This window comes from Pseudarthrobacter sulfonivorans (assembly GCF_014712225.1).
In the GTDB taxonomy this organism is placed as follows: Bacteria; Actinomycetota; Actinomycetes; order Actinomycetales; family Micrococcaceae; genus Arthrobacter; species Arthrobacter sulfonivorans.
Window position 1 is genome coordinate 1 of sequence record NZ_JACXBW010000021.1, and the last position, 57339, is coordinate 57339.

A 57339-nucleotide genomic window follows, 5' to 3' on the forward strand; every position below is an offset into this window, starting at 1 on the left:
CGGGATGGGGCCCCGCACCCCTCACTTCATATCGTCTAGGAGCGGGTCGATCCACTGGTGGTTCGTGTCGGCCCGCTTTTTTCCGAATCGGGAGCTCATGCCGTGGCGGGAGAACTCGCTGAGCATCCCGGTTTCGGTGACGGGGTTGTCGGGATGGAAGGTGGCGAAGGACTTCAGGTGGTGTTCCCAGGCGTCTACCCGGTCGGCTGCGATCAGAAGAAGCCAGTGCGCGGCCCTGCCTTCGCTGTATTTGTAGGCGTATTTCCGGATTGCCCCGGACGCGCCCTTGGGAGGTGTGGAGGTGCCGAAGACGGGAGTCAGGAATGCGTGCTCGACGGACCGCTCCCGCGGCCATTTCTCGGGCTGCCGGTCCGGGAAGTCCCAGCGCGCACCGGTCTCGATCCCGGGCTGTTCGCGGGGGTAGGAGGGCCGGTCCGCCGGGTCAAGGTCCGCACCCCAGCCAGGGATCCGGTCCCGCAGGTCCTCCACAGACTCCTTCGGCGCCGGCGTGGTGGCGGTGTAGGGCGTTGGTATCTCAGCCATGATGCTTTTCCTTTCACGCCGGAGTCGAAACGATGAGGGGCTTGATGCAGTCATCGAGCTTCGCGGAGAACATGTGGTACCCCTCGGCGATGTGTTCCAGCGGGATGCGGTGGGTAACGATATCGCTTGGCTTCAGGTAGCCGTTTCGGATGTGCTCGAAGAGCCGCGGCCACTGGCGTTTGACCGGGCACTGGTTCATCCGAAGCGTCAGGCCCTTGTTCATGGCGTCGCCGAACTTCACGGCACTGAAGAGCGGACCGTACGCCCCCACCACGGACACCGTCCCGCCCTTGCGGACGGCGTCGATGGCCCAGTTCAGGGCCACGGGGGAGCCGCCCTGCAGCTTCAGTTTCGCCGCGCTCACGTGCTGGAGGAAGCTGCCGTCCGCCTCGGCCCCCACCGCGTCAATCACGACGTCGGCGCCCAGGTAGTCGGTGGCCTTCTTCAGGTGCACCACAATGTCGTCGTACTCCACGAAGTTGTACGTCTCGGCGTGCGCGAAGCTGCGGGCCTTTTCGAGCCGGTATTCCAGGTGGTCGATGACGATCACCCGGCCGGCGCCCATCAGCCAGGAGGATTTCGCGGCGAACAGCCCCACCGGCCCGGCCCCGAACACCACCACGGTATCGCCCTCCGCGATGTCGCCCAGCTGCGCCCCGAAGTACCCGGTGGGGAGCGCATCGGTGAGCAGGACTGCGTCCTCTTCGTCCATCCAGTCAGGAATCTTCGAGGGCCCCACGTCCGCAAAGGGGACCCGGACGAACTCCGCCTGGCCGCCGTCGTACCCTCCGCAGGTGTGGGAGTAACCGTAGATGCCGCCCACCGCCGTCGCGTTCGGGTTCACGTTGTGGCAGTTCGAGAAGAGCCCGCGGGAGCAGAAGTAGCAGGAGCCGCAGTAGACGTTGAAGGGGACCATCACGCGGTCGCCGGGGACCAGGTTCTGCACGGAGGGGCCCACCTCGTGCACCACCCCCACGAACTCATGCCCGAACGTCATCCCCACCCGGGTATCCGGCATCATGCCGTGGTACAGGTGCAGGTCAGAGCCGCAGATCGCACCCGTGGTGACCCGGATGATGGCATCGTTAGGGTGTTCGATCTTCGGAATGTCTTTTTCTTCGACCCGTACTTTGTACGGGCCTCGGTAAACCATTGCCCGCATCAGTACCACGTCCGGTAAATCGCTCGTTTCCACATGGAAGGTTCTCCTGTCCGGGCTTTCTCAGGCGCTGGCCGGGTGGAGGACGACTTTGGTCCAGCCGTCTTCGCGGCTGTCGAAGTTCTTGTAGCCCTCGGGGGCCTGATCCAGCGGCAGCTCGTGGCTGACGAGGAAGGAGGGGCTGGCCTTCCCGCCGGCGATGAGGTCGCGCAGGGCCCGGTTGTATTTCTTGACCGGGCACTGGCCGGAGCCCATCGTTTGTCCCTTGAACCAGTAATTTCCGTAGTCGAAGGCCACCTGGCCCTGCTGGGCGAGCTTGTCGGGAGCCCCCGGGTCCTGGGGCAGGAACACCCCGACGACGCCCAGACCGCCGACGAACCGGACGGAGTCTACAAGCCGGTTCAGGGTGAGGTTGGGTTGTTCGTTTCCGCCCGGGTCGTGCGCCTGGTAGCCGACGCATTCGCAGCCCCGGTCCGCCCCGAATCCCATGGTCTGGTCTTTGACGAACTCGACAGGGTCCACTTCGGAATCATCGACAGGGATGGCCCCGATCTGTTCAGCCAGCTTCAGGCGGTCGCTTTGGCGGTCCACGACCATGACTTTGCCGGCGCCTTTAATAATGGCCGAGTAGGCAGCCATGAGCCCGACGGGTCCTGCACCATAGATGACGACCGAGTCGCCCGGGTACACCCCGGCCAGCATGGTGGCATGCCAGCCGGTGGGGAAAATGTCGGCGACCATAACGTAGTCGAGTTCCTTCTCCACGGAGTCCTCGCCCAGGCGCAGGCAGTTGAAGTCCCCGTACGGCACCCGCAGGTATTCGGCCTGTCCGCCCTGGTACGGGCCCATGTCCGCAAACCCGTAGGCCGCGCCGGCGAGCTTGGGTTCTGGCTGCATGGTCAGGCAGTAATTGGTGAAACCGCGTTCGCAGTTCTTACAGAACCCACACGCGATGTTGAACGGCAGCACAACACGATCACCCACCTTCACTTTGCTCACCGCCGGGCCGGTCTCCACCACTTCGCCCAGGTTCTCGTGCCCAAACGTGCGTCCGGGTTCGAAGCTGGTGCGGCCCTCATACATGTGCAGGTCAGAGCCGCAAATATTGGTCGAGGTGATCCGCACCAGCACATCGGCGGGATGCTCAATCTTCGCGTCCGGTACATCCTCGACGCTGACGTCGTTCGGTCCTTTGTAAACTACAGCCTTCACTTTTCCGCTCTTTTCTTTCTTGCCCGTCCTGATCTGGCCAGGTAGTCGTAGCTTCAGGGAGTGTAAGCGCAGAAAGTCGCAGGGCCTGGGGACCGGAACGGCGGCGCAAACGTCACCCACATACGCGAACTAAGCCAGCGAGGAAATGGGGAATGAGGATTGTGGCCCGAAGAGTCCAGCCCAAAGGGTCGGGAGGCCAATGGCTTGCAGACCGCAGATTTGTCCGAGAAAATCCTGCCTGCCAGTCTGTACGCGAAGAGCAACTGATCGAGCCTCAATGCTAAGCACACTTATTATTGGTGTCGAGGGGTTGTTCCAAAAAGTTTCCCCGATGGGGGGTTGCGTATAGTCCTGCGCCGGACGTGTCCACACCAAGCCGGATGGCCCTTGCTGGGCGGCAGTTATCCGTTGGCGGGAAGCAATGTTGAGTTGAGACTGGCCGAGGGTTACCTTGGCCCTCCAGCCAACTCGGCTCTACGGTGGCTGGAGGGCCTACTGTCCGCTGGAGGATCAGATGATCGATCTGGTCCGCGCCGAGCTTCTTGGCGCTTTTTTCGAAAGCATTGGAGGGTGGTGCCGCGGCCGTAGTCGAAGACAGACTTCGTCTCCACGAACACCTCTTCACGGGGGCCGCCGGAGCGGCGAAGGCCCTCCCCGCCCTCGCGTTCGTTGCCGTACGCCGCGGCCCTATCGATATGGCGGTAGCCAACTTCGATCGCTGCCTCTACGGTGGCGTTGGTCTCGTCGGGAGGGGTTTGGTAGACGCCGAGCCGGCTAGAGCTTGGAGGCGGGGCCGAAAGGTCGCAGCTGGCAAAGATTCAGCCTGAAGTCATTGTGCGCGGCAGTGCGGCCCCGCCGCGGACTTAGCCGAAGAAATCGGGGTCGTCGCCCGTTCGCTTCCCGGTTTCAAGACTCCTGATGACAGTGTGGTCTTCCTCGTCGAGTGTGAAGTCGAAAACGTTGAGGTTTTCCTTCATCCTCTCCGGTGTAATGGATTTGGGAATGACCACATTTCCCAGCTCTATGTGCCAGCGGATCACGATCTGCGCGACAGTCCTTTGGTGTTTCTGAGCAATCCTAATCAGGTCAGCGTTTTCGAAAACCCGCCCCCGGCCCAGAGGCGACCACGCCTGGGTGAGGATGCCCTGCTGGGCATTGAACTTGCGGACGGCCTCATTCTGAAAACCGGGATGCAGTTCGATCTGGTTGACCACCGGGCGGACGTCGGTCTCTGCAAACAGGCGCTCCAAGTGGTGCGGCTGGAAGTTGGAGACGCCGATCGATTTGGCTCTGCCATCGCTGAGAATTCTCTCCAAGGCCCGCCACGTTTCAACGTACCTATCCTTAGCTGGTAGCGGCCAGTGGATGAGGTAGAGGTCAACGTATTCGAGCGCCAAAGAGCTGAGGCTGCGGTCGAACGCCGCCATGGCCTCGTTGTAGCCATGGTCTTCGCCCCAGACCTTGGTGGTGACATGGACCTCCTCACGGGGTATACCGGAGCGCCGGAGACCTTCTCCGACTCCAGCTTCGTTCAAATAGAACGCGGCGGTATCAATGCTTCTATACCCCGTCTCCAGAGCGTTGACTACCGCATCGGCGGCCCCATTGTCGTCCGGGCCGTAGATGCCGAGTCCAATTTGGGGTATCGGCAAGCCGTCGTTCTGAATGAGGACCGGGGGGCGGGGTGTGGTTCGCATGGTTTGCGGTCGGTTTTGCATTTCTCGTTCCTCGCGTGGTTGCTGATATTGCGGTCAGGGGAGACGCTGATGCCGCATCTCCCATTTGTGGCGGTCCGGTGTGGACCTGCGAATGAGTTCGGGCTGCAATCGCGGAAGGGGATCCAGAGCTAAACCTTTCATGAGGTCCAGCATCCGCTCGACGCAGAGTCTGCCGACTTCGTTGAAGTCCAGGCGGATGGTGGCAGATCATGAGCACGGATCCCCGTCCCATGAAAACGTCTCCTGGAAGCAATGCCGCTGCTACGGACAATCGACGACAGGCCTCTGGATGCAATGAATGCCCTTTAACTGAGAATGTAGATTTCGTAGGGATCGGTCTTCATAATGAGCTGGCGGCCATGTACACCGTCAAATTGAAGCCACATTATTGACGAGTCGTTGGATACCTCTTCCACCACTCCGTTTCGTAGTCGGTGGCCGCCATGACGTACCTCGACTGTGCACCCGACGAGATGCTTCCATTCGCCGCTGACTAACGTCCTGCTCTCTTCCGTCTTCAATTAGCAGATCCGTTCCATGGTGATTCCGAAGGGCACCTGGTTGGACAGCGCGGCGGTGTACGCCCCGGGCTCATGGCGCGTGACGAGTATCCCGTGTGTCCGGGTGCGCATTGCTACTGCCTGAAGTTGTTTCACAGCGACTTCGAGCTTTTCATCAAGTGCTCGCCTACTCGTCACGTGGATACGGATAGCACCATCAACGAAGGTTTGCATTCGCGTCTCCTTTTCTTGATGCAAGGGTCATTTGGCATCGGCCGCTTTCGGGGAGCCACCTTAGGGGAGCGGCTGTGCTTTGGCGGATCACGAGTTGGGTGGGGACGAGGGTGACGCCGGGTACGGCAGTGTTCGTGCGGATTTGCTGGAGGACGTTGTCGACGCACCGGTTGCCGGCGTCGGCGAAGTTCTGGCGAACCGTGGTGAGCGGGGGAGCGTAGGCGGAGGCTTCGGGGACGTCGTCGAAGCCGACCAGGCTCATGTCTTCGGGGATGGATTTCCCTTTTTCCCGCAGGGCCCGGAGTATGCCGAGGGCCATATGGTCGTTCGCGGCGAATACGGCCGTGCAGCCGGGTTCGTCGGCGAGCCGGAGTCCGGCCTCGTAGCCGGAGTCCGCTGACCAGTCGCCGCGGAGCACAGGCGGGACGGCCCTTCCGGCGTCGGCAAGGGTGGTGCGCCAGGCGGCGGCACGGCGTTCGCTGGCGAAAGATTCCTCGGGGCCGGCGACGTGCCAGACGGTCTCGTGGCCGAGGTTCATGAGGTGTTGGACGGCCATGCGGGCGCCGTCGGCCTGGTCGGTGTCCACCACGCTGTACTGGTCACCGGCGCCCGAATCGACGACGACGACCTTCACTCCCGGCGGCAACGTCACCGTGGCGGCGCCGAGGAGGTGGGCCTCCATGATGGCAATCACCGCGTCGACGGCGAGTTCGCCCATCCGCGAGAAGGCACCCTGGATCCCGGCCTGGGTGGGAGCGGTGACCGGGATGAGTGTAATGGCGAAGTCCTGCCTCGCGGCCTGCAGCGCGATGGCCGCCAGCGTGCGCATGGTCCCCAGTGAGGACAGCGAGAACGTGATCACCCCGATGGTCCGGAAACTGCCCCGACTCAATGCCCGTGCCGCACTGTTCGGCCAGTAGCCCAGCTCATTCATCGCAGCAATGACGTGCCGCCTGGTGGCAGCACGCACGTCAGGGCTTCCGTTCGCCACCCGGGACAGAGTCTGAGTCGAGACTCCCGCCAGTACCACGACGTCCACCATCGATACACGATTAAGGGCCGTCTCCGCAGGTTTGGCAACCGCATTTTTCAGTCCGGCGTCCGCGCGGAGCCGACCGTTTGGCCCCGCGTCAGGGCCTACCAGCCGACCTCGTTGCTCCGGGGGCGGGTTCTCGTCAAGATCCGAGCACATCTGTCCTACCTAGTTTGCCGCGCACCGTTTCGTTGGCACTCAGGCGAAGAAGAGTTTGGCCGAGTTAGCGATAAATCAGCACCCTTACTAATGCTCCTGAGCGTAGGGCGTGTGGCCGTTTGCTTATTCTGCGGGGTTTTCGGCGGAAAAACCAGCCCTGGGCAAAACTTAATCCGATTTTTCCCAAAGCCTTGATAGTGCGCTAACTCACGGTGTAAGTTGACTCACAGAGCCCCCAAAGGTGGGGCGGTCACGAACACAAGGGAGTGTTGTTCATGCAGAGAACTACAACTGGAATTCGTCGAAACAAAAGGCTCGGCACGGCGGCTCTGTGCGCTTCCATCCTGACGGTCGCCATGCTTGGGCTGGCTGGCTGTAAGGGCGGCGCTGCCGCAGACGATGCAGGGCAGAAGGCAAGCGGCAAGGGGCTGGTCATCGGCTGGAGCCAGCGCGGCATCAGCGGCAGTGACTGGTGGAAGACCCTCGTTGAGGGCGGCCAGGCCGAGGCGGGCAAGATCGGGGCGCGCGTCGAGTTGCTTGATGCCAATGGTGACACCGTCCGGCAGAACGCAGACGTGCAGACCCTCATCACGAAGGGCGTGGACGTTGTGGTCATGAACCCGAACGACCCACTTGGCGTCGGACCCTCGGTTCAGGCGCTGAAGGATGCGGGTATCCCCGTCGTCACCGTCAACTCAAGCCTGGACAAGTCCCTGGTCCCGGACATGTTCTGCTACGTCGCGGAGGATCAGGAGCACACCGGCTCACTCGCCGGCGAAACCGCTGCTCAGAAGGCGCTCGAGAAGTACGGTGACAAGGGTGAGATTAAGCTCGTCGGTATTGGCGGCTTCCCGGGAGACGTGCTGAGCGACCTCCGGTTCAATGGTTTCATGACGGGGTGGAACCGCGTCATGGACAAGCATCCGGGCGTCACCACCGTGAAGCTCGACACAAAGTACGGGGAGTGGAAGCCCGACAAGGCGCTCGCCCCGATCCGCGACGTCGCGACCGCCAACCGGGACCTGAAGGTTATCTACAGCATGAGTGACGTCATGCATGGCGGCATTGTCCAGGGCCTGCAGCAGGCAGGTCTCTGGGGTGACGGGATCATCATGGCCAGCTATGACGGCGGCATGGGGGCGATCAAGGAAATGGTGGACGACCCGAAGGGCCCGTTGCAGGCCGATGCGTCCAACCAGCCGTGGGACCAGGGAGTCGCCGCAGTGCGGATGGCACTTGCCGCCTTCAACGGCGACCAGGCCCAGTGCCCGGACAAGACGAACTACATCGACACGACGGTGATTACGCCCGCCGAAGCGCCCGAGTACTACATCCCCACTGACACCTACGTACGCGCCAAAGACTGAGGCCCCTGGCCGGCGCTGCCCCGTGGCCGGCCGTTCCACACCAGAGCCCTATATAAGGAGCATGATGCTCGCCCATAACCCGGTCTCACCTTCCACCGCAGCGGCGGAGGCAGCGCGAGACACCCACGACGGCGCTGCGGAGCTGCGGCTCGACGGCGTCACCAAGTCCTATCCTGGCGTCCAGGCGCTGAAAGGAGTCAGCTTCAGCGTCAGCCGCGGATCCATTCACGCACTCGCCGGGCAGAACGGCGCGGGCAAGTCAACGCTCGTGAAGATCCTCTCCGGCGCGGAATCCCCGGACAGCGGAACCATCCGCCTCGGCGGCGAGCTTCAGCGTTTCCGTGACCCGATGGACTCCCAGCGCGCCGGGATCCACACGATTTACCAGGAGCTGTCGCTCGTGCCGTCGCTCTCGGTGGCCGAGAACATCTTCCTCGGCCAGTTGCCCCGGCGGGCGGGGGCCTCTGTCGACTGGCAGCGCATGCAGGCCGAAGCCCGGACCGCGCTCGACCGCGTCGGCTTCCATCTGGATGTCCGCCGCCCCGTAGGAAGTTACTCCACAGCGGAGCAACAAGCCGTGGAGTTGGCTAAGGCCCTGCACAAGGACGCCCGGGTCCTGCTTCTGGATGAACCCACCTCCACGTTGCCCCTACCCGATGTCGAGCGGCTGTTCACCGTCCTCCGCTCCCTGTCCGAACAAGGCGTGACGCTGCTGTACATTTCGCACCGCATGGACGAGCTCTTTTCGCTCTGCGACGCCGTGACAGTGCTCCGCGATGGCGTGAACGCTGCGGATCTGAAGACAGCAAACTCCAAGCCTGCCGACGTCGTCACGGCAATGGTCGGGAAGAGCCTCGAAGGGTCCATTGCCGAAGCGGCCCTCCGCGGGGAACGCTCGCCCAGCCTCGGCGCCGGACCAAGGGAGAGCATCATCCTCTCCGCCCGCGACCTCTCCGAGCAGGGGTACGTGGACAAGGTGTCGTTCGAGCTGCGTGAAGGCGAGGTCCTGGGCATCTCGGGACTCATCGGCAGTGGCCAGTCAGAACTGGCTGGCCTCATCGCGGGTGCGCGGCGGCGGACTTCCGGCGAGATCCGCGTCGACGGGAAAGCGGTGGACTTCCGCGCCCCCCGCGACGCGATCCGCCGCGGGATCGGGCTGCTGCCGCAGGACCGCAAGGCAGCCGGCTTCATCCCGGACATGGGCGTCGCCGGCAACATCACGTTGGCCTGCCTGCCGCAATTCAGCCGGCTGAGCGTGATCCAGTCCCGGCGGGAGCGTGCTGTGGCCGGGGATATGGTGGCCCGGCTCGACATGAAAGTGTCCGGAGTGAACCAGCCGCTCAAGACGCTGAGCGGGGGAACCCAGCAGAAGGCCATCCTGGCCCGGTGGCTTGTCCGCCAGTCACGCATCCTCGTGTGCGACGAACCAACCCGCGGCGTGGACGTCGGGGCGAAGGAAGACATGTACGAGCTCATCCGCGAGTTCGCGGAGGCCGGGGGAACCGTCGTGGTGGCGAGCTCCGAGATCACGGAGGCGATGATGTGCGACCGCGTCCTCGTGATGGCGCGCGGCAAAGTCGTCGCCGAACTCGATCACGACGACATCGACCCCTCCGGCAACGCCATCCTCGAACGCTTCGCCTGACGGCCCCTCAATCAGTTTCTATTCAGGAGTACAACTATGTCCCGGACCTTGTCGTCCCTGCCGCCAACGAGTGGCGCCCCCTCCCCATCGCCATCAGCCAGTATCAGCTCCCGACTGCGGGGCAGCGCCCTACGTGCCCTGCCAAAGAGCTACCTTATCCTTGTGCTCCTCGTGATCATCGCGGTGGGCTATTACGTCTCCGACGACTTCCTGACGTTCCGCAATGCTGAGAACGTGATCACGGCCGCCTCGATCGTCGTCGTGCTGGCGATCGGGCAATACTTTGTCATCCTGACGGGCGGAATTGACCTCTCCGTAGGCTCGATCCTGGCCATGTCCACGGTACTTACGGCACTGACCTTGCAGGCCGGGATGCCCGCCGGCGCGTCCGTTGTGTTCGTGCTTGCCTGCTGCGCTGCCGCGGGACTGATCAACGGCGTCCTCGTCGTTTGGTTGAACATCCCCCCGTTCATCGCCACGCTCGCCATGATGAGCGCCGTCAAGGGCTTCAGCTACATCATCCAGTCAACAAGCCTGATCGAGATCCGCGACCAGTGGATCATCGAGGCCTTCTCCCGCGGCAGCTTCCTCGGAATTCGCAACCCCGTCCTGATCTTCATTATCGTGGCCGTGATCGCGGCGCTCGTGGCCAAATACACCACGTTCGGCCGCTCGCTCTACGCGATTGGCGGCAACCCTGAAGCCTCGCGGCTTTCGGGCCTGCCGGTCGCGCGGAACCTGATCATCACCTACACCATCTCCGGCGTGCTCGCCGGCCTGGCAGGCCTGGTCGCCGCCGCCCAGCTGCGGCAGGGAAGCTCGCTCATCGGCGTAGGTTACGAGCTCGACGCCATCGCAGCCGTCGTCGTGGGCGGCGCCTCCCTCATGGGCGGAAAGGGCGATCCCCTGAACGCGGTGATAGGGGTGTTCATCCTGACCACCATCATCAACATCATGAACCTCGTCGGGATCTCTTCGGAGCCGCAGCTGGTCATCAAGGGCGCAGTGATTATCCTCGCCGTCTTCCTCTCCAGCGCAGGCGGCGTCCAGAGGATCTCCGGATTCTTCTCGAAACATTTCCGGCGCACCCAGGCCGCCTGACCGCCTACCATCGGCTTCCCATTCAGCTTCAGAAAGCAGGAACCATGTCCATTCGCCCCTTTGGCCGCACCGGCCTAACGGTCTCCGATATCTGTGTCGGCACCAGTGCACTCGGCAGCTTTCCCGCCCAGTACGGTTACGAGGTCGATGAAGACACCGCCGTCGCCACGATTCACCGTGTCTTCGACGGGCCCTTCACGTTCATTGATACGTCGAATGAGTACGGCGGGGGTGCAAGTGAAGAGCGGATTGGCCGGGCCATCGCCGAGCGCGGCGGCATCCCCGAGGGATACGTCGTGGCCACGAAGGCCGACCCGCTTCCCGGCAGCACCGACTTCTCCGGGGACCGCGTCCGCCGGTCCGTCGAGGAGAGCCTTGAGCGTCTTGGCCTCGATAAACTCCAGCTCGTCTACCTGCACGACCCCGAGAAGATCTCATTCGAGGAGGGGGTGGCCAAGGGAGGTCCGCTGGAGGCCCTCATCGATCTCCGGGACCAGGGAGTTATCCAGTACCTGGGCGTAGCCGGGGGCCCGATCGATCTGGAGCTGCAGTATCTGGCGACGGACGCATTCGACGCCGTCATCAGCCACAACCGCTACACCCTCGTTGAACAGACCGCCGAGCCGCTCCTGGAGGACGCCGCCCGCCGCGGGGTCGCCTTTATCAACGCCGCCCCGTTCGGCGGCGGAATGCTCGTCAAGGGACCAAGGGCCGTCCCGCGGTACTGCTATGCACCCGTGGACCAGGCGACGATCGACAGGGTCCTGCGCATGGAGGAACTGTGCAGGCAGCACGGCGTCCCGCTCGCCGCAGCTGCCCTGCAATTCTCGGTGCGTGATGAGCGCGTGGCGTCCACCATCGTTGGAATGTCCCAGCCGAGCCGGGTCGAGGAGACCCTCGGCCTGCTCAACCATGACATCCCTCAGGAACTCTGGGACCAGCTCCTGCCTCTTGCAGGCGAGGGCCGGAACGGCATCGAAGCCGTAACGGTCTGACTGCTGTGGCGAATAGCAGGAATTTACGAAAGGAAACGAAGCAATGACCAGGAAGAAGCAGCCTGAGCCGGTGGATGTCGTCATCGTCGGTGCAGGCGCCGGCGGGGCAACCGCGGCAAAGGTGCTGTCGGAGGCCGGCCTCAAGGTGGTAGGCCTCGAGCGTGGGCCTTGGCTAAAGCCCGAGCACGCCTCGGGAGACGAGCTCAAGTTCCTCAACCGGAATTTCATCTGGCAGGATCCGAAGACCAAACCGCGGACCTACCGCCCAAACGACAAGGTAGAGGCGGAAATCACCAACTTTTCCGCCACGCCGCAGGTCGTCGGCGGCGGCACCACCCACTGGGGCGGCATGGTTCCGCGCATGGCGGAGAGCGATTTCAAGCTGCGCAGCCTGCACGGCGACGTTCCGGGCGCAAGCCTGGTCGACTGGCCCATCTCCTACGACGAGCTGGAGCCGTACTACACACGAGTTGAGTGGGAGTTCGGCACGTCGGGTCTTGCCGGGGCAAACAAGTGGGAAGCGTGGCGCAGCCGCGGCTACCCAACCAAGCCCTCCCCGCTGAGCCAGATTGGCCGGACCTTCGCCACCGCGATGTCAAAGCTCGGGCATGGCACATTCCCCATGCCGCAGGGCATGGTCACCGAACCCTACCGGGGACGTCAGCCATTCAGTGAGAACGGCTTCTGGCAGCAGTACCCGGACCCGGGAAGCGGCAAGTCATCCACGCTGATCAGCTTCATTCCTGACGCGATTGCGACGGGGCGCTACGACCTCCGCTCCGACTCCTACGTCAGCGAGATCCTCGTCGGCAAGGACGGCCGCGCCACCGGTGTCCGCTACCAGGACGAGGACGGCGACGAGTTCGTCCAGCACGCGAAAGCCGTGATCGTCTGTGGCGGCGGCATCGAAACCCCCCGCCTGCTGCTCATGTCCAAGTCGGGGCTCTTCCCCGACGGACTCGGCAACGGCAGCGGCATGGTGGGTAAGAACGCCACGTTCCATCAGTACTCATTCTCGGTCGGCTTGTTCGACCGTGAGGTCAGCGACCCGCTTTACGGGTGGGCGGGCCACTACATGAGCCTGTGTTCGTTCGACTTCTACGAGACGGACGAGAGCCGAGGCCACATCCTGGGATCACTGATCTTCCCGTCCATGATTGGCCACCCGGTGAACTGGAGCTTCCCCGGCCGGCCTACCTGGGGCCAGGCGGCAAAGGACGCCGACCGCGAATTTTTCAACCACAGCATGAAAATCGGTGTCCTCCTGCACGACCTGCCAGTGGAGGACAACCGCGTCGACCTGGACCCGAACGTCAAAGACGCATGGGGTCTGCCGGTGGCCCGCATTACCCACACGCCCCACTCCAATGACTTTGCCCAGGAACGCTGGCAGGTTGCCAAGAACGGGGAAATCCTCGAGGCTGCTGGGGCGAAGAAGGTCATTCCGGTCAACATGGAACGGATCACGGGCAACACCTCCCACGAACTGGGCACCGCCCGAATGGGCAATGATCCGGCGACGTCCGTCGTGGATCGCTGGTGCCGCTCGCATGAAGTACCCAACCTGTACGTTTTCGATGCGAGCTTCTTCCCCACGGCAACCGGCATCAACCCGGCCCTGACGATCATGGCGAACGCCTGGCGGTGCTCTGACCACATCCTCCAGGTGGACCGCCATGGCTGGTCCGACAACTGATTCGCACTTTATACAGCACACGAAAGGACAGATGTCATATGGGACAGGCGGAATGGGCTACGGTACCCATCTCAACACGGGACGTCGACGGGCCGGTCTACTTCACCGAGCACGAGTGGAACACCATCGAAGCGGCGTCGGCGCGGATTATTCCCACCGACCACCACCCGGGTGCGCGTGAGGCCAAGGTCGTTCGCTTCATTGACCGGATGCTCGCGGGAACGCAGTTCATCTTCCCGGCAGCGGACGGCAACGGGTTCCTCCGGATGGAGGGCCGCGACGAGGCCGCATGGCAGGAGCGCATCAAGCAGCGTCGGGAGTTTTACCGCGAGGGCGTTGTGGAGTTGGACCGGCTGGCCAAAGAGCGTGCAGACGTCGAGTTCCTCGAACTCCCGGCACATGAGCAGGACGCGGTGCTCGAGACGATATCGGGCTTGGCGAAGCCAAACGCTTTCTCGCTGGAGCACTCCGAGGTTGGTCTTGGGGGCGCGCCGGCAGGAAACCAACCGGTCAACGAGGACTTTCTGGAGTTCTTCCCGCTTCTGGTGCTCAACACCCGTCAGGGGTTTTACGGCGACCCGGTGTATGGAGGCAACGAGAACCGCGTCGGGTGGGGTGTCATCGGCTTCGACGGACCTCCGTCGCTGGCCTCAACCATGGACGGTACCTACAACACCCGCAAGTACATGGTGGAGGGGGCCGAGTGGCCATACGACCAGCATCCCGAAGTCCTGCGGTACCGGCGTCCGTGACAGCTGGCGCGCCCGTCCGCGGCGCGTTCCGGGCCTCCTCGAGGGTAGAGGGGATAATGGAGTGATGTCCCCGACTCCCGCGCCTTCAGAAGCCCGAACCACCAATGGGCGCGGGGAGCGGCTGGCCTCCAGGTCAAAGGCTCCCCGGATGTCCGACGTTGCCCGGCTCGCCGGGGTGTCCCAGCAGACGGTGTCACGGGTTGTCAGGGGAGCGACCAATGTGGATCCGGACATCCGCCAACGCGTCGAGCACGCAATAGCGCAACTCCGGTACCGCCGGAATCCCGCAGCCGCGGCGCTCGCCAGCAACCGGACCATGACGATCGGTGTTGTCAGCTTCGAACTGTCGGTCCTGGGACCAACCGTGGCCCTGTACGGTATTTCCGAGGAAGCCCGGCAACATGGCTATGCGACGCGTTTAGTCACGCTGGCCAGTCTCGAACGTCGGGATATCCGGGCTGCCTTCGAATCCATCAATTCGGACACGGTTGACGGCGTGATCGTTCTCGCGCCCCTGTTGGATGCGATCACGGTGCTCGAGGACCTCGACATCGGTGTCCCCGTGGTGACCTTCCAGCAAGGGTCGCACCCGAGCCCGACAAGCGTTTCCGTAGACGAAGTGCGAGGTGCCCGGATGGTGGTGCGCCACTTGCTGGATCTCGGGCACGAAACAGTGTGGCACGTCCAAGGTCCCCCCGGATGGATGGCAACATCTTCCCGCGTCCAGGGATGGGCGGCGGAACTGGGCGCGGCTGGCCGTTTCGTTCCGGCGCCGCTCGCAACGACTAACTGGTCGGCCGAAGAGGGATACCGCGTCGGACGTGAGCTCGCCGCAAGGAAGGACGTCACGGCGGTCTTTGCCGCCAACGACCCCTTCGCGCTCGGAGTAATCAAGGCCATGGACGACGCGGGACGCAGCGTACCGGACGACGTCAGCGTCGTCGGATTCGACGACGTCAAGGAAGCACCCTTCTTCCGCCCTGCACTGACAACGGTGAAGCTGGACTTCGAAGCGATCGGCCACATCGCTGTAAGCCGGATTCTTGCCATGATCAAAGAGGAGGCGCAGGGAGACATTCCCCTGCTGGAACCGCGCCTCATAATCCGCGACACCACAGCGTCGCCGCGCAGCCGGCGCTGACACCAACCGCGCCTGCCTGCACCCATACCCGCCGCTGAAATCCCGCGGCGGTACCTCAAGGGCTCCTGCCTGATTTCTGAAAATCGATGACCCTTAGGTCTTGCAATTTCCTACCTAACCGGAATACCGTGAGTTAGCGCTAACTCAGGTACTCAAAGAAGAGAAAGTGAAAAACAATGGTCGATCCATATGTAGTCGTTGCGGTTTCGCCGCGGACAATCAATGTGAAGAATCCCGGCGACGGCGTTGCTAACGTCAGGCGCATCAATGAATTCATCGACACGGCAGTCATGGTCGGGGCATGGGAGGGCTCTCCGGTCAAGCTGGTTGTCCTGCCCGAAATGGCAATCCAGGGCATGATCGCCAACACGCCAGGTAACCGCGAACGAGAGCGCCACTTTGCCGTGACGATCCCTGGGCCGGAAACGGACGAGCTGGCAAAGAAGGCCGTGGAACACAACACCTACATCTCTGCTGAGCTGTACATGGTGAAGGATGAGGATTTCCCGGACCGCCACTTCAATGTCGCCTTTATCATCGATCCGCAGGGCGAAATTATTTACAAGCGTTACAAGGCCACCAGTGATGCCTACGAGGGCGGCATGCTTGGCAACATGAACCCGCATGACGTGTGGGACGAGTGGATTGAAAAGAAGGGCAATGGCAATGCAATGGACGCCATTTTCCCTGTGGCTAAGACCGAGATAGGCAACATCGGGTACGCCATCTGCCACGAGGGTGTCTACCCCGAGGTGCCGCGTGGGCTCGCGATGAACGGCGCCGAGATCATCATCCGGGGCACCCTGATCGAGCCGGCCGTGCAGAACGGAATGTGGGAACTGCAGAACCGGGCGCACGCCATGTTCAACTCGGCGTATGTCGTCGCTCCGAACCTGGGGCCCGAAGTCCGTGAGGACGGGAGCATGCAGGACCTGTTTGGCGGTCAGTCCATGATCGTCGGTCCACGGGGCCAGATCCTGACCAAGCAGCAGGGCTGGACGTCGGGTGACTCGTTCGTCTGCACCACGATCGACATCGAAGCGCTCCGCCGGGCGCGAATGTCAAACGGCCTGTACAACCAGTTCAAGGACCTGCGCACAGAGCAGTATCGGATTATTTACGACAACCCGATCTACCCGAAGAACCAGTACTTGGATGCTCCCCCGAGCGAGGGCTGGCTGGCCCGGGAAGACTCGACGCGGGCCGCCAATATCGAGAAGCTCATCGAGCGCGGGGTGCTCACACCGCCGTCGGGCTACAAGGTCTAGGTTGGGAGTCTGGCCGGGGGAGCGTTACGCGCCCTCGGCCAGCTTCACCCTGGGGATTTGGTGGCGTCTCTTCGTTGCAGACTCTGCAGGCGCCGACGCCCCGGACCGCGAGTTTTTATCTCGGACGCGAGGATGCTCCGCGCAGGGATGAGAGCCAGCAGGAGGTCGCTGCCGGGATGGTGATACACCCGTATGCCAAAGAGGGACGTTGCCGAGCAGGTGTTCCTCCAGCGCCGGTTTCTTCAAAACCTAGATTGGTCGCGGAATCGTCGGCGCCCAAGGATGGACTCAGGACACTTGACGGCATTCGTGTTAGCGCTCACTTAATTTCAGCCCGCGACATGGTCGGGTGGTTCTACTTGGAGGATTCATGGACGTCACAGCAGACGGCAGCGAGAATTACGTGATCGGGGTGGATTACGGCACGCTGTCAGGGCGGGCCGTCGTGGTCCGGGTCCGGGACGGCAAGGAACTTGGCAGCGGGGTGTTCGATTACCCGCATGCGGTGGTCACCGAAGCTCTTCCGGCGGACGTGGCCGACGCAGCAGATGGAAAGGCTGCCCGCCTTCCCGGGGATTGGGCGCTTCAGGTGCCGAACGACTACCGGGACGTGCTTCGGAACGCCGTGCCGGCGGCGATCGCGGATGCGGAGATTGACCCGTCCGCCGTCGTCGGGATCGCGACCGACTTCACGGCCTGCACCATGGTGCCGGTCAAGGCGGACGGCACCCCGCTGAACGAGGTGCCCGGCTTCGCGAACAGACCGCACGCCTACGTCAAGCTCTGGCGCCATCATGCGGCCCAGGGCCAGGCAGACCGCATCAACGCCCTCGCCGCTGAGCTGGGCGAGACCTGGCTGCCCCGCTACGGCGGGCTGATCTCCTCCGAATGGGAGTTCGCCAAGGGGCTGCAGCTGCTGGAAGAGGACCCGGAAGCGTACGCCGAGATGGACCACTGGGTGGAAGCGGCCGACTGGATCGTCTGGCAGCTGTGCGGGAACTACGTCCGCAACGCCTGCACTGCGGGGTACAAAGGGATCTATCAGGATGGCAGCTACCCGTCCGAGGACTTCTTGGCCGCCCTTAACCCTCAGTTCAAGGACTTCGTGAGTGCCAAGCTGGACCACACCATCGGCCGGCTTGGCGACGCCGCCGGCTTCCTGACCGCCGAGGCAGCTGCCTGGACCGGGCTGCCCGAGGGCATCGCCGTGGCCGTCGGCAACGTGGACGCCCATGTCACCGCCCCTGCGGCGAAAGCTGTGGAGCCTGGCCAGCTCGTGGCCATCATGGGCACGTCCACCTGCCATGTGATGAACGGTGATGTCCTGCGCGAGGTGCCCGGCATGTGCGGGGTGGTCGACGGCGGCATCGTGGAGGGTCTGTGGGGCTATGAAGCAGGCCAGTCGGGCGTGGGCGACATCTTCGGCTGGTTCACGAAATACGGCGTTCCGCCGGAGTACCACGACGCTGCGGCCGCTGCGGGCCTGGGCATCCACGAGTACCTGACGGAACTCACCTCCGGCCGGGAAATCGGCGAGCATGGCCTGATCGCCCTGGACTGGCACTCGGGCAACCGCTCGGTACTCGTGGACCACGAGCTGTCCGGTGTGGTGGTGGGACAGACCCTGGCCACCCGCCCCGAGGACATCTACCGGGCACTGTTGGAAGCCACGGCCTTCGGCACCCGCACCATCGTTGAGGCCTTCCGCGACTCCGGCGTGCCGGTGAAGGAATTCATCGTCGCCGGGGGGCTATTGAAGAACAAACTCCTGATGCAGATTTACGCGGACATCACCGGGCTGCAGCTCTCCACCATCGGCTCCGCCCAAGGGCCCGCCCTGGGGTCGGCCATCCACGCCGCCGTCGCGGCGGGCCGGTACACGGACATCCGGGCCGCCGCGGCGGCCATGGGGTCGGTCCCCGGCGCGGTCTACACCCCGATCCCGGAGAACGTCGCCGCCTACGAGGAACTTTTCCGGGAGTACCGCACCCTGCACGACTACTTCGGCCGGGGAACCAACGACGTCATGCACCGGCTCAAGGCCATCCAGCGCAACGCCAGACCCAGCCTGGCCGCCTCAGGTGCCGACCATATCGGTACAGATGCCGCCGAACGCGCCGAGCAGGTGCGCGCATGAGCGACCTGCTGGAAACCATTGGCCGTATCCGGGCCGAGGTCTGCGAACTGCACGCCGAGCTTACCCGTTACGAACTGGTGGTCTGGACGGCCGGCAACGTCTCGGCGCGCGTTCCGGGCTGTGACCTGATGGTCATCAAGCCCTCGGGCGTATCCTACGACGAGCTGACCCCGGAACTCATGGTGGTCACGGACCTGTACGGCACCCCGGTGACTCACCTGTCGGCTGGCGCCGACGGAACCGCCGCGGATTGGGACAACCCAGCACTGACGCCGTCCTCGGACACCGCGGCGCACGCCTACGTCTACCGGCACATGCCCGACGTCGGGGGAGTGGTGCACACCCACTCCACCTACGCCACCGCCTGGGCAGCGCGCGGTGAAGCGATTCCGTGCGTGCTGACCATGATGGGCGATGAATTCGGCGGCACGATCCCGGTGGGCCCGTTCGCGTTGATCGGCGACGACTCGATCGGCCGCGGGATCGTGGAGACGCTGCAGGCCTCGAACTCCCCGGCGGTCCTGATGCAGAACCACGGCCCGTTCACCATCGGCAAGGACGCCCGTTCAGCGGTCAAAGCCGCAGTCATGTGCGAGGAGGTGGCCCGCACCGTCCACATCTCACGGCAGCTCGGCGAGCCATTGCCCATCGACCCGGGCCAAATCGAATCCCTCTACGACCGCTACCAGAACGTGTACGGCCGCTAGACCCACCAACTTTCCAGGAGAACTCCATGTCCAACGCCAACAACACCTCCCTCGAGCGCTACGAGGTCTGGTTCCTCACCGGCAGCCAGCACCTCTACGGCGAGGATGTCCTCAAGCAGGTGGCCGCGCAGTCCCAGGAGATTGCCGCCGCCCTCAACGAATCCTCGGATGTTCCGGTCAAGATCGTCTGGAAGCCCGTGCTCACCGATTCGGACGCGATCCGCCGCACCGCCCTGGAGGCGAACTCGGACGACGCCGTGATCGGTGTGACCGCCTGGATGCACACCTTCTCCCCGGCCAAGATGTGGATCCAGGGCCTGGACCTGCTCCGCAAGCCGCTGCTGCACCTGCACACCCAGGCCAACCGGGACCTGCCCTGGGCGGACATTGACTTCGACTTCATGAACCTGAACCAGGCTGCGCACGGCGACCGGGAGTTCGGCTACATCCAGTCGCGCCTCGGCATTCCGCGCAAGACAGTGGTGGGGCACGTGTCCAACCCCGAGGTCTGCCGCCAGGTGGGATCCTGGCAGCGCGCCTCGGCCGGCTGGGCGGCCGTCCGGACCCTGAAGCTCACCCGCTTCGGTGACAACATGCGCAACGTCGCCGTCACCGAAGGTGACAAGACCGAGGCCGAGCTACGCTTCGGCGTCTCGGTCAACACCTGGTCCGTCAACGAACTCGCCGAGGCGGTGCACGGCGCCGCAGAGTCCGACGTCGACGCCCTGGTTGCAGAGTACGAGCGCCTTTACGAGGTGGTCCCCGAGCTCCAAAAGGGCGGTGCCCGCCACGAGTCGCTGCGTTACAGCGCCCGGATCGAACTGGGCCTGCGCAGCTTCCTGGAGGCCAACGGCTCCGCGGCCTTCACTACTTCCTTCGAGGACCTGGGCGCTCTCCGGCAGCTGCCCGGCATGGCCGTCCAGCGGCTGATGGCCGACGGCTACGGCTTCGGCGCCGAGGGCGACTGGAAAACCGCCATCCTGGTCCGCGCCGCAAAGGTCATGGGTGCCGGACTGCCCGGCGGCGCCTCACTGATGGAGGACTACACGTACCACCTGGAGCCAGGCGCCGAGAAGATCCTGGGCGCCCACATGCTCGAGGTCTGCCCCTCCCTGACCGCCAGAAAGCCGCGCGTCGAAATCCACCCGCTGGGCATCGGCGGAAAAGAAGACCCCGTCCGCATGGTCTTCGACACCGACGCCGGCCCGGGCGTCGTCGTCGCGCTCTCCGACATGCGCGACCGCTTCCGCCTGGTGGCCAACGCCGTCGACGTGGTGGACCTGGACGAGCCGCTGCCCAACCTGCCGGTGGCACGGGCGCTGTGGTCCCCGAAGCCCGACTTCGCGACATCCGCGGCGGCCTGGCTTACCGCTGGCGCGGCCCACCACACCGTCCTGAGCACCGCCGTCGGAATGGACGTATTCGAGGACTTCGCCGAAATCGCCCAAACGGAGCTGCTCACCATCGACGAGGGCACCACCATCCGGGGCTTCAAAAAGGAACTCGCCTGGAACGCCGCCTACTACAAGCTGGCCGGCGGGCTGTGACCGAATACGGACTCCGGCACGGTGACTACACCGCGGTCATCACCGCCCGCGGGGCCGCGGTGCGGGTGTTGCAGCACGGGGAACGTGACTTGATCGTCCCGTTCCCCGAAGGCGGGCCCATCCCCGACTACCGGGGCATCATCGCGGCCCCCTGGCCCAACCGCATCGCCGACGGCAAGTACACCTTCCGCGGAGCCGAATACCGGCTGCCCATCAACGAAGTGGAGCGGGACTGTGCCCTGCACGGCCTGGCCTTTCCCCTCGTCTGGACGCTGAAGGAGCATACTGAGTCCGCCGTGGTCCTCACCTGCTCAGTCGGCCCGGCGCCAGGTTATCCGTTCCTGGTCAAAGTCACCGCCCACTACCGCCTGGACGCCGACGGCCTGCACGCGGCCGTAACGGCGACCAACTTCAGCGCCGAAACCGCGCCCTACGGCGTGTGCCCGCACCCGTACCTGGTCGCCGGACCGGCCCCGCTGGATGAATGGACGCTGGAGGTTCCGGCCAGCGAGTTCCTGGACGTGACCCCGGACCGACTGTTGCCCGTCGCCGTGCGGGCCGTGGACGGACACGAGTTCGACTTCCGCACGCCGCGAAGCATCGGTGCCACCAAGATCGACCACGCCTTCACCGGCATCACCTTTAACGATGCCGGCCGCACACGACTCGTGGCCCGGGACCCGAGCGGGACCGGAGTAGGCATGGCCTGGGACCGGACCTGCCAGTGGCTCCAGATCCACACGGCCGACAAGCAGCCGCCCGCACGGAACAGGCTGGGGCTCGCGGTGGAACCCATGACCTGTCCCCCTGACGCCTTCAACAGCGGCCAGAATCTGATCCAGCTCGAACCGGGAGAATCCTACGAAGTGTCATGGAAAATCTTCGCAATGTGAGCCGCCCGGTTCCGCCTGATCTTTCGGATGCAGCGCAGGCAGAGCATGCGGTCGATGACGTCGGCGCCGACGATCACGGCGGGCGTTGCGAAGGCGCTCTCGTGGAGAGCGTCGAGGCTGCGCCAGACCTGCAACCTTTCCGGGGTCCGGCGGTGGCTGGGCGTGCGGAACGCTCCCGCTTCGGTGAACCGGTCCCCGATAGTTGGACTGGCTAAATGGGATTCTAGGCTGCGAGGGTCTGGGCCCGGTATTGCACCGGGCTCAGGCCCTTGAGTTTTGTGGAGATTCTTTCGGTGTTGTACCAGTGGATGTACTCGTCCAATGCTGCTGCCAGGGCGTTGGTGCTGAGGAACCGGACGTGGTGGAAGAGCTCCTCCTTGAGATGTCCGAAGAAGTTCTCCATGACTGCGTTGTCATAGCAGTTGCCCTTGCGGGACATCGACTGGGCGGCGCCGGCATCGCTGAGAAGGACCAGCCATGAGGCGTGCTGGAGGCACACTGGACCAGACCTCAGCGATGCGATCAACCATGATCCCAAACGCTTCATTCGCAGCGCGTGCGATCGCAACAGCTGTGAACTACCCCCGGTGAACACGAGCTAAGCGCAAAGGCGAGAGCGGTACTTGGGCAGACGCTAGCCCCGCCACGCACGCTGCGCATCCGTCCCGCTTGAACCCCGTCAAGAGGGGGCACCAGGCGCTGTCTCTACCGCCAATACTGCACCATGAAACGCGGGCAAGCCAGAGATTAAGATCGGCGGACCTAGCCGCTACCAACCGACTTCAGCCTGGCGAGCCGGGCCCGGCAGGTTTGGCCGGCCCGGTCGCGCAGCTGGGCTCCCTTAGCGAGGGTCGATGGGCGTGAACGTTCCGGCGCGTGCTTCGATGACGGTGGCGGCGTCGAGCAGGGTGTTTTCGTCGAACCGCCGTCCGAGAAGCTGCACCCCGGCGGGTAGTCCGTTGGCCAGCCCGGTGGGTACGGACATGGCCGGGAATCCGAGGAGGGGGATCGCCATCATGGACGCCTGCGCAGCCATGAGCCGGCGCATGCTCTCCACGCTGGCGATGTCTGCGTCCTGCTCAAAGGCCTGTTCGGCCGAGACGGGCAAGAGGATCAGGGGGTGGGATTCGAGGATGGCACCGAGTTGGCGGATGAGTGTGCCCCGGCGGGCGTATCCCGCGATGAACTGTTCCAGGGTCGGCTTTTCGCCCCACCAGTCGGCAGCTACGGCGTAGTAGTGCTCCGCTGCTTTTTGCATCCCCGCGTCCCCGACCTCGTTGACCAGCGGCATCGCGAGGCGGAACTCTTCCATGCACAGCAGGTACCAGAGCCGGTAGGCCTCTGCCAGGACGGACAGTTCGATCTCCTCGACTACGTAGCCGACGCCGCTTAGGTATCCGGCGGCCTGGTCCAGGGAAGCACTCACTGCGGCAGTGGGTGCGGCAGGACCAAAGTCGCGGACAAGTCCGACACGGAGTGGGCGCACGGGCCGGGCGGCTGCGTGTGCGCCCGGGACGAAGGCGGGGTCCCGCGGGCTGAAGTCATTGAGCGCACTCATGGTGAGCCGAACATCGGCAACGGTGCGGGCCAGGGGTCCCTGAACGAGCATGCTCTGCACCGACAGGGACGCGTCGACGTCGTCAGGGTGGTAGGTCTGGGCAACCCGCCCCACGGTGGGCCGCAGCCCCACGACGCCGCAGGCGTAGGCGGGGTAGCGTACCGACCCGCCAATGTCGTTGCCGCCGGCGATGGGGACCATGCCGGAGGCGACGGCGGAACTCGCCCCGCCACTGGAGCCGCCTGGGGTGCGGGAGGAGTCCCACGGGTTGAGGGTGCGTCCGTGCAGGTCGTTGTTGGTGAACCAGCGGTAGGCGAAGGCGGGGGAGTTGCTCCGGCCCATGAGCACGGCCCCGGCGCGGCGCAGGCTGGCCACGTGGGGGCTGTCCTCGTTCGCCATGGCGTCCTTAAAGGCGGAGATGCCTTGCGTGGTGGCGTAGCCGGCCTGGTCCGAGTTCACCTTGATGGACACCGGGACGCCGTGGAGTGGCCCGAGTTCCTCGCCGGCCGCCCGCCGCCGGTCAGCTTCATCAGCCATCGCCAGCGCCTCCTCAGGCCGCACCTCGACAAGGGCGTTGAGTTCCGGGTTGACCTCCTCGATCCGCCCCAGGCAGCTTTGCACCACCTCGCGGCTGGAGACGATTCCCGTGGCCACAGCACCGGCCATTTCGGTCGCGCTCCAGCGCCACAGCTGGTCGGTGGCATCGACGCCGGGAGACCATGTGGTCAGCGTGGGATCCGTAGTGGTCATGGTGAATCTCCTTGAATTGGAGCGTATTGTCGGGCGAATGAATGTCCGATCGCGCTGGAGAACGCTCGACTGGCGGCTTCCGGTCGGAAGGTCGTCCCCAGTGCGCACGTGGGCATATCCTCCGGCTGACGCATCCTCACGTCATCGCCGGTGGATCCAGTGAACCAGTGACCTGCCTCACGAGGCAATACATAATCCAGACAAAGAATTAGCGCATCCATACGCTCGGACTATCAATCAACGGCTCGCACGCCAAAGGCTTCAGGTGGCTCGAAAGACTCCCGTCCTAAAGGTGGGGGGGATTGCTGGTGGAGTGACAGTCGGGGCGACATTGACCAAGCCAAGAAGGAAGGAGATGACAGACTCCGGCAGTGACAGCCTTCCGGGCTTGATGACCCGCCGTCATCGTGTGATGGCAGGACGCAGGCGGATACTGTCTGCACGTTCCAAAAGGGGGAGCGGCGCCAGCATCAACTGCGAATGGGCCGTTAGCGCGGTCAACGGGATACGTCGTCATCGAGCTCGAGACCGGCAAGATGCCCGAAACGCCGGAAAATTCAACTTCTACGTCACCCTCGTCGACAAACGCACTTTGGCGCGACCGCAACAACGAAACCATCGGCATCCTCATCAGCGGCACTCTAGGCCGCCTCGGCTTGCCGTGACAGTCACGGAGCCGCGGGAGGGGCGTGGCCGCGCCGGCGAATAGGTAAGCACATTCTGGGTTTCCGGAGCTGCTCCAGGCCGCCTGTTAGGCACGCTCACCCTACCTATTTTGCGAGGCCGCTAATGAAGATTCCGGCAAGCTAGGGGTGGGGGTGGTGGGCCACACCCGGTTATTTTCGCTTCCGCCGGCCCGACCGTCGCCGGTCCCCCGGTTCTTCACACTCCTGGCCCGGAAGCCACTGCAGGGCCTCCGGAATCTCGCCGTCGACCGTCCGCAGCGGTGCGAACGGATCACGCGGTGTGAACCGGTGCAGTTGCGCGTCTTCCCAGCCAAATGCTGCCTGCAGGACCTGATGTACCTGCTTCAGAGCCAGGGGTGCCCCGGATTTCCAACTGGCGCCCAACAGCTGGCCCGCTGTTGACGAGTTCCACGCGAACCGTCAGGACAACTTCCCTTTAATCGATGCTCGCGGCCGCAAACGTTCCCACGCCGTCCATACCCTCAAGCCGGTTGCCGTACCCGAAGGACGCCGGCGCGACGTGCCGGCTACCAGTCCCCACACTGACCGGGACGGAGTGCAGTGGCCCTCATCCAGTTCCCTCGACGCGGGAACAAGGGCACGATGGCGTACGTTGCAGTCTCGTCAGAAAGAACACCGCCGAAAACGTCAGAAATGAGAATCAAGAAAGTGGCAACCGATTACGACGAAGTCCGCTCCGACGTCAAGGAATCCCAGGACCGCTCGCTCGAGGCACTGCAATCTGCGAATGCCCCGGACGCCCGCAGCGTCGTCACTGAACTGGACGAAGCCGACGCACTCGACGAGGGCCTCACCCCTGGTGGAGAGATCGTCGCCGAAGAGCTCATCGTTCAGGTCATTCCGCAGGCGGCGGACGAGTTCACCTGCTATTCCTGCTTCCTGGTCCGACACCGGTCCCAGCTCGCGCGCCAAAGCAACGGCCATTCGTACTGCCTCGAGTGTGAGGGGTAGTCATCTCTCCGCCAGGACGCCGTGGTTGCGGGACAAGGCCCCGGGCTTTGCATGACACCGGTGCTCCTCTTTTAAGGAGCACCATGTAGTCGTTGAATGGGACTGAGCCAGTCTTCAGGGGGTTTGGTCCCGTGGAACTTAAGCCCGGCACGCCTCCGTCAGCGCGTCGACTGACCCGGCCGGCACTTGGTCGCCCGCTTCGGCGATCTCGCCCAGCGGCGTCGTAATTTCCGCGGGCACCCCGGCGGCGTCGGCAGCGGAGACGAGTCCGCCCAGCAGTGCCTTGTCCTGGATGCTGACGAGCCCGTCCTCCACCACGGCGCAGACCTGCTTGCGGACCTCGTCGGTGGCGGCGGTGGCTACCTTGGAAGCGGCATCGTTCGCGGCGTTTTCGGCCGCTTCCTGCACCGAACCACAGCCAGCAATAAGGAGAAGCAGGGGGACGGCGGACAGGGCGACAAGGCGGCGTTTCATCGGTCCAGCCTACCGGCTCACTCTGTGCCGGATTCCCCGTGCACGTCGGCCAGCTTGTCCTCCGAGCGGTCCAGGTAGGCCGAAAGGAGGTCCGCCGCGCGGTCCAGTTCGCCGGCTTCCAAGGCCTCACAGATCGCCTCATTGTCCGGCAGGTAGTGCTGGTAGAAATATGCATCCGCGGTGGCTTTGTGGAAGAACAGGCGCATCTCGGCCAGCACCTGGGCCATGATGGTGTTCAGCCTCGGGCTTCCGGCCATGGCAACGATGGCGCCGTGGAAATGCTGGTTGGCGGTGCCCCCCGCTTCATCGTCCCCAGCTACCGCCGCGCGCTTGCCTTCCTCGACGGCGGCCCGGACCGCGGCCACGTCCTCCGGGCTGCCGCCGCCCCGCAGGGCGCTGACCTCGATGGCACGGCGCACTGTATATACGTCGTGGATGTCCCCTGCGCCCAGGCTGGCCACAAAGACGCCCCGGTTGGGGTGGCGGACCACCAGCCGTTCGCTGGCGAGTTCGGCAAAGGCCTCGCGCACCGTGTTCCGGGAAACGCCCAGGTCCTCGGCGATGGTGGATTCGGTGAGGCGCGCGCCGGGAAGCAAAGCGCCCTCGGCGAGCTGCAGGCGAAGTTCAGAAGCCACCCGCTCCGCCACAGAGGGGACCGCCACCCGAAGGCGGCCTGCGGCGGTGCGGACGGCGGGATCTGTTGAAGCCATACCCGAGAATTTACACGATCGTCACATCGTTGAATCGAAGGATTGTTGAACAATCGCTAAATTTAGTGCATTCTAGTAGGACCACTCAATGAGACGGGGATCACAAATGACAACCATCGACCTGAACAGCGACGTCGGCGAGTCCTTCGGACGCTGGACCCTGGGTGACGACGCGGCGATGTTTGCCTCCGTTTCCAGCGCGAACGTGGCCTGCGGCTTCCATGCCGGCGATCCGAGCGTCATCCGCCGGACCTGCCGGGACGCCGCGGCCGCGGGAGTCGTCATCGGCGCGCACGTGGGCTACCGCGACCTGGCGGGCTTTGGCCGCCGGTTCCTGGACATCAGCCCCACCGAACTGGCCGACGACGTCGTCTACCAGATCGGGGCGCTGCAGGCTCTCGCGTCGGTCGAGGGAGCGCGGGTCCAGTACGTGAAGCCGCACGGCGGCCTCTACAACGCGATCGTCACGCACACCGCCCAGGCCCAGGCCGTCGTCGACGCCGTGAAATCCGTTGACCCCGGCCTGCCGATCATGGGCCTGCCCGGCTCGGAAGTCCTGCGTCTCGCGGAGAAAGCCGGCCTGCGGGCGGTTACCGAAGCGTTCGCGGACCGCGCCTACAATCCGGACGGCACGCTGGTGTCGCGAACCCTCAAGGGCGCAGTCCTTGAGGACCCCGCCCAGGTGGCGGAGCATGTATTAAGGATGGTCACTGACTCGGCCGTCCGCACAATTGATGGTTCCGTCCTGAAGATCCGCGCAGAAAGCATCTGCGTGCATGGTGACTCACCGGGGGCCGTAGCAATGGCCACTGCAGTGAAGTCCGCTCTCAGCGACGCCGGTGTCAGCATCGGCTCGTTCGTTTAGCAGTTCCGCCCAGCCCCATTCCCCGGCCCATCCAGGCCCCCGCACCATCCCCATCCTTCGGAGGAACCCATGACCAGCACCCACAAGGCCGCAAAGACGGCGGCGAGGAAGCCACCGGCCGGCGCGCTGAAGGCGTACGTCGCCAGCCTCACCGGCACCTCGCTCGAGTACTACGACTTCGCCATCTACTCGGTGGCCTCGGCCCTTGTCTTCCCCAAGATCTTCTTCCCCTCCAACGACGAGTTCGTGGGGCTCCTCCTGTCCTTCTCAGCCTTCGCTGTGGGCTACCTCGCCCGCCCGATCGGCGGCGTCATCTTCGGCCGCCTGGGCGACAAAATAGGCCGCAAATACGTCCTGGTCTTCACCCTGGTGCTGATCGGCGTCGCAACCGTCCTCATCGGTGCGCTGCCCGACTACTCCGTGATCGGCGTCGCGGCCCCCGTCATCCTGGTGCTCCTGCGCCTGGCCCAGGGCATCGGCGTCGGCGGCGAATGGGGCGGCGCGGTACTGTTGTCCAGCGAATTCGGCGACCCGAACAAGCGCGGTTTCTGGTCCTCCGCTGCCCAGATCGGCCCGCCTGCCGGCAACCTGATGGCCAACGGCGTCCTGGCCGTCCTGGCAGCCTCGCTGAGCACCGAAGCGTTCCTCTCCTGGGGCTGGCGCGTAGCCTTCCTGGCCTCCGCCCTGCTGGTGGTCTTCGGCCTGATCATCCGCCTCAAGCTTGAGGAAACCCCGGTCTTCAAGGCCATCGCGGCCCACGGCAGCCAGCCGAAGGCCCCCATCAAGGAAGTCTTCACCACCGAGCCCCGCGCGCTGGTCGCAGCCGCCCTGTCCCGCGTCTGCCCGGACGTTCTCTATTCGCTGTTCACCGTGTTTGTGGCCGTCTACGCCACCAAGGAACTGGGTATGACCACCGGCAATGTGCTGGCCGCCATCCTTGTCGGCTCCGCATTCCAGCTCTTCCTGATCCCCGCCGCCGGCGCCCTCACCGACCGCTTCAACCGCCGCTGGGTCTACGGCATTGCCGCCGCCGCAACCGCTATCTACATTCCGCTGTTCTTCCTGATGATCGCGGGAAAATCCGTGGTGATGCTGACCATCGGCGTGGTGATCGGCCTGGCCCTGCACGCCTTTATGTACGGTCCGCAGGCGGCCTTCATCACCGAGCAGTTCCCGGCCCGGCTCCGCTACGCCGGCAGCTCGCTGGCCTACACCCTGGCCGGCGTCATCGGCGGCGCCGTTGCCCCGCTGATCTTCACCGCCCTTTACGGCGCGGCGTCCGGCGGCTGGTACCTGATCGCAGGCTACATCGCGCTGACAGCCGTCATCACCATCGTGGGCATGCGCCTGGGCCGCGACCCGCAGCCGGAAGCTGACCTCCGCCTGCTCCACAACGACAACGTCCAGGGCAGCCCCGCCTGAGCGGCGCGGCCTGATCCCCATGGAAACAGTCAGTAACCCCGCCACGTCGGCCCGCGTGCTCGCCGTCCGGCCGGTAGGCACGACGGCGGTGCTCGCCGAACTCTCCGGGCTCCACGACGTGCTGGCACTGCAGGCCCTCCTGCTGGAGCAGCCGCTGCCCGGCCAGGTCGACGTCCTGGCCGCCGCCGAAACGGTGATGGTCAGGGCGGATTCGCCCGCCTCCGCGCGCCGGATGGCTTCGCTGCTGCTGGGGCTGGACCTGACGGTCCAGCCCCATGCGGAGGGGAAGCTGGTCACCATCGATACCGTGTACGACGGCGAGGACCTCGCCGAAGTAGGGCGCCTCACCGGCCTGGGGGCAGAGGGAGTGGTGGCCGCCCATACCGGGCAGGTCTGGACGGTTGCGTTCGGCGGCTTCGCGCCGGGTTTCGGCTACATGGTGGGGGAGAACCAGGCGTTGGAAGTCCCGCGCCGGAGTTCACCGCGGACCGCCGTCCCTGCGGGTTCCGTGGCGCTGGCCGGCAATTACTCGGCCGTGTACCCGCGGAAGTCCCCGGGCGGCTGGCAGCTGATCGGCCGCACCGCCGCCCACATGTGGGACCTCGGCCGCGAGCAGCCTGCGCTGGCCGCGCCGGGGGACCGGGTGCAGTTCCGTGCTGTGCGGGAGTTCCTGGAAGTTGCCGAGGCCGAGGATGCTCGTTCCGACGCGCTGGCTGCTACCGATGCTGAGAATAAGTCCGGGCTGCGGATCCTCTCGCCCGGACTCCAGAGCCTGATCCAGGACCTGGGCCGCCCCGGCCACGCCGGGCTCGGTGTGTCCTCAGCCGGAGCACTGGACCGTGGCTCCCTCCGCCGCGCGAACCGGATCGTCGGCAACCAGCCGTCGGCCGCCGTCGTCGAATCTGTTGCCGGCGGGCTGCGCGTGCAGGCTGTGGGCGACCAGGTTCTGGCAGTGACGGGTGCGCCGTCGGCACTGACTGTTGTGACGCCGTCGAACGTTCCCGACGGCGACGGCGACACCGACGACGACGATGGCCAGTCCGGGCAGCTGCGGGAGGTGCCCATGGCAACCGCGTTTGCCCTGCTGGACGGTGAGGTCCTGACCATCGGCGCGCCCGGGCGCGGCTTCCGCAGCTACCTGGCCATCCGCGGCGGCGCGGGAGCCGACGCGGTTCTGGGCAGCCGGTCCACGGACACCATGTCCGGAATCGGGCCTGCGCCACTGGCCGCCGGTCAGCTGTTGGCCGCGGGCGTGGCCACGTCCTCGAACGTGGTGGGCAATCCCGAGCTGCAGCCGGACTTCCCGGATGCCGGCGTAACGGTTCTGGACATCGTGCCCGGACCCCGCGATGACTGGTTTGACGCCGCCGCACTGGAATCACTCTGCGCCCAGGACTGGCTGGTGACGCCCCGCTCGAACCGCGTGGGCATGCGCCTGGCCGGAGAGCCGCTGAGCCGGAGCCGGGAGGGAGAGCTGGCCAGTGAGGGGACCATGGCCGGGGCGCTCCAGATCCCGCCGGAAGGCCAGCCCGTGCTGTTCCTGGCCGACCATCCCATCACGGGCGGCTACCCGGTGATCGGCGTGGTGGTGGACCACCAGCTGGATCTCGCTGCCCAGATTCCCATCGGCGGCTCCATCCGGTTCCGCTGGGCGCCCGGGTTCGGGCTGCCCGCCAATTCTTCCCCCGATTCCCCCGGCATTCCCCAGCCAAACGATTCCCAGACAAAGTGAGCAACTGATGCGTAAGGTCCTGATCGCCAACCGCGGAGAAATCGCCGTCCGCATCGCCCGCGCCTGCGAGGACGCCGGCCTGGATTCCGTGGCCGTATACGCGGATGTGGATGCCGACGCCATGCACGTTTCCGCCGCCAGCGAGGCGTACAGCCTGGGCGGCAACGCGCCGTCGGAAACCTACCTCGATATCGCCAACCTCCTGCGCGTGGCCGCGGAATCCGGCGCGGACGCTGTGCACCCCGGCTACGGCTTCCTGTCCGAGAACGCCGGCTTCGCCCAGGCAGTCCTGGACGCCGGGCTCACCTGGATCGGCCCTAGCCCCGAGGCCATCCGGCAGCTGGGCAACAAGATCACCGCGCGTGAAATCGCCGTCCGCGCCGGCGCCCCTTTGGTCGCCGGCAGCGAGGGTCCCGTGGCCTCGGCCGCAGAGGCCCGCGAATTCGCGGAAGAGCACGGCCTGCCGATCGCCATCAAAGCGGCCTTCGGCGGGGGAGGCCGCGGGCTGAAAGTGGTCCGGGAGATGGACCAGATTGAGGAGTCCTTCGATTCGGCAGTCCGCGAAGCGGTGGTGGCCTTTGGCCGCGGCGAGTGCTTTGTGGAGCGGTACCTGGACCGTCCCCGGCACGTGGAGGCGCAGGTCCTGGCGGACCAGCACGGCAACGTGGTGGTGGTGGGAACGCGCGACTGCTCGCTGCAGCGCCGGCACCAGAAGCTGGTGGAGGAGGCGCCCGCGCCCTTCCTGACCGATGAGCAGACCCGGCAGATTTACGACGCCGCCAAGGCAGTCTGCCGCGAAGCCTCCTACGCGGGAGCCGGGACGGTGGAATTCCTGGTGGCGGCCGACGGCACCGTCGCGTTCCTCGAGGTGAACACCCGTCTGCAGGTGGAGCACCCCATCACGGAGGAGACCACCGGCGTGGACCTGGTCCAGGAGCAGTTCCGGATCGCCGCGGGCGAGCCGCTGCGGCTGACATCTGATCCTGCACCGCGAGGCCATTCGTTCGAATTCCGGCTCAATGCGGAGGATGTGGGCCGGGGCTTCCTGCCGTCGCCCGGGATCGTCGCCACGTTCAGCGGGCCGACCGGCCCGGGCATCCGGCTGGACTCCGGGGTCCGCTCCGGATCCATTGTGGCGCCGCAGTTTGATTCGCTGCTGGCGAAGCTGATTGTGACCGGCACCGACCGGCAGCAGGCTCTTCGCCGGGCCCGCCGTGCCCTCGCGGAAATGGAGATCACGGGCGTGGCCACCGTCCTGCCTTTCCACCGCGCCGTGGTCCAGGCGCCGGACTTCACGTCCGAAACCGCATTGGGGATCCACACACGCTGGATTGAGACGGACTTCGCCGGTTCCATCGCGGCGGATCCGGAGTTCGGCACGTCCGTTCCGGACGGTGTGCGGCGCACCATCACCGTTGACGTCGATGGCCGGCGCCTCGCCGTCGGGCTTCCCGCTGCGCTGTTGGACGGCTGGGCCCGCTCCGGCGCCGGCGTTCCTGCGGGCATTTCGCGTGCCGGGGATTCCCTCGCAGGAGGGTACGACGGTGATGCTGCGGCAGGTGCCGCCGACCCCGGTGAGCTGCGCGCGGACATGGCCGGGACCGTGGTGAAGTGGCTGGTCGAGCCGGGCGCCGAAGTGTCCGCCGGGGATCCCGTCGTTGTGCTTGAAGCGATGAAGATGGAAACCCAGGTTGCCGCCCACCGCGGCGGGACCCTGAGCGGGATCAGGGCCGAGGCCGGCGGTGTTGTCGGCGCGGGCGCCGTGCTGGCGCTGATCGAATAGCCGGGTTTCCCCGCGGTGCCGCCCACAGGAAAGTCCGGCCGGAAACATGGTCCGGCCGGACTCCTGCTGGTTCTTTGAAAGCCTTAGTCGGTGTGGTTCGACAAGGCCACGAGGACGCCTGCCACTGCAAAGTATTTGTTGCTGCCGAGGTCGCGGACGGTCTTGATGCCCAGTCCGGCGAGAAGTTCAGCGTGCTTTTCCGTCAGGCCGGCCAGCGCAGACGGCGGGGCGTCAAGTATTTCCTTCAGGCTCTTGCCCTCGTAGTCCTTGTCGAGTTTCTTGCCTAGCTCAATTGAAACGGCCATGATCATCCTTTGCTCGAACGAACCTTACAGTCGACTATCCGTGGGCTGCATTGCCTCGGATTGCTATGGCGCCCCGAGTGCCCTGGCGCCATAGTGGCTACGCTATCCCAGGCGTAGGCGCCCGTGGAGCCTTTCGGAGCGATTTTTATAACCGGCGCGGCGCTCAGACGGCTTCCGCTCAGTGGGAGCTTGGGTTGCCACCGCGCCCTCGACGGAACAAGGTTGCAGCATGACGAAGCTGCAGGCCACGGACAACCACTTTGGACAGGATGTCTCCGCGAGTATCGAGGCGGAGCCTGACGGCGTAATTGCCCTGGATCCCGATCTCGCCGCCCTGTGGGAATTCGCGGCCCCGTTGCTTCGTGTGCGCAACAATGACGCCCACACTCTCTACGCCTTCGGGCTGGCCAGCGCACTGCTGGACGCGCACCCCGAAGCGGATGCCGCCGTCGTGCTTCCCGCGATCATGCTGCACGACATCGGCTGGTCCCAGGTGCCGCCCTCGGAGGTGCTCTCGGCGATCGCACCCGGCGGCGGCAGGCCGGACCTCGTGTTGCTGCATGAGAAGGAGGGTGCCCGGCTGGCCGCAGAAATCCTCGCGGAATGCAGCTACGACGCGCTGAAGATCCCCGCGGTTCTGGAGATTATCGACGGCCACGACTCTCGCCGCGAGGCGCTCTCCATCGAGGACGCGATCGTCAAGGACGCGGACAAAACCTGGCGGCTCAGCCCGCACGGCATCGACACGGTGATGGACTGGTTCGGCTTGGACCGGGGGCAGGCGCTGCGGCTGTGCAGCCAGCGCGTGCACAGCCACCTGTTCACGGCCGAGGCAAAAGCTATGGCGCGGGCGCTGTCCGCTCTGGAATCGGTGACGGAGTGGCCGCAGCGCCAACGGCTGCTCAACGCGGGCGGGGACGAAAGCCTGACACGCATCTAGACTCGAATCCGGACACTGACAGGCGCGTCCGGAACGAGGAGGTCACCATGGCAGGCGGCAGCCGCGAGCCCGGACGCACCGTGACGTCCAAGGTGCTGGCTATCCTGGAGGCTTTTGAGAGCTCCCGCGGCGCCCTGAGCCTGACGGACATTGCCGAGAAATCCGGGTTGCCGCTCAGCACGACGCACCGGCTGGTCAACGAACTGACCGACTGGGGTTTTCTCTCGCGCGAGCCAAACGGCCGCTACCAGCTGGGCATCCGGCTGTGGGAGCTCGCCCAGAACACCGGACGCCAGCTGCGGGACGCTGCCCAACCGTACATTCAGGACCTGTTCTCCTTAACCGGTGAGACCGCGCACCTGGCGGTCCGGGCCGGGCACGAAGTCCTCTACATTGACCGGGTCTACGGTTCGAAACGTGTTCCCCGGGCCTCCCGCGTGGGAGGCCGCCTGCCGATGCATGCCACCGCCGTCGGGAAGGTCATCCTCGCGTTCGAGGACGACTGGGTCCGCGACGCCTACCTGAACCGGGACCTCGAACGGCCTACAGCGCACACCCACATTGACCCCCGGAAGTTCGCCGAGGAGCTGGGCCAGATCCGGGCCCAGGGTTACGCCACCACCCTGGAGGAGGTGCGGCTCGGTTCGTGTTCCATCGCCGTCCCGGTGTTTCATACGGGCAGGATCGGCGCCGGTCTCGGGCTGGTGCTGCCGACGTCGCACGCTTCGACCATGACCCGGCACCTTCCCGTCCTCAAGGGCATCTCCGCCCAGATCGAGCGGGCCACCGCACGGATCCCGCTGGAGACGCTGATCGGCGTGCACCGGAAGGGTAAGGACTGAGCGTTTAGTACCGGGAAACAACAAGGCAGCCCCCGGACTACGGTCCGGGGGCTGCCTTGTTTTAACTGTTAACGCGTGGGTACCTGCGAGAGCGTCGAGGTGTCGATCACGAAGCGGTAGCGGACATCCGATGCGAGAACGCGCTCGTAGGCGTCGTTGATCTTCCCGGCCGGGATGACCTCGATCTCGGCGCCGAGGTTGTGCTCGGCGCAGAAGTCGAGCATCTCCTGGGTCTCACGGATGCCGCCGATCATGGAGCCGGCGAAGGAGCGGCGGCCGCCGATGAGGGCGAACGCGTTCACGGGGAGCGGCTCGGCCGGTGCGCCGACGTTGACCAGGGCACCGTCGAGGGACAGCAGCTGGAGGTAGGAGCTGATGTCGATCGATGCGCTGACGGTGTTGATGATCAGGTCGAAACTGCCGGCGAGGTCCGTGAAGGTGGTCTCGTCGCTGGTGGCGTAGTAGTGCTCCGCGCCCAGCTTCAGGCCGTCTTCCTGCTTTTTGAGCGACTGCGAGAGCACGGTAACCTCCGCGCCCATGGCGTGGGCGAGCTTGACGGCCATGTGGCCGAGTCCCCCGAGGCCGACGACGGCGACCTTCTTCCCGGGACCTGCGCCCCAGTGCCGCAAGGGGGAGTACGTGGTGATGCCGGCGCACAAAAGGGGAGCGGCGGCGTCGAGCTCTATGCCTTCGGGGATGGTGACCACGAAGTCTTCGGTGACGACGACGTGGGTGGAGTAGCCGCCCTGGGTGATGGTGCCGTCGCGGTCCACGGCGCCGTAGGTGCCGGTGTTGCCCTTGAGGCAGTACTGTTCCTCGCCTGCCTGGCAGTTGACGCAGTCGCCGCAGGAGTTGACCATGCAGCCGACGCCCACGCGGTCACCGACGGAGTGCTTGGTGACGGCGGCGCCGACCTCGGTGACGATGCCGGCGATCTCGTGGCCGGGAACCAGCGGGTACTGCTGGGGTCCCCAGTCGCCGCGGACCGTGTGGATGTCCGAATGGCAGATGCCGGCGAACTTGATCTCGATCAGCACATCGTGGGGGCCGACGTCGCGGCGTTCGATGGTGGTGGGGATGAGGTCTCCGTCAGCGGACGGGGCGGCGTAGGCGTTAGCGGTGAGCAATATTTCTCCTAAAAAGAGGGAGTAGGCAGCTTTGTTGTGGAGCTGACTGGCAAGGTTCCTGGCCACGGGGATGGATGGCATCCCTTTCGGGCACTGTTCCATCAAAGCGCATCACGCGAATCTGAGGGAGACTCTGCCTTGAGGGGTACTGCCAGGGCCTCCCTGGGAATCTTGCCGTTGTGCGCTTTTGGCGCCTTTACCGGGTACGAGCGTCTGGTTGGGCGGTTTGCAGTATGTTTTCCGTGGCAGCCCAGGAGGCGAGGAGCTTAAGGGCTTCCTCTGAGGGGCTGTCCGGCACGGCGGGATAGACGGTGAGCGTGTGGCCGGGGTCCTCGTCCAGTTCCAGCACTTGGTAGTCCAGTTCGAGTAGGCCGACTACGGGGTGCCGGAACAGCTTGGTGCCGGAGTAGTGGCGCCGCACGTTGTGTGCTGCCCAGCGGGTGCGGAAGTCGTCGCTGCGCATGGAGAGTTCGCCCACGAGTTCGGCGATGCCTTTGTCGTGCGGGTTGCGGCCCGCTTCGCGGCGGAGGATGGCCACGTTGGCGCTGGCCGCGCTGTTCCAATCGGTATAGAAGTTGTGCGACCGCGGGTCCAGGAAGATGAACCGCGAGTGGTTGGCCGGCCGCGCCGGACCGCGGTACATGTCGGCGTACAGGGCGTAGCCCAGGGTGTTGGCGGCGACGATGTCCAGCCGGTTGTTTCCGATGAACGCCGGTGCGCCGGTGATGGCGTCCAGCAGGTGCTGCAGCACGGGGCGCACGCCTGTTGCTGTGGCGCTCGCCGGACTGCGCTTGCGGCCTGAAGTGATGGCCGTGCGTGCCAGGTCGTACAGGTGATCGTGTTCCGCGCGGTCGAGTTCGAGTGCACGGGCGATCGCATCGAGGACGCTGTCCGAGACGCCCGCGAGGTTTCCGCGTTCCAGGCGCGTGTAGTACTCCACGCTTACCCCCGCCAGACGGGCCACTTCTTCCCGCCGCAAGCCCGGCACCCGGCGCCGGCCGCCGTACTGCTCGAGACCGGCCTGCTCCGGGGTGATGCGCGCGCGGCGTGAGGACAGGAACTGCCGTACCTCTGCTCGGTTATCCATACGGATTACGTTACGGCGAATTTTGAGTGGGGTGGGAGGTTCTGTTGGGGCCTGTTTGGGCGGCTTGATCAGCCACGGAACACGATGGATGCAGTAGTGCAGTTGTTGGACAAACGGAAGGACGATGTCGAATTCAGGTTTGCCTGCCTAACCTCAAGGTCATTGCTCCACGGGGATGAGCAAAACGGTGCAGATTCCCAGGCCCGCAAGGATGATGACGCTGGCCGCGACGGCGGCGATCGAAGCGACGTCGGGTGTCATTGCTTCATGTTTAACGCCGTTGATGGCGCGGTGAAATCTCCGCTTGCGGGTGAGGTTGATAGCTACGGCCGTAACGACGGAGGCCGCCACAAGCGTGCCCGCGAACCAGCCATGATGGGGCATCCAGCGAAGGAAGACGGCGGCTGCGACCGTCAGCGACAGGGTGGTGCGCCCCCAGGCCATGTCCGTGCGTTCCGGCTGGAGTCCGGGGTCGCCATGGATGGGTATGTCAGGTGGCGGCGGCATGGATTAGGCGGGGCGGACGAGGACGAAGACCGCCATGATGGCGGCGACGAGGCCCCCGCCGATTGCCAGGACCGGGGCGATCCAGGGCAGCGGCAGCGGGTCTTTGCGGCGCATGGAGCGTTCGACATTGAGCCAGCGGAAGAATGAGCCCCCGCCGATAAGGAGGGCGAGGACCAGCAGCAGGACGGCAACCGTCTTGCGCAGTTCGGGGGCGAAAAGATCGGCCATGAAGGCTTCCACGGCGACACCACCGGCAAGCAGTGCCAACGAGGTACGGATCCAGGCCAGGAACGTGCGTTCGTTGGCCAGGGTAAACCGCGGGTCCGGCTCGGTGCCGCCACGCAGGAGGCGGCCGGAGAAGCCGGTTCGTCCACCGCCGCCATGGGATGTGAGGTCCTGCAAGAATGGTTCCTTCCACGTCGTTCGTGTGTTTTTGCAGCTCAGGCCTGAGCGGAGGCCGCAGTTTGCTGCCTCCGCTGGCTGCTTTCCAAGCCGTAAGGCGTTAGGCCTTAGTGACTGCCGCTAATGGTGCGGCCTCAGCTCCGGCGGCAGGGGCGGGTGCCTTGAGTGAGAAGCCGGCGGCTAGGTCCAGGCCGAGCCGACGGCGGTCCCGCTGCTGGTTGACGAACACCAGGGCCAGGACGCCGAACGTCAGCATGAGTCCTCCGGCCAGGGCGAAAGCCGCACGGTAGCCGTCTGCGGGGGTGGCTGCTCCGCCGATCAGGAATCCGGACACTGCCGGTGCGAACACGCCGCCTGTGGTGAGGACGGCGTTTGCGATGGAGAGGTTAGCGCCTCGCTGGCCAATGGTGGTCAGTTCTGCCACGACCAGGTAGGTGATGGCGAAGAGTGCCGGTGCGGTGCCGAAGCCGAAGACCATGAGGGCGATTGACAGGATGGGGGAGGTGGTCATCGTTGCCCCAACAAGGCAGGCACCGGCGAAGGTTCCGGCGGCGCCGAGTACCCAGCCGCGGGCCTTTCTGGTGGGAACACCCCTGAGGTGCAGGCGCTGGGTCAGGGCGCTCAGGCCCACAGTGGCAATAGTGCCCCAGGCCGCGGGCAGGGCGATCATGGTGCCGGCCTGCTGTCCGCTGAAGCCGAGGACGTTCTGGAAGTAGGCCGGGCCCCAGGACATGGCCAGGGTGAAGGTCCAGTAGCCGAAGAAGGACGCCAGGACCGCGAAGATCCAGCTGGGGGACAGGATGGTGCGCCAGTAGCGGACCTTGGCTTCGGCCACTACAGGTGCCTCTTCCGGGGCGATGCCGTCAAGTTCCTGTTCAGCCTTCCGGCTGGTGTAGGGGCCTTCTTTGCCCACGATGAACCAGAAGATGGACCAGACCAGTCCCACAATGGCCAGCACCGCGAAGGCGGTCTGCCAGCCGAATTGACCGATGACCCAGGCCAAAACCGGAGCGAACGCCACAATGCCCAAGGTCACACCGGAAGACGCCAGCGCGGCAGGGGTGGCACCCTTCTTTGCGGGGAACCACTTGTAGATGCCGTGCATCAGGACCGGTGCGAGCGGGCCCTCGCCGGCACCGAGCAGCAGGCGGCTGGCCCAGAGCGCGGGCAGCGAGGCGAACAGCAGGATGGGGACCTGCGCCACGGACCACAGCAGGCAAAGGACCAGCAGGATCCACTTGCTGGATACCTTGTTGGCGATGGGGGCAGCAACGATCTGGGCCACGCCGAAGGTCAGGAACATGGCACTGCCGACCAGGCCAAACTGTTCGGGCGTGATGCCCAGCTGTTTCATCAGGGGGACGGCCGCGATGCCCAGGACTGCTTTATCCGCCCAGCTGAGCATCATCAGGAAAAGCAGGCTGAACGTCATGAACCAGCCGTAGCGGTTGCGCTTGGCCCGGGACCAGGTCCGGGGATCGCGGGAGGTCTCGGAGCCCGGCGTCATGTGGGGAGTTTCAGACACGGTTTGCCCAATCGTTGAAGGGGAGTCTTTGCCGGTTTCGCCGGCGTTTCCTCGACTCTAAGCTCGTGTGACCGGCCTTACATTTGAGCTTTCCGTTGGGCGGAAAGCCACTTTGGGGAGCGTCGCACACTGCCAACGCTCCCGCCGTCGGCCCGTCCCAGGAACACCAGCAGGGCCATCCCCGCAGTGCTCAATCCACATGTCAGCCACCAGGTGGTGCCCCAGCCGCCGGTGGTGGTGGCGAGAAAGGCGAACAACATCGGCCCCAGGAAGTTTCCCACATTGAAGATCTGCTGCGTCAGGCCCAGCACGGCGGTGACAGAACCGTCTGCGGGTGCGATGCGTACCGAGTAACTGGTCACCGCGGCAGGGATGAGGCCCCCGACCGCGGAAAACACCGCGATGAGGGCAAACTGGAAAAGCATGCCGCTTCCGATGCTTTCCCAGCCGACGGCGAACGTGGCCACGGATGCGGCGGACATCGACAGGAAGGTCCAAAAGATAATCTTCCGCTCGGACAGGCCGCGCTGGATCAGCGGTCCGGCGCTGAGGGCCCCGATGGCGTTCACACCTCCGACCACGGCGCTGAGGATGCCCGGCCACGGACCGTCGAGCCCGGCTGACCGGTAGATTGACGGCAGGAACCCGAGGACCGCCATCCACTGCGCCGTGTAGCAGGCGAACACTACCCCGATGATCCAGGGCCTGCGGGTGGCAACGGTACGGCCCACCCTGCGGAGTGCGGAACGGAGCCCCGCGTCGGCGGGGGCCACGTCCTTCGGCACCCGGCGGAGCAGCAGCGGCACCGGGAGCAGCGTGAGAATGGCCATGACCAACCACCATTCGCGTCAGCCGGCGGCCTGCAGGAACAAGGCACCCGCTGACAGGCCGATCAGCGTGGCCGTTCCCTGGAACGTGGCCCAGCTTGCCAGGGCAACGTTCAACCGTTGGGGCGGGGCCACTTTGCGGATGAGGGCAGGGGCGACGACGACGGCCAGCAGGAATCCGACGCCCTCCAGAGTGCGTGCGGCCATGAGCCATTCGGTGCTGGGTGCTACCGCGCCGAGGGCGGAGGCGGCACTGAGCAGCACGAGTCCGGAGATGAGGAGCCGGCGCAGGCCGGCCATTTCACCGCCCACGGCCGTGGCCAGGCCGCCTACCACGCTGGCCAGTTGGATGATGCCGAGCAGCAGCCCGGCCTGGATCAGGGAGGTGCCGAGATCTGCCTGGATGCCGGCCAGGGCGGCCGGAAGTTTCCAGATGTGCATGGCCGCCGCGATGCCTGCGGCGAGGACGGCAAGCCAGGCCCCGTCCGTCGTCGCCTTCTTGTCATCGAGTGGCGTGGTGTGCGACGGCAGTGCCAAGAGTGTGGTCCTTGCAGCAGGGTGACAGGTTCCCGGGATCAGGGCGCTCTCAGGCGGGCGCCAGGACGGGGCTGCCGATGCGGAAGCGCTGGCCGCTGACGGCTACGTCTACCGGGCCATCGAAGGTTGAGGCGGCACGGCCGCGCCACCACTGCGGCTCTGCACGGCCGGCAAGGTGGGAGAGAACCAGACGGCCCACGCCGGCGGCGGCGGCAACCCGGCCGGCTCCCTCCGGCGTGGTGTGTGCGATCTGCTGGTGGTTCAGGAACTCCGGCGCAAATCCCTTGCCCGCGTAGAAGTCCAGGTTGACGGCTTCGTGTACCAGGACGTCCGCTCCGTCGGCGAGCACCGCCATGGCCTCGCATTCGGCCGTGTCGCCGGAGAACACCACGGTGCCGGCGTCGGTCTCGAAGCGGAACGCGAGTGCAGGCCGTACGGGCGGGTGCTCCACCAGGATGCCGGTGACCTTGACCCTGTCATCCTCGTAGACGTCAAAGGGGCGGGCCGCTTCCGGGGACTTGTGCGCGGGTGTTGTCAGGTCCACGGTGCGCACCAGGGACGCCAGGTCCGGGCGCGCCTCATCATGGACGCGGATGTCGATGTCGTAGGAGAAGGCTTTCAGCGAGTGGGACACCAGCTCGGCGGTGCCGGACAGCCCGTTGCCGCCGGCGCGGGTGGCATCCTTGCCCGGGCCAACAATGGAAACGGGGCCGGTGAACCCCTCCACCGGGTTTCCCCAGTTCCAGAGCAGGAAGCCCGGAAGTTCCACCACGTGGTCCGAGTGCAGGTGGGTGACAAAGCCTGCCACAAAGTCCTTGCCGCGGAGCCCTGCCTCATGGGCGGCGCGGGAGCAGCCGAGGCCGAAATCCACCATGTAGAAGGCGTCGCCCACCACCAGTGCGCTGGAGATGCCGTTTTCCGGCCCGCGGATGGCCGGGCCGGCGGCGGTGCCAAGGGTGATCAGTTCGACGCTCACAGGAAAGTCCTTTGCAGAGTTGTGGGGTCAGGAGTGCGGGCGGGCATTGATGACGCGGGTTTCCAGGTATTCCTCCAGCCCCCAGCGGCCGCGCTCACGGCCCACGCCGGATGCTTTCCACCCGCCGAACGGGGCGTCCGGTTCCACCAGGGTGTGCTGGTTGACCCAGACCGTTCCGGCCTCGATGCGCGATGCGGTGGCGTAGGCCCGCTCCTGGTCCGGGCTCCAGACGGAGGCGCCCAGGCCGAACTCGCCGGCGTTCAGGCCGGCGATGGTTTCATCGAGGTTGTCGTAGGCCACGATGGGCAGGGCCGCGCCGAACTGTTCCTGTTCCACCAGGTCCATGCCCGGTTCGGCATCGATCACCACAGTGGGGGAGAGGAAATAGCCTGGCAGATCGCAGCCGGCGCCGCCGCCGGAGAGGATGCGGGCACCGGCGCCCACGGCGGAGTCAACCAGGCCGCGGACCAGTTTGAGCTGGGATTCGTTGTGCATCGGTCCCATGGTGGTGCCCTCCGCGATGCCGTGCCCCAGCACGTGGCGGGCGGCCTCGGCGGCAATGGCCTCGGCCAGTTCGGCACTGCGGCTGCGCGGGACGTATACACGCTTGACCGCCATGCAGACCTGGCCGGCGTTGCGGAAGGCGCTGCCCACAATGCCGCGGGCGGTGACGGCGATGTCGGCGTCGTCCAGGACAATGGCGGGATCGTTTCCGCCGAGCTCCATGGTGACGCGTTTGACGGTGGAGGCAGCCTGCTGGGCGATGGAGATGCCCACCTCCGTGGAGCCGGTGAAAGAGATCTTCCGGATGCCGGGCGACGTGCTCAGGGCAACGTTCACTGTCCGCCTGGAACTGGTCCGGGCCTGCAGCACTCCGGCCGGGAGGACCTCGTTGAGCAGATTCACCAGCGCAATGGTGGACAGGGGCGTGGACGGCGAGGGCTTGGCGATCACGGTGCAGCCGGCCACCAGGGCCGGGGCAAGCTTTACACAGAGCAGGGAGATGGGGAAGTTCCACGGAGTGATGGTGCCGACGATGCCCACGGGCCGGTACTGGACTTCCAAATTGCGGTCGGCCCGCGGGGTGAGCTGCTGGGCTTCGTCCCACCCGAGGTCCGCGTAGTATTCGAAAAGGTTTGCGGCCACCGAGAACTCACCGGCGGCGTCGGCCTTGGGCTTGCCCTGTTCCCGGGAGAGAAGCGTGGCCAGCGCAGCCAGATCGCGGCGGATCAGTGCCGCACCTGCACGCAGGGCACTGCGGCGTGCTTCCCGGTCCGCGGCCCAGGCGGCGGAGGCGGCACGGGCGGCGGCAACGGCGAGCTCAACATCCTGCGCGGTGTTCTCCGGAGCGTGTCCGACGAGCTCAAGGGTGGCCGGGTCATGGACCTCGTACTGGGCTGCCGTCATGGTTTTCCTTTCGGCCGGGAGGGAATTCTTATCCAGTGTCATGGCACCGGTCACATCCGTGGGCGGGCTTTCCGTCCAACGGAAAGTGCACCGCGGTCACGGGGCACCGCTTGCCACTATGGAGTGAAGCACGTCACGCACTAACGAGGAGTCTGCATGTCCCACGAGCAACTGCCCATCGTACTCACCGGGGTTTCCTCCGGCATCGGGGCCCGGACGGCCCGGATCCTCGCCGGCCGCGGGGTGCCGCTGATCGGCATTGACCGCAACCCGCCAGCGGATTTCAGCGGCACATTCGTCCAGGCGGATCTCTCCAGCCAGGCCGGCATCCATGCTGCCGCAGCAGCAGTCGCGGCCGCGGCGCCGAACGGTATCGCCGGCCTGGCGAATATCGCCGGGGTGCCCGGCACCGCGCCGTGGCGGACCGTGCTGGCCGTCAACGTCTTCGGTGTCCGCGGGCTGGTCCGGGCGCTTGCCCCCATGCTCGGCGAGGGTGCCGCCGTGGTGAACCTCGCCTCCAGCGTTGCGGTGAACTGGCGCGAGGTAAAAGCAAAATGTTCCGCCTTCGCGCTCGCGGACGATCAGGCCGCCGCACTGGACTCGCTCGCTGGCGATGACGAGGTAACCGGCGAGTCCTACCTCTTCTCCAAGCAGTGCGTCCGGGTTCTCACCGAGCACCTGGCCGCCGAGCTGCTGCCGCAGCGGATCCGCGTCAACAGCGTCAGCCCCGGACCGGTGGCCACCCCCATCCTCGAGGACTTCAAAAAAGACCACGGCCGCGACAAGGTGGAGGGCGCCGGTGCCCTGCTGGGCCGCTTCGGCGATCCTGACGACATCGCTCCCGTAATCGACTTCCTGCTCCGCCCCGAATCGGGCTGGGTGAACGGCTCCGATATCCGCGTGGACGGCGGCCTCGGTGCATACCGGGGCTCCGGCCTCGCCTCTGTGCCCCGCTAAGCTTCTTCATCGCGCGGCGGCTGCATCAATGGACGACGCCGGCGCCTCACCTTTCGCGCTAGGGGGCGCCGGCGTCGGGCCTTAAAATGGCAGGATGCGGCACCGCGCCAACGACGGCCCCCCGCTCTCCAGCGTTCAGAAGGGTGACTCATGGCAAACGCTGCCCCGGCAGGCCGGAGCGCCCGCCGCCCGGGTACGACGGCCGCGCCGAAGCTTCCGGACGCGGCCGGCGGTGCGGCGACCCACCAGCCGGCCAGCGTCACCTCGCGCGCCCTCGCCCTGCTGGGCACCTTCGATACCGAGCATTCCGTCCAAAGCCTCAGCTCCATGGCCCGGCGGGCAGGATTGCCGGTGGCCACCGCGCACCGCCTTGCCGGTGATCTGGTGGCCTGGGGCGGACTGGAAAAGCTGAACGGCGAATACCGGGTGGGCCACCGGATCTGGCGGCTGGGCCTGCTGGCCCCGGCGCAGCAGAACATCGCCGAGGTGGCGGCGCCGTTTATGCAGGACGTTCTTTTTGTCACCCACAACGTGGTGAATCTGTTCATTTTGGACGGGGAGGAGGTCCTGCTGGTGGAGCGGATGTCCGGCACGGGGGCGGGCCAGCCCTTCCGCCGGGTGGGTGCACGCCTGCCGCTGCACGCGAGTGCCGCGGGCAAAATCATGCTCGCCTATGGTGCCAAGGACCTGTTTTCCACCGCGGTCCAGCGGCTGGAGCCGCATACGCCCCGGACCATTACCCATCCCGCGCTGCTGGCCGCCGAGATCGAGCGGGTCCGCGCCAACGGCTACGCCACCACTGAGGAGGAAGCCGGGCCGGACAACTATGGCCTGGCTGTCCCGGTGTTCCTGCCGAACAAGCAGGTGGTGGCAGCGCTGGGCATCGTGACCCGGGGCCGCCCGGCCCCGGTGGGCAGCGTGGTTCCCGTGCTCAACATCGCCGCACGCGGGATCGCCCGCCGACTGGGTGTGGAGCATTTGCCGCAGTAGATCCTGGCTGCGCCCGCAGTTGACGTCCGGATCTTTCCGTTGGATGGAATGACGTCCACGGTATGTGGTGCGAAACACCTAACCTCAAGTAAGCCCTAAAAGCGGCCGGACCTCCGGCCGAAGCCTGCATGGCAGGCACACCGTTCCACAGGAAGTGAAGACCCATGAGTGCATCTGCAGGAGCCACCATCGACGCCGTGGTCGATCAGGTGGACGTCGTGGCGGACCAGGTGGTGTCACTGGTGCTGCGGCGGACGGACGGCCGGCAGTTCCAGCCCTGGCAGCCGGGCGCACACATTGATGTCCACGTAGGGGACGGCCTGGTGCGCCAGTACTCCCTGTGCTCCTCACCGGAGGAGCTGGACCACCTGCGGATCGGTGTCCTGCACGTCCCGGATTCCCGCGGCGGATCCAAAGCGGTCCACGCCCTGCTGGCCGGGACGCCGCTGACCATCTCCGAGCCGCGCAACAACTTTCCGATGCGTGAGTCGCGGCGTTACCTCTTCCTCGCAGGCGGCATTGGCATCACTCCGCTGATTCCCATGCTCGAGGCGGCCCACGCTGCCGGCAAGGAATGGACTCTGGTTTATGGCGGCCGAAGCCGGAACACCATGGCCTTCGCGCAGCAGCTGGAGGACCGGTACGGTCCGGAGCGTATCCGCATCATTGCCGAGGACGAGGTTGGCCGCCTGGACCTGGACCAGATCCTTGGCATGCCCCGGGCGCACATGCTGGTCTACGCGTGCGGCCCCGGCGGGCTGCTCGGCGCCGTTGAAGAACGCTGCATGGGGTGGCCCCCCGGCGCCCTGCACACCGAACGCTTCGTGGCATCCACCCTGGGTGCCGCAGCGGCCAACGCACCGTTCGAAGTGGAGCTGGCCCGGACCGGGACCACTGTCACCGTCCCCAACGACAAGACCATCCTCGAAGCCGTGGAGGAGGTGGGCGTGCGCGTCCTGTCCTCCTGCCGTGGCGGTCTGTGCGGCACGTGCGAAACCCAAATCATTTCGGGTGAGCCGGAGCACCGCGACGCAGTGTTGTCGGAAGAGGACCGTGAAGCCGGGGAAGTGATGCTGGTGTGCGTTTCCCGCGCCGCTGCCGGTTGCCCGCGGCTCGTCCTGGACCTCTAGTCCGCCACCTATCCGCCCAAGTTTTTCCTCACCAGGAGTGTTTCCCATGACCGTTACCACCCATGAAGCCAACGTATTGGGCGAGGACCCGTTCGAGACGGCGAACCTCCTGGATCCGTACCCCTTCCTGGGGCGGCTCCGCGATGCCGGCGCCGTCTCCTACCTGGAAAGCACCGGCAGCTACGCCGTGGCCGGCTATCAGGAGGTCTATGAGGTGCTGACGGACTTCGAAACCTACATCTCCTCCGGTGGCCTGGGCCCCCGGGACATCCGCAAGGACTCGGGCTGGCGCCCGCCCAGCATCCTCGAATCGGATCCGCCCATCCACACCGTGATGCGCCGGGCGCTCACCGGCGTGATCAATCCCAGCACCGTCCGCGCCCTTCGCGAGCCGTTCACGCCACCGGCCGCGGAGCTGACGGAGCAGCTGGCGCAGCGTAAGACGTTCGACGCCATCACGGACCTCGCCGAAAAGTACCCCCTGCGTGTCTTCCCGGACGCGGTGGGGATTCCCGACGTCGGACGTGAACATCTGCTGCCGTACGGCAACATGGTGTTCAACGCCTTCGGCCCGGAGAACTACATCTTCAAGCAGGCTTTCGCCCAGGGTGACGAACACGCTGCCGCGGTGATGCGGAACTGCCAGCGTGAAAACCTGGACGACACCGGCTTCGGCGCCCAGATCTGGAAGCGCGTGGAGGACGGCCTCATCACGGAGCAGCAGGCCACACTGCTGGTCCGGGCCCTGCTGTCCGCCGGCGTCGACACCACCATCTTTGGCATCGGCAATACACTCTCGGTCTTGGCGCGCTACCCGGAGGCCTGGGCCCAGCTGCGTGAGAACCCCAAGATGGCCAAATTCGCCGTCGACGAGGCGCTGCGCCTGGAATCGCCGTTCCAGAAGTTCCACCGGACCGTTGCCGTGGACACCGTCCTGGGCGGAGTTCACCTGCCGGCGGGCGCCAAGGTCCTGGTGTTCCTCGGAGCCGCGAACCGTGACCCGCGCAAGTGGGGCGAGAACGCGGATGACTTCGATCTCAACCGCAATGCGTCGGGCCACGTCGCGTTTGGAATGGGTCTGCACCAGTGCGTCGGGCAGCCCATCGCCAGGCTCGAAATGGAAATCGTGCTGCAGCAGCTTCTCGAGCGGGTGGCTGCCATCGAACCGGACGGCGCGCCGGTGCCGATCCTGCACAACGTGCTCCGCGGGTTCGAGTCCCTGCCGGTACGGATCACGGCGGCTTAGGTCTTTGGATTTGTTGGGTGGGGCCTGAACGTACTCATCCCTGTCAGGCCGCGCCGCTGATCACCCGGTCACGCCCGGCAAGAACACCCGTCACGGCGAGAACCGCCATGAGGCCTGCGGTGACGAGGAGCGGAAGCGTCCAGCCCCCGCTCAGGTCGCGAAGGCCGCCGAACATCACGGGCCCCACCGCAGCCAGACCGTAGCCAACAGATTGGGCCATGCCGGACAACGATGCTGCCTGCGGGTAATTGACGGTCCGGAGGCTGAACAGCGACAGGGCGATGACAATGAGGCTCCCGCACCCGATTGCCCCAAGAAGGACCCACAGCAAGACGAGGTCCGGCGCAAATGCCAGCCCCAGAAACGTGACGCACGTGAGCGCGCCGCTCGTGAAGGATACGAGCCGTTGGTCCGAACCCCGGTGGAGGATTCCCCCGGCGGCGAGGCTGGCGAACACGCTGATGAGCAGGAAGACGGACAGGTGGATGCCTGCGGTAGTGGCGGGAACCCCGCGGCTTTGTTCGATGGTGGGCAGCCATGCCATGAGGACGTAGAAGGCGATCGACTGCAGTCCCATGAAGATCGTCACCTGCCAGCCCAGGGCTGAGGCCCAGGGCGACCGGTAGGCGGCGTCCGGCCTGGCGGCGTGCGCACTGCCCAACGTGTGCCGGCGCAGCCACGGCAAAAGCACCGCCATGGCGATGAGAGCCAGTCCCACCCAGATTCCGAGGGCAAGCCGCCATCCCGCCGGGGACGTTTGTGCCACAGGGACGACGACGGCGGCCCCGATCGCGGCGAAGGCGGCCTGTGTGGCGGTGTAGCTTCCGGTGACCTGGCTGACCCTCATGGGGAAGTCCCGCTTTACGAGGGACGGCACCAGGACATTGAGAAACGCGATAGCCAGGCCGATCAGTGCGGTGCCCGCCCAGATGAAGCCGGGCACGGGCAAGGAGCGAAGCACGATGCCCGAGGCGAGGAACAGCAGGGACATCCACAGGGCCCGGTCGAGACCCAGGCGGGAAGCGAAGGCCGGCGCCACGGGTGAGAACACTGCAAAAGCAATGAGCGGAAGACCCGTGAGGAACCCTGCTGCGGCGCCGGATAACTCAAGGTCGCCGCTGATGTTCGCGAGAACCGGTCCCACGCTGACAAAGGACACCCGAAGGTTAACGGCGATGAGCAGGAGGCCGATGAAGGCGAAGCCGAACCTGACAGGGCGGTCCGGAGCGTTTCTGGTTGCAGCGGGCATCATGCGTTCTTCCATCCTTGGGAGGTAAAGCGCGTCCGTTGCGCCCATCCGGTTCCGCACTGTCAGATCAAAGCAGCCTCTGACTAGGCGTTTCATTTGCCGTCAACATACCGTATGCCGCCCCGGACCCGGGCGGGCCCGCGAGCAGGTCACTTCCGCCCAGTGGAAGCCGGGCCTACCCACCCGCCAGTGATGTGGACCACACTGGAGCCTAAGAAGCCGGCCACCCCCAACGGGTGCCGGGCGGAACCAAGTCACCAGGAGTCAAGATGTCATCGTCGACAGAAACGGCTGGCCGCTGTCCTTTCGGGTACGGCGCCGAAGCCCCCGCCGGGCACCACGGCTACGAGCCCTTCCAGATGAAGGATCCCTTCACCGCCTACGCCGAACTGCGGACCGAGCAGCCCGTGATGTTCGATGAGCGCGTGGGCCTCTACGTCGTCTCCCGCTATGACGACATCAAGGCCGTCTTCGAGGACTGGGAAACCTTCTCCAGCGAAAACGCCCAGGCACCCGTCCGTGAACGCGGCGCCGCCGCCAGGAAGATCATGGAAGAGGGCGGCTTCACCGCCTATTCCGGCCTGTCCGCCCGCCGCCCGCCGGAGCACACCCGCATCCGCGCCGTGGTCCAGAAGGCGTTCACGCCCCGCCGCTACAAGGCGCTGGAGCCCTTCATCAGGGAAAACGTCGTCAAACTGCTCGAAAAAATGCTTTCCCGCGAAGAACGCCGCGGCGACCTGGTCAAGGACCTCGCTTACGACGTCCCCACCATCACCATCCTGACGCTGATCGGTGCCGACGTCTCCCAGGTGGACACCTTCAAGCGCTGGTCCGATTCCCGCGCCGCCATGACCTGGGGCGACCTGACCGACGACGAACAGATCCCGCACGCCCACAACCTGGTGGAGTACTGGCAGGAATGCCTCCGCCTCGTAAGGGTGGCCCACGAACAGGGCGGCGACAACCTCACCGGCGACCTCGTCAAGGCCCAGCAGGACGGAGCGGAAATCTCGGACCACGAGATCGCCTCCGTCCTCTACAGCCTGCTTTTCGCCGGCCACGAAACCACCACCACCCTGATCTCCAACGCACTGCGCGAGCTCCTGGCCCGCCCCGACCAGTGGCAGCAGCTCGTGGCGGAACCCAAAAAGATCCCCGCCGCCATCGACGAGGTCCTCCGCTACGCCGGCTCCATCGTCGGCTGGCGCCGCAAGGCCCTCAAGGACACCGAGGTGGGCGGCGTCGCCATCGAGGAAGGCTCCCAGCTGCTGCTGCTGATGGGCTCGGCCAACCGCGACGAGAGCAAGTTCGAAGCCGGCGAGGACTTCAACATCACCCGCCCCAACGCCCGCGAGCACCTCTCCTTCGGCTTCGGCATCCACTACTGCCTGGGCAACATGCTCGCCAAGCTCCAGGCCAAGATCGCGCTCGAGGAAGTGGCCCGGCTCGCCCCTGACCTGCAGCTCGAGGATCCGGACGGCATCGCCTTCCGCGAAAACCTCTCCTTCCGGGTCCCCGAGACCGTTCCTGTCAGCTGGAAGGCCTAAATCCCATGCAAAGCAACGAATACATCCAGTTCTTCGACGGCGGAGTCACGCCGACGCTTGAAAACCTTGGCGGCAAGGGCGCATCCCTGGTCACCATGACCTCCGCCGGCATGCCCGTCCCGCCCGGCTTTGTGGTCACCACCGCGCAGTTCGACACGTTTATGCACGAAGCCGGCATCACCGCCAAGATCAACCAGCTGCTCGCCGACCTCGACCCTGAGGACATGAAGCAGGTGGACAAGATCTCCGCCGCCATCCGCGAGGACATCTGCTCCCGGCCGGTGCCCCAGGCCATGCGTGAACTCACCGTGGGCGCCTACGAGTCGCTCATGGCCCGCTTCGACGCCCCGGTCCCGGTGGCCGTCCGCTCCAGCGCCACCGCGGAAGACCTGCCGGACGCCTCCTTCGCCGGCCAGCAGGACACCTACCTGTGGCTCGACGGCGTCAAGGCAGTCACCGAGCACATCCGCCAGTGTTGGGCCTCACTCTTCACCTCCCGGGCCATCATCTACCGGCTCAAAAACAACATTCCCAACGAGGGCCTCTCCATGGCGGTCGTCGTACAGAAAATGGTCAACTCGCGGGTCTCCGGCGTCGCCATCACCATGGACCCCACCAACGGGGACCGCTCCAAAATCACCATCGATTCCTCCTACGGAGTGGGGGAGATGGTGGTGTCCGGCCAGGTCACCCCGGACAACATTGTGCTGGACAAGGTCACGCTCGCCGTCGTGAACGAGCACCTCGGCGACAAGCACGCCGAACTCGTTCCGGACACAGGTGCCAAACGCCTCGTGGAACGGGAGGTCGACGCCGAACGCCGCGGCCGCCGCAGCCTCACCGATGCGGAACTCACCGCCGTCGCGCAGATGGCCAAGCGGGCCGAGAAGCACTACAAGTGCCCGCAGGACATCGAATGGGCCCTCGACGCGGACCTGCCCGACGGCGAAAACCTGCTGCTGCTGCAGTCCCGGCCGGAGACCGTGCACTCGTCCAAACCAGCACCGCAAACCGCCCCCCAGCCGGTCGTCTCCGGCGGCTTTTTCAGCGGCTTCAGTGCCACCGTTCCCAAGCAGGCCGTTTAGGCCCGAAATCCCTGTCAGTCCGCTTTCCCAACCAAGGCTCACCGTTGAGCCCTCTTGAAAGGACCGCCATGTCCCTGAAGTCCTTCCCCAAACCCTCCGAGCTCACGGTCCCCGCCGGCGCCGAGGGCTGGGAAAAGATCTACCCGTACTATCTGGTCTTCCAGGACAAGCTCAAGGAGCAGGAGGACGCAAAGTTCTGGTTCTGCGACAGCCAGCACTGGCCCACCGTCTTCAAGCCCTTTGAGACCATCGGCGGCGAGTTCGCGGTCAAGTGCCTGGGCCAGTACAACGCCAGGCACCTGATGATCCCCAACGCCAACGGCATCGAGTTCCGCATCCACCTGGGCTACCTCTACATGTCGCCCATCCCGGTGCCGGAGGACCAGATCGCCGCCCGCGTGCCCCTTTTCGAACAGCGGGTGGGCCACTACTTCCAGAACTGGGAACAGCTGCTCAAGGACTGGCACGTCAAGGTCAAGGGCACCATCGAGGAGATGGAAACCATCTCCTTCCCCAAACTCCCGGACATGGTCCCGATGGAGGACATCACCTCCGGCAAGGGAAAGGACGGGTCCGAGAAGCTGCTGGAAAGCTATGACCGCCTCATCCAGCTCGCCTACCAGAACTGGCAGTACCACTTCGAATTCCTGAACCTGGGCTACATCGCCTACCTGGACTTCTTCAACTTCTGCAAGCAGGTCTTCCCCAACGTCCCGGACCAGTCCATCGCCACCATGGTGCAGGGCGTGAACATGGAACTCTTCCGCCCCGACGACGAGCTCAAAGGCCTGGCCAAGCTCGCCGTGGAACTGGGGCTGCAGGCCCACTTCGGGAACACGGACGACGTCGATGCCACCTTGGGTGCCGTCGCTTCGGCTCCCGGCGGGGACCGTTGGATCGCCCAGTACGAAGGTGCCAAGGACCCGTGGTTCAACTTCACCGTGGGCAACGGCTTCTACGGCCACGACAAGTACTGGAACGAGCACCAGGAGATCCCGCTGGGCTACATCGCGGACTACATCCGCCGCGTGGATGAGGGCCAGGAAATCATGCGCCCCGTTGAAGCCCTCATCGCCGAACGCGACCGCATCATCGAGGAGTACCGCGACCTCCTCGAGGGCGACAACCAGGCCATCTTCGACGCCAAGCGCGGCCTCGCAGCCACCGCCTACCCCTACGTGGAGAACCACAACTTCTACATCGAGCACTGGACCATGGGCGTCTTCTGGCGCAAGATCCGCGAACTGTCCCGCATGATGCAGGCGGAGGGCTTCTGGACCGAACCGGACGACCTGCTCTACCTGGGCCGCAACGAGGTCCGCGACGCACTCTTTGACCTGGTCACCGGCTGGGGCGTCGGCGCCAAGCCCATCGGCCCCGATTACTGGCCGGAGGAGATCGAACGGCGCCGCGGCATCGTCGACGCCCTCAAGACCGCCCGTCCCGCACCGGCCCTGAACACTCCGCCGGAAATCATCACCGAACCTTTCACCCGGATGCTCTGGGGCATCACCACGGAGCAGGTCCAGCAGTGGCTGGGTGCCGGCGAAGAGGTGGAGGGCGGCGGACTCCGCGGCATGGCAGCGTCCCCCGGTGTGGTGGAAGGCCTGGCCCGCGTGGTTACCGATGCCGACCAGCTCTCCGAAATCCAGCAGGGCGAGATCCTGGTGGCCACCGTGACGGCACCGTCCTGGGGACCGATCTTCGGCAAGATCAAAGCCACGGTCACGGACATCGGCGGCATGATGAGCCACGCCGCGATTGTCTGCCGCGAGTACGGCCTGCCGGCGGTGACCGGAACCGGTTCCGCCTCCACCACCATCAAGACCGGCCAGCGGCTGCGTGTTGACGGGACGAAGGGCACTGTCCAGATCCTCGACGCCGAGGAGGACCTGGTGGTGACCGGCCCCGGCGCTCACAGCCACAGCCATGTCTGAGCTGAATATGCCTGATAAGGAATATGCCGTGGAGGGCACGGATGCCCTCACGAACCGGACCGTGCTGATCACCGGTGCCGCCGGCGGGCTGGGCAGGGCGTTCGCGCTCGGTTTCGCCGGCCGGGGGTACCGCGTGGCGGTGGCCGACATCAACCTCGAGGGCGCCGAGCAGACAGCCAAGCTGGTCCGTGAGCTCGGCGCGGAAGCGGCGGCGTTCGCCGCGGACGTCACCAGCGTGGAGTCCACGGAGAACCTCGCGAAGAGCTGCGCGGACTTCGGAAACGGAAGCATCGACGTCGTGCTTAACAACGCCGCGGTGTACGCAACGGTGACCCGCACCCCGTTCGAGGACATTGATCCGGCCGAATGGGACCTGGTGATGAACGTGAACCTTAAGGGGCCGTGGCTGATGACCCGCGCCGCGAGTCCGTACCTGCCCGAGGGCGGGCGCGTCATCAACCTCTCCAGCGCCACCATCTTCAGCGGTTCGGAGCAGTGGCTGCACTACGTCGCCTCCAAGGGCGGCGTCGTGGCTCTGACCCGGGTGATGGCCAAGGAACTGGGCCGCCGGGGGATCACGGTCAACGCGATCGCCCCCGGCTTCACCCTCACCGAGGCCAGCTACGGGCTGATGGAAAACGCCGAAAACTACGGCGTGGACCGCGGCGCCATCAAGCGGGCCAGCCAGCCCGAGGACATCGTGGGAGCCGCGCTCTTCCTCGCCGGACCGGGCAGCTCGTACTACACCGGTCAGACCATGGTGGTGGACGGCGGCCGGCAGTTCATCTGACCCTGCCTGGCTGACCATCCACTCCACCCCAATCAACTTCAACCCCAAGGAGGACCAATGCCAACGGTTCACTTCACCGATGCAGAAGGCGCCGTCCGCGACGTCGAGGGCAACGTGGGCGACTCCGTCATGGAAACCGCGGTGCGCAACGGCGTTCCCGGCATCGTGGCCGAGTGCGGCGGCTCGCTGTCCTGCGCCACCTGCCATGTCTTCGTCCGGGAAGACTGCGTTTCGCAGCTTCCGCCGATGGAGGACATGGAGGACGAGATGCTTTACGGCACCGCAGTGGACCGCGAGGACAACTCCCGGCTCTCCTGCCAACTTCGCCTGGCGGACGGAACCGAACTGTTCGTCACCACCCCGGAAACCCAGGTGTAGCCGTGGGCACGCAAGCAGCGGAGCAGCCGGCAAGCGCCACCACCCACCCCGCCTCTGTTCCCGCCCACACGGGGCTCCTGATCATCGGCGCGAGCCAGTCGGGCGTCCAGCTCGCGGTATCCCTCCGCGCCCTGGGCTTCGACGAGCACATCACCTTGCTGGGCGATGAGGACCACCGCCCGTACCAGCGGCCGGCGCTGTCCAAGGAATTCCTGCAGGGCACCGTGGAGAGCGAATCCCTGATTTTCCGCTCCAACGACTACTGGGCCGAGCACAACGTGGAACTGGTCAAGGGCGAGTACATCGTCCGGATCGACAAGGACGCGGACGGTTCCGGGGTGGCGCACGCGTCCTCCGGCCGCGAGTTCCCCTTCAAGCGGCTGGCCCTCACCGTGGGGGCCCGCGCCCGGAAGCTGGACATTGACGGCGGTGACCTGGACGGCGTGCTGTACCTGCGCAACGCCGATGATGCCCTGGCGCTCAAGGCACGGGTGGGTGACGCCACCGACGTGGTGGTGATCGGCGGCGGCTTCATCGGCCTCGAGGCCGCGTCCAGCCTGCAGAAAATGGGCAAGAACGTCACCGTCCTGGAGTTCGGGCCGCGGCTGGTGGGCCGGGCTGTGGGGGAGGAGACTGCCGAGTACTTCCTGCAGGCGCACCGCTCCCGCGGTCTGGATATCCGGCTGAACACCAGCGCCGCGCGGTTCACATCAAACGCCGACGGCGGTGCGTCAGTCGCCGCCGTCGAGCTTCAGGACGGCACGGTGCTGCCGGCGCAGATTGTCCTGATTGGCATCGGGGTCATCCCCAATACGCAGCTGGCCGAACAGCTTGGCCTGGCCGTGGACAACGGCGTGGTGGTGGACCGCTTCGCGCTGGCCTCGGACGGCAGCACTGTGGCGGTGGGCGACGTCGCCAACATGCCCAATCCGGTTCCCGGTTCGGAGCCGGGGGAGCGGATCCGGCTGGAAAGCGTCAACAACGCCATCGAGCATGCCAAGGTGGCCGCCTACTCGCTCACCGGCCGGCACGAGGAATACGCCGGCATCCCGTGGTTCTGGTCCAACCAGGCCGACCTCAAGCTTCAGATCGCGGGCCTCTGCAACGGGTTCGATGCGACCGTGCTCCGGCGCGACGAGGAACGCGGGAAATTCAGCGTCCTCTACTACCGCCAGGGCAGGATCATCGCCGCGGACTGCGTCAATGCTCCCCTGGACTTCATGGCCGTCAAGAACGCCCTGGCGAAGGGCCGGAACATCCCGGCTGACGCCGCGGCGGACCCCGCCACTCAACTCAAGACCATCACCACGGACAGCTGACTGCACCCAGACAGCAGGCTGGCCCACCCGAAGGAGCATTATGAGCACCCCCAAGACTCCGGTCGCCGCGGATCCCGCCGCCGGCGCGGAAATCAGGGCCGTCACCGACACGGAAGCCGCCGATGCCCCGGCTGACGCGTTCGCCGCCGAATACAGCGTCCGCCCCATCCCGGCACCCGGCCCGGTGGACACCACTCCCATCAGCACCACACCTGCTGCCGTTGAGGAGCTGGACGCGCTGTGGAAGGCCGTGGTGCACGAGACCCGGACGCGCGGCAATGACATTCACCTGCCCATTTCGCTGGCCTTTGCCGAGCGCCTCTGCCGGGCCTATCCTGAGGCCGACGCGGAGATGGTGCGGGTAGCCACCCTGCTGCACGACACCGGGTGGGCGCACGTTGACGAATCCCGCATCATCTCCGAGGGGTTTGCCGGGGACTGGCGCAAGGCTGCCATCCGCTACGAACATGAGCTCCAGGGCTGCAATGTCGCGCGCCGCGTGCTGCCCGGACTGGGCTATTCGGCGGCCTTCGTGGAGCGGATCTGCGAAATCATCGACGGCCACGACACCCGTCCCGTGGCCCGCTCGCTGGAGGACGCCCTGATGCGGGACGCCGACAGGCTGTGGCGTTTCGACCAGGCCGGAATTGCGCTGGCTTCCTCATGGTTCGCCATGGATCCGGCCACCTATACTGACCGGCTGGCCACCGAGATCGTGCCCGAACTCATCACCCAGGCCGCCGTGGACATGGCGACAGCCGACCTAAACCGGTCCAACGCCCTGCTCAAGACAGGAGTAATCCGATGACCTCCGCCACGCATGCTTCTCCGGCCCTGGTTTCCCGGGCGGGCCTGTCCCTGCCGCACACGCATGTGGACACCATTTTTGTCGACGGCACCTGGCAGCCTGCGCGGGGCACCGGCCGGAACCCGGTGACCGATCCCGCCACGGGCGAAGTCTGGGGCTCGGTGCCGGACGGAACTCCGGAAGACGTGGACGCCGCCGTCGGCTCCGCCCGGCGGGCTTTTCAGGGCGAGTGGCCCCGGCTGACCCCGTCCGAGCGTGCCGCCTACCTCCTCCGGATTGCCGAGGAAGTGGAGAAACGGGCCGAGGAGCTGTCACTGACGAACTCACGGGAAAACGGCTCGCCCGTGGCCGAATCCGCCGGTGCCGCGGCCAACGCGGCCGGCATTTTCCGGTACTTCGCCACGCTCGCCGAGTACCTAGAGCGTGAGGACGTCCGTCCGTTCCCGCGCGGCGGCGGCGAGTCCGTGGTCCGGCGCGAACCGCTCGGAGTGTGCGCGCTGATCGCACCGTGGAATTTCCCCATCAACCTGGTGATCATCAAGCTCGCGCCGGCACTGCTGGCAGGCTGCACCGTGGTGATCAAACCGGCGTCGCCGACTCCGCTGTCCATCCGCGTGATCCTCGATGCGATCGCCGCGGCAGGCGTCCCGGCCGGCGTCGTG

Annotated in this window: 51 protein-coding genes and 2 pseudogenes (1 of these 53 only partly in view); 31 read left to right on the forward strand and 22 right to left on the reverse strand. The window is 65.6% G+C overall.

Annotated elements, in window-relative coordinates; all coding sequences use genetic code 11:
- Positions 1-21 precede the first annotated feature (21 nt).
- The 7 genes and pseudogenes from IAQ70_RS20095 to IAQ70_RS20125 all read right to left on the reverse strand — a co-directional run bounded on the left by IAQ70_RS20095 (position 22) and on the right by IAQ70_RS20125 (position 6408).
- A complete protein-coding gene (locus IAQ70_RS20095) occupies positions 22-543 on the reverse strand; it encodes a hypothetical protein (protein WP_190991582.1) in 522 nt (173 codons plus the stop codon).
- Positions 544-556: 13 nt separating this feature from the next.
- The gene (locus IAQ70_RS20100) at positions 557-1705 is read right to left on the reverse strand and encodes a zinc-dependent alcohol dehydrogenase (protein WP_190991697.1); all 1149 of its coding nucleotides are present in this window, start codon (positions 1703-1705) and stop codon (positions 557-559) included.
- Between the two features lie 60 nt (positions 1706-1765).
- Positions 1766-2914, reverse strand: coding sequence for a glutathione-independent formaldehyde dehydrogenase (locus tag IAQ70_RS20105; RefSeq protein ID WP_190991584.1), 1149 nt, complete (start codon positions 2912-2914; stop codon positions 1766-1768).
- A gap of 499 nt (positions 2915-3413) precedes the next feature.
- Positions 3414-3732 (reverse strand): annotated as a pseudogene (locus tag IAQ70_RS22910) (aldo/keto reductase); the annotation flags it as partial.
- A 45-nt stretch (positions 3733-3777) separates the two neighbouring features.
- Complete coding sequence (locus IAQ70_RS20115; RefSeq protein ID WP_223860443.1) at positions 3778-4632, reverse strand: aldo/keto reductase; 855 nt, start codon at positions 4630-4632, stop codon at positions 3778-3780.
- A 521-nt stretch (positions 4633-5153) separates the two neighbouring features.
- The gene (locus IAQ70_RS20120; protein WP_190991586.1) at positions 5154-5366 is read right to left on the reverse strand and encodes a hypothetical protein; all 213 of its coding nucleotides are present in this window, start codon (positions 5364-5366) and stop codon (positions 5154-5156) included.
- Positions 5350-6408, reverse strand: coding sequence for a LacI family DNA-binding transcriptional regulator (locus tag IAQ70_RS20125; RefSeq protein WP_190991588.1), 1059 nt, complete (start codon positions 6406-6408; stop codon positions 5350-5352). The genes IAQ70_RS20120 and IAQ70_RS20125 overlap by 17 nt, the downstream gene beginning before the upstream one ends.
- 425 nt (positions 6409-6833) lie before the next feature.
- Between IAQ70_RS20125 and IAQ70_RS20130 the strand changes: the two genes are divergently transcribed.
- The 12 genes from IAQ70_RS20130 (at position 6834) to IAQ70_RS20185 (ending at position 21807) form a co-directional block, all read left to right on the forward strand.
- Positions 6834-7925: a sugar ABC transporter substrate-binding protein gene (locus tag IAQ70_RS20130; RefSeq protein ID WP_190991590.1), complete on the forward strand. Its 1092-nt coding sequence runs from the start codon at positions 6834-6836 to the stop codon at positions 7923-7925.
- A gap of 61 nt (positions 7926-7986) precedes the next feature.
- Positions 7987-9570 (forward strand): sugar ABC transporter ATP-binding protein, encoded by a 1584-nt coding sequence (locus IAQ70_RS20135; RefSeq protein ID WP_223860445.1) that lies wholly within the window; start codon positions 7987-7989, stop codon positions 9568-9570.
- Between the two features lie 162 nt (positions 9571-9732).
- Positions 9733-10671, forward strand: a complete 939-nt coding sequence (locus tag IAQ70_RS20140) for an ABC transporter permease (protein ID WP_317983722.1) — start codon at positions 9733-9735, stop codon at positions 10669-10671.
- 44 nt (positions 10672-10715) lie between these two features.
- Positions 10716-11666: an aldo/keto reductase gene (locus IAQ70_RS20145; RefSeq protein ID WP_190991594.1), complete on the forward strand. Its 951-nt coding sequence runs from the start codon at positions 10716-10718 to the stop codon at positions 11664-11666.
- A gap of 43 nt (positions 11667-11709) precedes the next feature.
- Entirely contained in the window at positions 11710-13362 is a 1653-nt protein-coding gene (locus IAQ70_RS20150; RefSeq protein ID WP_190991596.1) for a GMC family oxidoreductase, read from the forward strand.
- 38 nt (positions 13363-13400) lie between these two features.
- Positions 13401-14114 (forward strand): gluconate 2-dehydrogenase subunit 3 family protein, encoded by a 714-nt coding sequence (locus IAQ70_RS20155; RefSeq protein WP_190991598.1) that lies wholly within the window; start codon positions 13401-13403, stop codon positions 14112-14114.
- Positions 14115-14262: 148 nt separating this feature from the next.
- The gene (locus tag IAQ70_RS20160; RefSeq protein WP_190991600.1) at positions 14263-15255 is read left to right on the forward strand and encodes a LacI family DNA-binding transcriptional regulator; all 993 of its coding nucleotides are present in this window, start codon (positions 14263-14265) and stop codon (positions 15253-15255) included.
- A 176-nt stretch (positions 15256-15431) separates the two neighbouring features.
- Positions 15432-16523, forward strand: a complete 1092-nt coding sequence (locus IAQ70_RS20165) for a nitrilase-related carbon-nitrogen hydrolase (RefSeq protein WP_190991602.1) — start codon at positions 15432-15434, stop codon at positions 16521-16523.
- Positions 16524-16893: 370 nt separating this feature from the next.
- The gene (gene araB / locus IAQ70_RS20170) at positions 16894-18660 is read left to right on the forward strand and encodes a ribulokinase (RefSeq protein WP_190991604.1); all 1767 of its coding nucleotides are present in this window, start codon (positions 16894-16896) and stop codon (positions 18658-18660) included.
- Positions 18657-19367, forward strand: coding sequence for an L-ribulose-5-phosphate 4-epimerase (locus IAQ70_RS20175; RefSeq protein ID WP_190991606.1), 711 nt, complete (start codon positions 18657-18659; stop codon positions 19365-19367). Before araB ends, IAQ70_RS20175 begins: the two co-directional genes overlap by 4 nt.
- A 26-nt stretch (positions 19368-19393) precedes the next feature.
- Positions 19394-20914: an L-arabinose isomerase gene (gene araA, locus IAQ70_RS20180; RefSeq protein ID WP_190991608.1), complete on the forward strand. Its 1521-nt coding sequence runs from the start codon at positions 19394-19396 to the stop codon at positions 20912-20914.
- Complete coding sequence (locus tag IAQ70_RS20185) at positions 20911-21807, forward strand: aldose 1-epimerase family protein (RefSeq protein ID WP_190991610.1); 897 nt, start codon at positions 20911-20913, stop codon at positions 21805-21807. The genes araA and IAQ70_RS20185 overlap by 4 nt, the downstream gene beginning before the upstream one ends.
- A 223-nt stretch (positions 21808-22030) precedes the next feature.
- Here the strand turns inward: IAQ70_RS20185 and IAQ70_RS20190 are convergent.
- Positions 22031-22276, reverse strand: a pseudogene (locus IAQ70_RS20190) (transposase); the annotation flags it as partial.
- Positions 22277-22648: 372 nt separating this feature from the next.
- On the reverse strand, positions 22649-24115 hold the full coding sequence (locus IAQ70_RS20195) for an amidase family protein (RefSeq protein ID WP_190991614.1): 1467 nt from the start codon (positions 24113-24115) through the stop codon (positions 22649-22651).
- A gap of 1355 nt (positions 24116-25470) precedes the next feature.
- Here IAQ70_RS20195 and IAQ70_RS20200 point away from each other — a divergent pair.
- Positions 25471-25773: a DUF4193 domain-containing protein gene (locus IAQ70_RS20200; RefSeq protein ID WP_190991703.1), complete on the forward strand. Its 303-nt coding sequence runs from the start codon at positions 25471-25473 to the stop codon at positions 25771-25773.
- A 138-nt stretch (positions 25774-25911) separates the two neighbouring features.
- Here IAQ70_RS20200 and IAQ70_RS20205 read toward each other — a convergent pair whose 3' ends face one another.
- Complete coding sequence (locus tag IAQ70_RS20205) at positions 25912-26247, reverse strand: hypothetical protein (RefSeq protein ID WP_190991616.1); 336 nt, start codon at positions 26245-26247, stop codon at positions 25912-25914.
- A gap of 17 nt (positions 26248-26264) precedes the next feature.
- On the reverse strand, positions 26265-26957 hold the full coding sequence (locus IAQ70_RS20210; RefSeq protein ID WP_190991618.1) for a GntR family transcriptional regulator: 693 nt from the start codon (positions 26955-26957) through the stop codon (positions 26265-26267).
- Positions 26958-27063: 106 nt separating this feature from the next.
- Here IAQ70_RS20210 and IAQ70_RS20215 point away from each other — a divergent pair, with 106 nt between their 5' ends.
- The 4 genes from IAQ70_RS20215 (at position 27064) to IAQ70_RS20230 (ending at position 32759) form a co-directional block, all read left to right on the forward strand.
- Positions 27064-27822, forward strand: a complete 759-nt coding sequence (locus tag IAQ70_RS20215) for a LamB/YcsF family protein (protein WP_190991620.1) — start codon at positions 27064-27066, stop codon at positions 27820-27822.
- 69 nt (positions 27823-27891) lie between these two features.
- Complete coding sequence (locus tag IAQ70_RS20220; RefSeq protein WP_190991622.1) at positions 27892-29244, forward strand: MFS transporter; 1353 nt, start codon at positions 27892-27894, stop codon at positions 29242-29244.
- A gap of 19 nt (positions 29245-29263) precedes the next feature.
- Complete coding sequence (locus IAQ70_RS20225; RefSeq protein ID WP_190991624.1) at positions 29264-30976, forward strand: 5-oxoprolinase subunit B/C family protein; 1713 nt, start codon at positions 29264-29266, stop codon at positions 30974-30976.
- Between the two features lie 7 nt (positions 30977-30983).
- Entirely contained in the window at positions 30984-32759 is a 1776-nt protein-coding gene (locus tag IAQ70_RS20230; protein WP_190991626.1) for an acetyl/propionyl/methylcrotonyl-CoA carboxylase subunit alpha, read from the forward strand.
- 83 nt (positions 32760-32842) lie between these two features.
- Here IAQ70_RS20230 and IAQ70_RS20235 read toward each other — a convergent pair whose 3' ends face one another.
- Positions 32843-33064 carry a hypothetical protein gene (locus IAQ70_RS20235; protein ID WP_190991629.1) on the reverse strand — a complete coding sequence of 74 codons (222 nt, stop codon included), beginning with the start codon at positions 33062-33064 and terminating at the stop codon, positions 32843-32845.
- A 229-nt stretch (positions 33065-33293) separates the two neighbouring features.
- On the opposite strand from IAQ70_RS20235, the gene IAQ70_RS20240 reads away from it, so the two are divergent.
- Together IAQ70_RS20240 and IAQ70_RS20245 are read left to right on the forward strand one after the other, a co-directional pair.
- Positions 33294-34004 (forward strand): HD domain-containing protein, encoded by a 711-nt coding sequence (locus tag IAQ70_RS20240; protein ID WP_190991631.1) that lies wholly within the window; start codon positions 33294-33296, stop codon positions 34002-34004.
- Positions 34005-34051: 47 nt separating this feature from the next.
- A complete protein-coding gene (locus tag IAQ70_RS20245; protein ID WP_190991633.1) occupies positions 34052-34846 on the forward strand; it encodes an IclR family transcriptional regulator in 795 nt (264 codons plus the stop codon).
- Between the two features lie 68 nt (positions 34847-34914).
- Here the strand turns inward: IAQ70_RS20245 and IAQ70_RS20250 are convergent, their stop codons facing one another.
- From IAQ70_RS20250 to IAQ70_RS20285, 9 genes are all read right to left on the reverse strand, one after another.
- A complete protein-coding gene (locus IAQ70_RS20250) occupies positions 34915-35973 on the reverse strand; it encodes an NAD(P)-dependent alcohol dehydrogenase (RefSeq protein ID WP_190991635.1) in 1059 nt (352 codons plus the stop codon).
- A 196-nt stretch (positions 35974-36169) separates the two neighbouring features.
- Positions 36170-37060, reverse strand: coding sequence for a helix-turn-helix transcriptional regulator (locus IAQ70_RS20255; protein WP_190991637.1), 891 nt, complete (start codon positions 37058-37060; stop codon positions 36170-36172).
- Between the two features lie 159 nt (positions 37061-37219).
- Positions 37220-37567 carry a DUF202 domain-containing protein gene (locus IAQ70_RS20260; RefSeq protein WP_190991639.1) on the reverse strand — a complete coding sequence of 116 codons (348 nt, stop codon included), beginning with the start codon at positions 37565-37567 and terminating at the stop codon, positions 37220-37222.
- 3 nt (positions 37568-37570) lie between these two features.
- The gene (locus IAQ70_RS20265) at positions 37571-37969 is read right to left on the reverse strand and encodes a YidH family protein (protein ID WP_190991641.1); all 399 of its coding nucleotides are present in this window, start codon (positions 37967-37969) and stop codon (positions 37571-37573) included.
- Positions 37970-38069: 100 nt separating this feature from the next.
- Positions 38070-39494, reverse strand: a complete 1425-nt coding sequence (locus tag IAQ70_RS20270; protein WP_190991643.1) for an MFS transporter — start codon at positions 39492-39494, stop codon at positions 38070-38072.
- Positions 39495-39571: 77 nt separating this feature from the next.
- The gene (locus IAQ70_RS22915) at positions 39572-40324 is read right to left on the reverse strand and encodes an MFS transporter (protein WP_223860448.1); all 753 of its coding nucleotides are present in this window, start codon (positions 40322-40324) and stop codon (positions 39572-39574) included.
- An 18-nt stretch (positions 40325-40342) separates the two neighbouring features.
- Positions 40343-40858, reverse strand: coding sequence for an MFS transporter (locus IAQ70_RS22920; RefSeq protein ID WP_223860449.1), 516 nt, complete (start codon positions 40856-40858; stop codon positions 40343-40345).
- Positions 40859-40907: 49 nt separating this feature from the next.
- A complete protein-coding gene (locus IAQ70_RS20280) occupies positions 40908-41834 on the reverse strand; it encodes an MBL fold metallo-hydrolase (protein ID WP_190991645.1) in 927 nt (308 codons plus the stop codon).
- 27 nt (positions 41835-41861) lie between these two features.
- The gene (locus IAQ70_RS20285; protein ID WP_190991647.1) at positions 41862-43241 is read right to left on the reverse strand and encodes an aldehyde dehydrogenase family protein; all 1380 of its coding nucleotides are present in this window, start codon (positions 43239-43241) and stop codon (positions 41862-41864) included.
- Positions 43242-43397: 156 nt separating this feature from the next.
- Between IAQ70_RS20285 and IAQ70_RS20290 the strand changes: the two genes are divergently transcribed.
- The 4 genes from IAQ70_RS20290 (at position 43398) to IAQ70_RS20305 (ending at position 47564) form a co-directional block, all read left to right on the forward strand.
- Positions 43398-44198 (forward strand): SDR family oxidoreductase, encoded by an 801-nt coding sequence (locus IAQ70_RS20290; RefSeq protein ID WP_190991649.1) that lies wholly within the window; start codon positions 43398-43400, stop codon positions 44196-44198.
- 150 nt (positions 44199-44348) lie between these two features.
- Entirely contained in the window at positions 44349-45188 is an 840-nt protein-coding gene (locus IAQ70_RS20295) for an IclR family transcriptional regulator (RefSeq protein ID WP_190991651.1), read from the forward strand.
- Between the two features lie 164 nt (positions 45189-45352).
- The gene (locus tag IAQ70_RS20300; RefSeq protein ID WP_190991653.1) at positions 45353-46318 is read left to right on the forward strand and encodes a PDR/VanB family oxidoreductase; all 966 of its coding nucleotides are present in this window, start codon (positions 45353-45355) and stop codon (positions 46316-46318) included.
- A gap of 46 nt (positions 46319-46364) precedes the next feature.
- Positions 46365-47564, forward strand: a complete 1200-nt coding sequence (locus tag IAQ70_RS20305) for a cytochrome P450 (protein WP_190991655.1) — start codon at positions 46365-46367, stop codon at positions 47562-47564.
- Between the two features lie 43 nt (positions 47565-47607).
- Here IAQ70_RS20305 and IAQ70_RS20310 read toward each other — a convergent pair whose 3' ends face one another.
- Positions 47608-48816, reverse strand: coding sequence for an MFS transporter (locus IAQ70_RS20310; RefSeq protein WP_223860450.1), 1209 nt, complete (start codon positions 48814-48816; stop codon positions 47608-47610).
- A 266-nt stretch (positions 48817-49082) separates the two neighbouring features.
- Between IAQ70_RS20310 and IAQ70_RS20315 the strand changes: the two genes are divergently transcribed.
- The 8 genes in view from IAQ70_RS20315 to IAQ70_RS20350 are tightly spaced (at most 57 nt apart) and all read left to right on the forward strand, a layout consistent with a single transcriptional unit that may run on beyond the window.
- Complete coding sequence (locus IAQ70_RS20315; protein WP_190991657.1) at positions 49083-50360, forward strand: cytochrome P450; 1278 nt, start codon at positions 49083-49085, stop codon at positions 50358-50360.
- A gap of 5 nt (positions 50361-50365) precedes the next feature.
- Positions 50366-51445, forward strand: a complete 1080-nt coding sequence (locus IAQ70_RS20320) for a PEP/pyruvate-binding domain-containing protein (RefSeq protein WP_190991659.1) — start codon at positions 50366-50368, stop codon at positions 51443-51445.
- Between the two features lie 44 nt (positions 51446-51489).
- On the forward strand, positions 51490-53382 hold the full coding sequence (locus IAQ70_RS20325; RefSeq protein ID WP_223860451.1) for a PEP-utilizing enzyme: 1893 nt from the start codon (positions 51490-51492) through the stop codon (positions 53380-53382).
- Positions 53375-54172, forward strand: coding sequence for an SDR family NAD(P)-dependent oxidoreductase (locus IAQ70_RS20330; protein ID WP_223860452.1), 798 nt, complete (start codon positions 53375-53377; stop codon positions 54170-54172). Before IAQ70_RS20325 ends, IAQ70_RS20330 begins: the two co-directional genes overlap by 8 nt.
- A 57-nt stretch (positions 54173-54229) precedes the next feature.
- Positions 54230-54550, forward strand: coding sequence for a 2Fe-2S iron-sulfur cluster-binding protein (locus IAQ70_RS20335; RefSeq protein ID WP_190991660.1), 321 nt, complete (start codon positions 54230-54232; stop codon positions 54548-54550).
- Between the two features lie 2 nt (positions 54551-54552).
- The gene (locus IAQ70_RS20340; RefSeq protein WP_317983723.1) at positions 54553-55869 is read left to right on the forward strand and encodes an NAD(P)/FAD-dependent oxidoreductase; all 1317 of its coding nucleotides are present in this window, start codon (positions 54553-54555) and stop codon (positions 55867-55869) included.
- Between the two features lie 40 nt (positions 55870-55909).
- Complete coding sequence (locus tag IAQ70_RS20345; RefSeq protein ID WP_190991662.1) at positions 55910-56677, forward strand: HD domain-containing protein; 768 nt, start codon at positions 55910-55912, stop codon at positions 56675-56677.
- Positions 56674-57339 carry the 5' end (the start) of an aldehyde dehydrogenase family protein gene (locus tag IAQ70_RS20350; RefSeq protein WP_190991664.1) on the forward strand. Its footprint extends 852 nt past the window's final position, so the window shows 666 of its 1518 coding nt (coding positions 1-666); its start codon is at positions 56674-56676; the stop codon falls past the right edge of the window. Before IAQ70_RS20345 ends, IAQ70_RS20350 begins: the two co-directional genes overlap by 4 nt.

What these genes read in the sequence shown, in the direction of transcription:
- IAQ70_RS20095 (WP_190991582.1), bottom strand. Translation starts at nt 543, where the DNA reads ATGGCTGAGATACCAACGCCCTACACCGCCACCACGCCGGCGCCGAAG.
- IAQ70_RS20100 (WP_190991697.1), bottom strand. Translation starts at nt 1,705, where the DNA reads ATGCGGGCAATGGTTTACCGAGGCCCGTACAAAGTACGGGTCGAAGAA.
- IAQ70_RS20115 (WP_223860443.1), bottom strand. Translation starts at nt 4,632, where the DNA reads ATGCAAAACCGACCGCAAACCATGCGAACCACACCCCGCCCCCCGGTC.
- IAQ70_RS20120 (WP_190991586.1), bottom strand. Translation starts at nt 5,366, where the DNA reads ATGCAAACCTTCGTTGATGGTGCTATCCGTATCCACGTGACGAGTAGG.
- IAQ70_RS20125 (WP_190991588.1), bottom strand. Translation starts at nt 6,408, where the DNA reads ATGGTGGACGTCGTGGTACTGGCGGGAGTCTCGACTCAGACTCTGTCC.
- IAQ70_RS20130 (WP_190991590.1), top strand. Translation starts at nt 6,834, where the DNA reads ATGCAGAGAACTACAACTGGAATTCGTCGAAACAAAAGGCTCGGCACG.
- IAQ70_RS20135 (WP_223860445.1), top strand. Translation starts at nt 7,987, where the DNA reads ATGATGCTCGCCCATAACCCGGTCTCACCTTCCACCGCAGCGGCGGAG.
- IAQ70_RS20145 (WP_190991594.1), top strand. Translation starts at nt 10,716, where the DNA reads ATGTCCATTCGCCCCTTTGGCCGCACCGGCCTAACGGTCTCCGATATC.
- IAQ70_RS20150 (WP_190991596.1), top strand. Translation starts at nt 11,710, where the DNA reads ATGACCAGGAAGAAGCAGCCTGAGCCGGTGGATGTCGTCATCGTCGGT.
- IAQ70_RS20155 (WP_190991598.1), top strand. Translation starts at nt 13,401, where the DNA reads ATGGGACAGGCGGAATGGGCTACGGTACCCATCTCAACACGGGACGTC.
- IAQ70_RS20160 (WP_190991600.1), top strand. Translation starts at nt 14,263, where the DNA reads ATGTCCGACGTTGCCCGGCTCGCCGGGGTGTCCCAGCAGACGGTGTCA.
- IAQ70_RS20165 (WP_190991602.1), top strand. Translation starts at nt 15,432, where the DNA reads ATGGTCGATCCATATGTAGTCGTTGCGGTTTCGCCGCGGACAATCAAT.
- araB (WP_190991604.1), top strand. Translation starts at nt 16,894, where the DNA reads ATGGACGTCACAGCAGACGGCAGCGAGAATTACGTGATCGGGGTGGAT.
- IAQ70_RS20175 (WP_190991606.1), top strand. Translation starts at nt 18,657, where the DNA reads ATGAGCGACCTGCTGGAAACCATTGGCCGTATCCGGGCCGAGGTCTGC.
- araA (WP_190991608.1), top strand. Translation starts at nt 19,394, where the DNA reads ATGTCCAACGCCAACAACACCTCCCTCGAGCGCTACGAGGTCTGGTTC.
- IAQ70_RS20195 (WP_190991614.1), bottom strand. Translation starts at nt 24,115, where the DNA reads ATGACCACTACGGATCCCACGCTGACCACATGGTCTCCCGGCGTCGAT.
- IAQ70_RS20205 (WP_190991616.1), bottom strand. Translation starts at nt 26,247, where the DNA reads ATGAAACGCCGCCTTGTCGCCCTGTCCGCCGTCCCCCTGCTTCTCCTT.
- IAQ70_RS20210 (WP_190991618.1), bottom strand. Translation starts at nt 26,957, where the DNA reads ATGGCTTCAACAGATCCCGCCGTCCGCACCGCCGCAGGCCGCCTTCGG.
- IAQ70_RS20215 (WP_190991620.1), top strand. Translation starts at nt 27,064, where the DNA reads ATGACAACCATCGACCTGAACAGCGACGTCGGCGAGTCCTTCGGACGC.
- IAQ70_RS20220 (WP_190991622.1), top strand. Translation starts at nt 27,892, where the DNA reads ATGACCAGCACCCACAAGGCCGCAAAGACGGCGGCGAGGAAGCCACCG.
- IAQ70_RS20225 (WP_190991624.1), top strand. Translation starts at nt 29,264, where the DNA reads ATGGAAACAGTCAGTAACCCCGCCACGTCGGCCCGCGTGCTCGCCGTC.
- IAQ70_RS20230 (WP_190991626.1), top strand. Translation starts at nt 30,984, where the DNA reads ATGCGTAAGGTCCTGATCGCCAACCGCGGAGAAATCGCCGTCCGCATC.
- IAQ70_RS20235 (WP_190991629.1), bottom strand. Translation starts at nt 33,064, where the DNA reads ATGGCCGTTTCAATTGAGCTAGGCAAGAAACTCGACAAGGACTACGAG.
- IAQ70_RS20240 (WP_190991631.1), top strand. Translation starts at nt 33,294, where the DNA reads ATGACGAAGCTGCAGGCCACGGACAACCACTTTGGACAGGATGTCTCC.
- IAQ70_RS20245 (WP_190991633.1), top strand. Translation starts at nt 34,052, where the DNA reads ATGGCAGGCGGCAGCCGCGAGCCCGGACGCACCGTGACGTCCAAGGTG.
- IAQ70_RS20255 (WP_190991637.1), bottom strand. Translation starts at nt 37,060, where the DNA reads ATGGATAACCGAGCAGAGGTACGGCAGTTCCTGTCCTCACGCCGCGCG.
- IAQ70_RS20260 (WP_190991639.1), bottom strand. Translation starts at nt 37,567, where the DNA reads ATGCCGCCGCCACCTGACATACCCATCCATGGCGACCCCGGACTCCAG.
- IAQ70_RS22915 (WP_223860448.1), bottom strand. Translation starts at nt 40,324, where the DNA reads ATGGCCATTCTCACGCTGCTCCCGGTGCCGCTGCTGCTCCGCCGGGTG.
- IAQ70_RS20285 (WP_190991647.1), bottom strand. Translation starts at nt 43,241, where the DNA reads ATGACGGCAGCCCAGTACGAGGTCCATGACCCGGCCACCCTTGAGCTC.
- IAQ70_RS20290 (WP_190991649.1), top strand. Translation starts at nt 43,398, where the DNA reads ATGTCCCACGAGCAACTGCCCATCGTACTCACCGGGGTTTCCTCCGGC.
- IAQ70_RS20295 (WP_190991651.1), top strand. Translation starts at nt 44,349, where the DNA reads ATGGCAAACGCTGCCCCGGCAGGCCGGAGCGCCCGCCGCCCGGGTACG.
- IAQ70_RS20300 (WP_190991653.1), top strand. Translation starts at nt 45,353, where the DNA reads ATGAGTGCATCTGCAGGAGCCACCATCGACGCCGTGGTCGATCAGGTG.
- IAQ70_RS20305 (WP_190991655.1), top strand. Translation starts at nt 46,365, where the DNA reads ATGACCGTTACCACCCATGAAGCCAACGTATTGGGCGAGGACCCGTTC.
- IAQ70_RS20310 (WP_223860450.1), bottom strand. Translation starts at nt 48,816, where the DNA reads ATGATGCCCGCTGCAACCAGAAACGCTCCGGACCGCCCTGTCAGGTTC.
- IAQ70_RS20315 (WP_190991657.1), top strand. Translation starts at nt 49,083, where the DNA reads ATGTCATCGTCGACAGAAACGGCTGGCCGCTGTCCTTTCGGGTACGGC.
- IAQ70_RS20320 (WP_190991659.1), top strand. Translation starts at nt 50,366, where the DNA reads ATGCAAAGCAACGAATACATCCAGTTCTTCGACGGCGGAGTCACGCCG.
- IAQ70_RS20330 (WP_223860452.1), top strand. Translation starts at nt 53,375, where the DNA reads ATGTCTGAGCTGAATATGCCTGATAAGGAATATGCCGTGGAGGGCACG.
- IAQ70_RS20335 (WP_190991660.1), top strand. Translation starts at nt 54,230, where the DNA reads ATGCCAACGGTTCACTTCACCGATGCAGAAGGCGCCGTCCGCGACGTC.
- IAQ70_RS20345 (WP_190991662.1), top strand. Translation starts at nt 55,910, where the DNA reads ATGAGCACCCCCAAGACTCCGGTCGCCGCGGATCCCGCCGCCGGCGCG.